The sequence below is a fragment of the Pseudomonas sp. SD17-1 genome (assembly GCF_029201585.1).
Lineage (GTDB): Bacteria > Pseudomonadota > Gammaproteobacteria > Pseudomonadales > Pseudomonadaceae > Aquipseudomonas > Aquipseudomonas palmensis.
In genome coordinates, this window is sequence record NZ_CP104044.1 from 337921 (window position 1) to 394126 (window position 56206).

The following is a 56206-nucleotide window of genomic DNA, read 5'->3' on the forward strand; positions in this document are numbered from 1 at the left end:
CGCCAGGAGTACTTCTTCGTCTCGGCCTCGCTGCAGGACCTGCTGCGCCGCCACCTGAACATGAACCCCACGCTGCTCAACCTGCACGAAAAGGCCGCCATCCAGCTCAACGACACCCACCCCTCGATTGCCGTGGCCGAGCTGATGCGCCTGCTGGTGGACCAGCACGAACTGCCGTGGGACACCGCCTGGCAGCTCACCGTCGACACCCTGGCCTACACCAACCACACCCTGCTGCCCGAGGCGCTGGAGACCTGGTCGGTGGGCCTGATGGAGCGCATGCTGCCGCGCCACATGCAGATCATCTACCTGATCAACGCCTTTCATATCGACGCGCTGCGGGCCAAGGGCATCCATGACTTCGACGTGCTGCGCGCGGTGTCGCTGATCGAGGAGGACAACGGCCGGCGGGTGCGCATGGGCAACCTGGCGTTCCTCGGGTCGCACAGCGTCAACGGCGTGTCGGGGCTGCACACCAAGCTGATGCGCAGCACCGTGTTCGCCGAACTGCACAAGCTCTACCCCGAGCGGATCAACAACAAGACCAACGGCATCACCTTCCGCCGCTGGCTGTACCAGGCCAACCCGCCGCTCACCCGCATGCTGGTGGAGGCGCTGGGGCCCGAGGTGCTGGACGACCCCGAGAAGCACCTGCGGCGCCTCGAGCCGTTCGCCGACAAGCCGGCGTTTCGCAAGGCCTTCGCCCAGCAGCGCCTGCACAGCAAGAAGGCCCTGGCCAACCTGATCCAGGAGCGCCTGGGCATCACGGTCGACCCCGAGGCGATGTTCGATGTGCAGGTCAAGCGCATCCACGAATACAAGCGCCAGTTGCTCAACCTGCTGCATACCGTGGCGCTGTACCAGGCGATCCGCGCCGAGCCGGGCACGCACTGGGCGCCGCGGGTGAAGATCTTCGCCGGCAAGGCAGCCGCCAGCTACCACCAGGCCAAGCTGATCATCAAGCTGGCCAACGACATCGCCAGGGTGGTCAACAACGACCCGACCGTGCGCGGGCTGCTCAAGGTGGTGTTCCTGCCCAACTACAACGTGAGCCTGGCCGAGAGCATCATCCCGGCGGCGGACCTGTCCGAGCAGATCTCCACCGCCGGCTACGAGGCTTCGGGCACCAGCAACATGAAGTTCGGCCTCAATGGCGCGCTGACCATCGGCACCCTGGACGGCGCCAACGTCGAGATGTGCGAGCAGGTGGGGGCCGAGCACATGTTCATCTTCGGTCTGACCTCCCAGCAGGTGGAGGCGCGCAAGCGCAGCGGCGATTTCGGTGCCAGCTCCGCCATCGGCGCCTCGTACCGGCTCAACGACGTGCTCCAGGCGATCCGCGGCGGGGTGTTCTCGCCGGACGACCCGGCGCGCTACGTGGGGCTGATCGATTCACTGGTGCCGTATGACCGCTTCCTGGTGTGCGCCGACTTCGATGCCTACTGGGAGGCCCAGCGCCGCGTCGAGGAGCTGTGGCACGACCCCCAGCAGTGGTGGCGCTCGGCCGTGCTCAATACCGCGCGCATGGGCTGGTTCTCGTCGGACCGCACCATTCGCGAATACGCCGGGGAGATCTGGAACGCGCTGGAGTAGGCACCTGGCATCGGGCCCGGGGGCGTGAACCTTCGGGCCGATGTGTCGTCTGATCGGGCGAGCATGTCCTATTGCTCGCTAGCGCTTCACTCTCCCTGTAAACTGCGTGGGTTTTTTCTACCCCATCCTCCGGAGCCTTACATGTCCCGCGTTACCCTGAGTCGCTATCTGATTGAGCAGACCCGCAGCAACAGCACCCCTGCCGATCTGCGCTTCCTTATCGAAGTGGTGGCGCGTGCGTGCAAGGAAATCAGCCACAACGTGTCCAAGGGCGCCCTTGGCGGCGTGCTGGGCAGCATGGGCACTGAAAACGTGCAGGGCGAAGTCCAGAAGAAACTGGACGTGATTTCCAACGACATCCTGCTCGAAGCCAACGAGTGGGGCGGCCACCTGGCCGGCATGGCGTCCGAAGAGATGGACAATGCCTACCAGATCCCGGGCAAGTACCCCAAGGGTGCCTACCTGCTGGTATTCGACCCGCTGGACGGTTCGTCGAACATCGACGTCAACGTCTCGGTCGGCACCATCTTCTCGGTACTGCGCTGCCCCAACGAGTACCTGAGCCAGAACGAAAGCCTCAACGAACAGGCCTTCCTGCAGCCGGGCACCAAGCAGGTGGCCGCCGGTTACGCGATCTACGGCCCGCAGACCATGCTGATCCTGACCCTGGGCAACGGCGTCAAGGGTTTCACCCTGGACCGCGAGCTGGGCAGTTTCGTGCTGACCCACGAGAACATCCAGGTGCCGGAAACCACCGCCGAGTTCGCCATCAACATGTCCAACCAGCGCCATTGGGAAGCCCCGGTGACCCGCTATGTGGGCGAACTGCTGGCTGGCGAGACCGGCCCGCTGAAAAAGAACTACAACATGCGCTGGATCGCCTCGATGGTTGCCGACGTGCACCGCATCCTGACCCGTGGCGGCCTGTTCATGTACCCGCGCGATGCGCGCGAGCCATCCAAGCCGGGCAAGCTGCGCCTGATGTACGAAGCCAACCCGATGTCGTTCATCATCGAACAGGCCGGCGGTGCTTCCACCGACGGTCGCCAGCGCATCCTCGACATCCAGCCCGAGAGCCTGCACCAGCGTGTGGCGGTGTTCCTGGGTTCGAAGCAGGAAGTCGAGCGCGTCACCGGTTATCACCAGGAGTAAATCATGCTCGCACCTTGGCAGCCGTTGCTGGAGTGGTGGTTCGGCTGGGGCACCAGCCCCCAGGCCGTGGCTGACGAGAAGAGTACGCTGTGGTTCGGCAAGCACCACGACGACGAGGCGCGCGAGCGCTTCGGCGAGCTGGCCGCGCAGGCGCTGGCCGGCGAGCTGGACGAATGGCTGGCAAGCCCCCAGGGCTGGCTGGGCCTGGTGCTGCTGCTGGACCAGCTGCCCCGCATGATCCACCGCGACACCCAGCACGCCTTCGATGGCGACCGGCGTGCGCAGGTGCTGGTGATGCAGGGCCTGGACAAGGCCTGGGACTACCAGCTGCTGCCGATCCAGCGCGTGTTCATCCTGCTGGTGCTGGAGCATGCCGAGGTGCTGGACTGGCAGAACATCAGCATCGAGCGCTATCAGTTGCTGCTGGATGCGCAGCCGGACAGTGACCGGCGCCTGTTCGAAGGTTTCCTGGACTATGCCGAGCAGCACCAGCGGGTGATTGCGCGGTTTGGCCGCTTCCCGCACCGCAACCTGGTGCTGGGGCGCCCGAGCACCGATGAAGAGATGGACTTTCTGCTGGAGCCGGGCTCGCGGTTCTGAGCTGAACCCAATCGCGGGTCAAGCCCGCTCCCACTAGGACTATCGCTGTCCTTGTGGGAGCGGGCTTGCCCCGCGATTGTTTCACCCTAGATCCTGAAGCTGCCCACCAGCTGCTTCAACCTGTCCACCTGGCTCTGCAGGTCATTGCAGGCCCGCAGCGTCGCCTGCAAATTCTCCACCCCTTCCTGATTCAGCGTATTGATCTCGGTGATGTCGACATTGATCGATTCCACCACGGCCGTCTGCTCTTCGGTGGCGGTGGCCACCGACTGGTTCATCCCGTCGATTTCGCCAATGCGCACGGTCACGCTGCCCAGGCGCTCGCCGGCCTGGTTGGCAATGCCCACGCTGTGCTCGCTCTGGCGCTGACTCTCGGTCATGGTGCCCACCGCCACCTGTGCGCCGGCCTGCAACTGCTCGATGATCTTCTGCACCTGTTGCGCCGAGTCCTGGGTACGGTGGGCCAGGTTGCGCACCTCGTCGGCCACCACCGCAAACCCGCGACCGGCCTCGCCGGCACGTGCCGCCTCGATGGCCGCGTTCAGTGCCAGCAGGTTGGTCTGCTGGGAGATGCCGCTGATCACCTCGAGAATCTGGCCGATGTTCACCGTGTTGGCGTTGAGCGTCTCGATATGGGTGCTGGCGTCGCTGATCTTGCTCGACAGCTGGTTCATCACCGCAATGGTCTGGTCGACCACCTGCTGGCCGTCCTCGGCCAGGTTGCGTGCTTCGCTGGAGTGCTGTGAGGCAAGGGCGGCGTTGTGGGCGATCTCATGGGCGGCGGCGCCCAGCTGGTTGATCGCCGCCGCCACGCTGCTGGTGCGGCCCGACTGCTGGTCGGCATTGTGGATCGACGCGTTCGAGGCGCTGACCACGCGCAGGGCCACTTCATTGACCCGACCGGTGGCCGAGGACACTTCGCTGATCGAGTTGTGGATACGTTCCACGAAGCGGTTGAACGAGGAGCCCAGCGCGCCGAACTCGTCATGGGCATGAATGCGCAGGCGCCGGGTCAGGTCGCCTTCGCCTTCGGCGATATCGTGCATGGCGCGGCCCATCACATGCAGCGGCTCCATCAGGACGCGGATCAGCACGCCGAGCAAGGCGATGATGATCAGCACGGCGATGGCCGTGGCCACGATGGCCGAGGTCCGAAACTCGCCGAGCATGGCAAAGGCGTAGTCCTGGTCGACCACCATCGCCACGTACCAGTCGGCCGAAGGCACGCCGTTGACGCGGGTGAAGCTGATGAACTGCCGGCGCCCGTCCTGCTCGACTTCCTTGAGGCCGCTACCCGGCTGCGGCGTGCCCTGCGGGTAGGCATCGGCCAGGCGCTTGAGGGTCAGCGAGCTGTCCGGGTGGATCAGGATCTTGCCCTCGGCATTGACGATGAACGCCAGGCCGTGGCCGTCGAAGTTCAGCGAGTTGATGATGCTGCTGATGGTGTCCAGGTCGGTGTCGGCACCGCTGACACCGATCAGGCGGCCAGCCTGCTGCACCGGGGTGGCAATGGTGATCACCAGCTTGCCCGAGGAGGCCGAGACGTAGGGTTCGGTAACGATGCTGCGCCCGGCCTCGCTGGCGCCCTTGTACCAGCCGCGTACCCGCGGGTCGTAGTCGGCGGCGCGGTTGCCCGTGGGCACCGATTGCATGCTGCCGTCCTGGCCGCCGAAGTAGGTCAGGGTGAAGTTGCTGGCATACACCGGCAACGCCATCAGCCGGTCCAGGCTCGGCTTGCCGGGGCCATCCACGGCCACCTGCTGGGCAAACGAATGCTGCAGCTGGATGCGGCTCTGCAGCCAGGTCTGGATGTTGCTGGTGGTAAGGCTGCCGAGCTCCTGCATCGTGGCCTCGGTGTTGCTGCGCAGCGACTGGCGCTGGCGGTAATCGTTGAACAGGATGAAACAGGTAAACGCCACCGCGACCACAAGGGCGGCGGCCAGCAGGATCTTGTGGCTGAACTTCAGGTTTTTGGTCATTGCGAGGTCTGTCTGCACAAGGCGGTCAACGGGGAGGGCGCGGCGAAACGTCGCAGCGCCCTCCTGTGTCGTCCGCGCCGGGCAAAAAATGAGGCGGATGTGCGACTAGTCGACAAATGGCAACGATAACCGTGCAGGTAAATGGGGTTGCCGGGAACCGGATAGGGGTTTTTGCTTCTAAGCTCGAGTCAGGCCCCGTGCTTGCACCCTCATGTTCAGGAGTGACCCCATGTCGTTGCGTTCCCTCGCCCTGTTGTCGTTGTGCGTGTTGCTGGCCGCATGCAGCAAGATCAACCAGGAAAACTATTCCAAGCTCCAGGCCGGCATGCCCAAGGCCGAGGTCGAGCGACTGCTGGGCAGCCCCACCGAGTGTTCCGGCGCTCTGGGCATGACCAGTTGTACCTGGGGCGACCAGAAAGCCTTCATCAGCGTGCAGTACGCCGCCGACAAGGTGCTGATGTACTCGGGGCAGGGTCTCAAATGAAACGCCTGCCCCTGCTGTTGAGCCTGTGCGCCGGCCTGCTGCTGACCGGTTGTGCGCATTCGCGCGACGACGGGCCGTTGCCGCCCAAGACCGTCGACAGCGTCGACCTCAAGCGTTACCAGGGCAAGTGGTTCGAGCTGGCGCGGTTGCCGATGTTCTTCCAGCGCAATTGCGCGCAGAGCGAAGCGCATTACAACCTCAAGCCGGACGGCACGGTGGGCGTGCTCAACCGCTGCATCACGCTCGAGGGCGAGTGGGAGGAGGCCAGTGGTACGGCGACGCCACAGGTGCAGGGCAAGACCGACAAGCTGTGGGTGGAGTTCGACAACTGGTTCTCGCGGTTGCTGCCGGGGGTGACGAAGGGCGATTACTGGGTGCTGTACGTGGACAAGGACTACCAGACGGCACTGGTGGGCAACCCGGACCGCAAGTACCTGTGGATACTGTCGCGCACGCCGACGATTCCGGCGTTGGAGCGCGAGAGCCTGCTGGCGCGGGCGCGTCAGCAGGGGTATGACACCACGCGGCTGATCTGGCGCGTCTCCGACCGCGATATCGCGCAAAAACGGTAACGGCCCTTTCGCCGGCAAGGCCGGCTCCTACAGGCGGTGTCGAACCTGTAGGAGCCGGCCTTGCCGGCGAAGGCCGCGCTGCGGTTTGAGATCAGCCCAGCACTTCGCGAAGCACCCCGGCAAACGCCCGCGAACTCTGTTCTTCACCCGCATGCCGACCCTGCTTGACCACCCACTTGCCATTGACCATCACATCGCGCACCTGCCGGTCGCCGCCGGCAAACAGCCAGCGATTGAGAACCCCGTCCCCGCTCGCCGTAGCGATATACGGATCGGCCCCATCCAGCACGATCCAGTCGGCCCGCCGGCCCACCGCCAGCTCGCCAACCGGCTGCCCCAGCGCCTGCGCACCGCCGGCCAGGGCCGCATCGAACAGCGTGCGCCCCACCATCGGCTGATCGGCGCCATGCAACCGGTTGCGCCGCTGGTCGCGCAGGCGTTGGCCATATTCGAGCCAGCGCAATTCCTCCACCACGCTCAGCGACACATGGCTGTCCGAGCCGATGCCCATGCGCCCGCCCTGGGCCAGGTAGTCGACGGCAGGGAAGATGCCGTCGCCCAGGTTGGCCTCGGTGGTCAGGCACAGGCCGGCCACCGCCTTGCTGCGCGCCATGGCGCTGACTTCGTCGGGCTCGGCGTGGGTGGCGTGCACCAGGCACCAGCGCTGGTCGACATCGACGTTTTCATACAGCCACTGCAATGGCCGGCGGCCACTCCAGGCCAGGCAGTCGTCGACTTCCTTCTGCTGTTCGGCAATGTGGATATGCACCGGGCAGGCCTTGTCACCGGCAGCCATGACCTGGGCGATCTGCTGCGGGGTGACCGCGCGCAGGGAGTGAAAGCACAGCCCCAGGCGCTGCGCCGGTTGCTGGGCGAGCAGCGGCGCCAGTTGCGTGTGCAGGTGCAGGTACTGCTCGGTGCCGTTGATGAAGCGACGTTGCCCGTCATTGGGCGCCTGCCCGCCGAAACCCGAGTGGCTGTACAGCACCGGCAGCAAGGTCAGGCCGATGCCGGTGTCGGCGGCGGCCTGGCTGATGCGCAGCGACAGTTCGGCCGGGTCGGCATAGGCCTTGCCCTGGGCGTCATGGTGCACGTAATGGAATTCGGCCACCGAGGTGTAGCCGGCCTTGAGCATCTCGATGTACAGCTGGCGCGCGATGATGCCCAGTTGCTCGGGGCTGATCCGGCCCACCAGCCGGTACATCAGCTCGCGCCAGGTCCAGAAGCTGTCGTTGGGGTTGCCGGCCACTTCCGCCAGGCCGGCCATGGCGCGCTGGAAGGCGTGCGAGTGCAGGTTCGGCATGCCCGGCAGCAACGGCCCGGCCAGGCGCTCGGCGCCATCTGCCGAGGCGCCTGGCTGTACGCTATTCAACAGGCCGTCGGGGCCTGTCTCGATTCGCACGTTTTCTGCCCAGCCTGTAGGCAACAAAGCACGTTCGGCAAAGAACACGGACATCGGTACGCCACCCTTTTCTGGTTATTTGTATATACATATACAGACGTTTGCCTGCCCGGTAAACTGCGGCACTCTACCGGTCATACTCATCACCAAGGATTTTTGCCGTGTCGACACCTCCTGTCTCCGCGTTGGTTGCCCACATGGGCGAGGGCCCGGCGCCGCTGTATGCGCGGGTCAAGCAGATGATCGCCCAGCAGATCCAGAACGGCAGCTGGCCGCCGCATCACCGCGTACCGTCCGAGAGCGAACTGGTCACCGAGCTGGGCTTCAGCCGCATGACCATCAACCGCGCCTTGCGCGAGCTGACCGCCGAAGGCCTGCTGGTGCGCATGCAGGGCGTCGGCACCTTCGTCGCCGAGCCCAAGAGCCGCTCGGCGCTGTTCGAGGTCAACAACATCGCCGACGAGATCGCCGCGCGCGGCCACCAGCACAGCTGCAAGGTGATCACCCTGACCGAAGGGGCGGCAGGCTCTGAGCGGGCGCTGGCGCTGGACATGCGCGAAGGGCAGCGGGTGTTCCATTCGCTGATCGTGCACTACGAAAACGGCATCCCGGTGCAGATCGAGGACCGCTTCGTCAACGCCCAGGTCGCCCCGGACTACCTCAAGCAGAACTTCACCCGCCAGACCCCCTACGCCTACCTGTCCCAGGTGGCGCCGCTGACCGAAGGCGAGCACGTGGTCGAGGCGATCCTGGCCGAACCCGAGGAATGCCGCCTGCTGCAGATAGAGCCGGGCGAGCCGTGCCTGCTGATCCGCCGGCGCACCTGGTCGGGTCGCCAGCCGGTCACGGCGGCGCGCCTGATTCACCCCGGTTCCCGTCACCGCCTGGAAGGACGCTTCAGCAAATGAGTTCGTTGACCCTGTTACGTGCCGCCGACTACCCGCGCATGCCGTGGAAGAACGGCGGCGGCAGTACCGAAGAGATCACCCGCGATGGCGGGGCCGGCCTGGAGGGCTTTGGCTGGCGCCTGTCGATTGCCGACATCGCCGAGTCGGGCGGGTTCTCCAGCTTTGCCGGGTATCAGCGCGTGATCAGCGTGCTGCAGGGCGATGGCATGCGCCTGATGGTGGATGGCCAGGCCAGCCGCGAGCTGCTGGCGTTCGATGCCTTCGCCTTCAGCGGCGAAAGTGCAGTGAGCTGCAACCTGCTGGGCGGACCGATTCGCGACTTCAACCTGATCTACGCGCCGCAGCGGTTTGCCGCGCGGTTGCAGTGGCTGCCGGGTGAAAGCCGGGTGTACAGCTCGGCCCAGACGCTGCTGGTGTTCGCGGCGCACGAGCGGGTGCGGGTCAAGGTCGCAGGGCATGCCGAGCAGTGGCTGGGTCTCTATGACTGCCTGCGGCTGGACGGCAACCACGGGTTGCTGGAGTTCGAGGTCAGTGGGCAGATCTGCCTGATCGAGCTGACCGAACGTTAAGGGCTTCGCCAGCAAGGCTGGCTCCTGCAGGTTCCATTCTTTTTTTGCGTGTGGGAGCCGGCCTTGCCGGCGAAGCGGACGACACTGTTTTTTGGTTGCCTGTACTTGTACATACAAGTAAATATATGTTTGTATTGCATCCATGGCAGTGCCATCCCGAATTCGCCTTTCGCTCGAGGAGCCCTTACGTGACGAACAAGCACAATAAATTCCGTGACGTCGAAATTCGCGCCCCGCGCGGCACCCAGCTCACCGCCAAGAGCTGGCTGACCGAAGCGCCGCTGCGCATGCTGATGAACAACCTCGACCCGCAAGTTGCCGAGAACCCCAAGGAGCTGGTGGTGTACGGCGGCATCGGCCGCGCCGCGCGCAACTGGGAGTGCTACGACAAGATCGTCGAGAGCCTCACCCACCTGAATGACGACGAGACCCTGCTGGTGCAATCCGGCAAGCCGGTCGGCGTGTTCAAGACCCACAGCAACGCCCCGCGCGTACTGATCGCCAACTCCAACCTGGTGCCGCACTGGGCCAACTGGGAACATTTCAACGAACTCGATGCCAAGGGCCTGGCCATGTACGGCCAGATGACCGCCGGCAGCTGGATCTACATCGGCAGCCAGGGCATCGTGCAGGGTACCTACGAAACCTTCGTCGAAGCCGGCCGCCAGCACTACAACGGCAGCCTCAAGGGCAAGTGGGTGCTCACCGCGGGCCTGGGCGGCATGGGCGGCGCGCAGCCACTGGCCGCGACCCTGGCCGGCGCCTGCTCGCTGAACATCGAATGCCAGCAGAGCCGCATCGACTTCCGCCTGAGCAGCCGCTACGTGGATGAACAGGCCACCGACCTGGACGACGCCCTGGCGCGCATCGCCAGATACACGGGCGAAGGCAAGGCCATCTCCATCGCCCTGCTGGGCAATGCCGCCGAAATCCTGCCCGAGCTGGTCAAGCGCGGCGTGCGCCCCGACATGGTCACCGACCAGACCAGCGCCCACGACCCGCTCAATGGCTACCTGCCGGCCGGCTGGACCTGGGAGCAGTACCGCGACCGCGCGCAGACCGAACCGGCGGCGGTGGTCAAGGCTGCCAGGCAGTCGATGGCCGTTCACGTGCAGGCCATGCTCGACTTCCAGAAGCAGGGCATCCCGACCTTCGACTACGGCAACAACATTCGTCAGATGGCCAAGGAAGAGGGCGTGACCAACGCCTTCGACTTCCCCGGCTTCGTACCTGCTTATATCCGCCCGCTGTTCTGCCGCGGCGTGGGCCCGTTCCGCTGGGCCGCGCTGTCGGGCGACGCCCAGGACATCTACAAGACCGACGCCAAGGTCAAGGAACTGATCCCCGACGACGCGCACCTGCACAACTGGCTGGACATGGCCCGCGAGCGCATCAGCTTCCAGGGCCTGCCGGCACGTATCTGCTGGGTCGGCCTGGGCCTGCGCGCTAAGCTGGGCCTGGCGTTCAACGAAATGGTGCGCAGCGGCGAGCTGTCGGCACCGATCGTGATCGGCCGCGACCACCTGGACTCCGGCTCCGTCTCCAGCCCCAACCGTGAAACCGAAGCCATGCAGGACGGCTCCGACGCCGTGTCCGACTGGCCGCTGCTCAATGCCCTGCTCAACACCGCCAGCGGCGCGACCTGGGTCTCGCTGCACCACGGCGGCGGGGTGGGCATGGGCTTCTCGCAGCACTCGGGCATGGTCATCGTGTGCGACGGCACCGACGAAGCCGCCGAGCGTATTGCCCGCGTTCTGCACAACGACCCGGCCACCGGCGTGATGCGCCATGCCGATGCCGGTTATCAGATCGCCATCGACTGCGCGAAAGAGCAGGGCCTGAACCTGCCGATGATCACGCGCTGAGCGGCGCCCTGGTCGATACTGAATTCATGACGGGCGTGAACGCCTTTCGAGACGGAGCAATAACGTGACCCAACTGACCCTGAAGCCTGGCACCCTGACCTTGGCTCAGCTGCGTGCGATCTACCAGCAACCGCTGACCCTGCAACTGGACGCCAGCGCCGACCAGCAGATCGAAGACAGCGTGGCCTGCGTCGAGCAGATCCTTGCCGAGGACCGCACCGCCTACGGCATCAACACCGGTTTCGGCCTGCTGGCCTCGACCCGCATCGCCAGCCACGACCTGGAGAACCTGCAGCGCTCGCTGGTGCTGTCCCACGCCGCCGGCGTCGGCGCGCCGCTGGGCGACGCCCTGGTGCGCCTGATCATGGTGCTCAAGGTCAACAGCCTGAGCCGTGGTTTTTCCGGCATCCGGCGCAAGGTGATCGACGCGCTGATCGCCCTGATCAACGCCGAGGTCTACCCGCACATTCCGCTCAAGGGCTCGGTGGGCGCCTCCGGCGACCTCGCACCGCTGGCGCACATGTCGCTGGTGCTGCTGGGCGAAGGCAAGGCCCGCCACAAGGGCCAATGGCTGCCGGCCACCGAAGCGCTGGCGGTAGCCGGCCTCGAGCCGCTGACCCTGGCTGCCAAGGAGGGCCTGGCCCTGCTCAACGGCACCCAGGCGTCCACCGCCTATGCGCTGCGCGGGCTGTTCGAAGGCGAAGACCTGTTCGCTGCCGCCGTTGCTTGCGGCAGCCTCACCGTCGAAGCGGTGCTGGGCTCGCGCTCGCCCTTCGATGACCGCATTCATCAGGCCCGCGGCCAGCGTGGCCAGATCGACTCGGCCGCCTGCTACCGCGACCTGCTGGGCGACGGCAGCGAAGTGTCGGCCTCGCACCAGAACTGCGGCAAGGTGCAGGACCCGTACTCCCTGCGTTGCCAGCCACAGGTGATGGGCGCCTGCCTGACCCTGTTGCGCCAGGCCGCCGAGGTACTGGTGGTGGAGGCCAACGCGGTGTCCGACAACCCGCTGGTATTCGCCAAGGAGGGTGACGTGATCTCCGGTGGCAACTTCCACGCCGAGCCGGTGGCCATGGCCGCCGACAACATGGCCCTGGCCATCGCCGAAATCGGTTCGCTGAGCGAGCGGCGCATCTCGCTGATGATGGACAAGCACATGTCGCAGTTGCCGCCGTTCCTGGTGGCCAATGGCGGGGTCAACTCCGGCTTCATGATCGCCCAGGTCACCGCCGCCGCGCTGGCCAGCGAGAACAAGGCGCTGGCGCATCCGCACAGCGTCGACAGCATTCCCACCTCGGCCAACCAGGAAGACCACGTGTCGATGGCCCCGGCCGCCGGCAAGCGCCTGTGGGAAATGGCCGAGAACACCCGCGGTGTGCTGGCCGTGGAATGGCTGGCCGCCTGCCAGGGCCTGGACCTGCGCACCGGCCTCAAGACCTCGCCCAAGCTGGAGCAGGCGCGCCAGGCCCTGCGTGGCCAGGTCGCGCACTACGACAAGGACCGTTTCTTCGCCCCCGACATCGAGGCGGCCATCGCCCTGCTGGCCGCGGGCACGCTGACCGGCCTGCTGCCGGCCAAGGTGCTGCCCAGCCTCTGACGCCACCGGCTGGCCGTGCAGGCCAGCCGTCTGCCGCGCGAACCCTGGCGGGTTCGCGCTGCTTTTCGCCTACAAAAAAAACAGGAACGCGAAATGCAATCTCAAGCACAAGGTCTCAAGCGCGGGCTTACGGCCCGGCACATTCGATTCATGGCACTGGGCTCGGCCATCGGCACCGGGCTGTTCTACGGTTCGGCCGCGGCCATCCAGATGGCCGGCCCGGCGGTGCTGCTGGCCTACCTGATCGGCGGCGCGGCAGTGTTCATGGTGATGCGTGCACTGGGTGAAATGGCCGTGCACAACCCGGTGTCCGGCTCGTTCGGCAAATACGCCAGCACCTACCTGGGGCCCATGGCCGGCTTCGTGCTGGGCTGGACCTACGCCTTTGAAATGATCATCGTGTGCCTGGCCGACGTCACGGCCTTCGGCATCTACATGGGCTTCTGGTTTCCCGAGGTGGCGCGCTGGGTGTGGGTGCTGGGCATCGTGTTCCTGATCGGCGGGCTCAACCTGTGCAACGTCAAGGTGTTCGGCGAGATGGAGTTCTGGCTGTCGCTGCTCAAGGTCGGCGCGATCGTGGCGATGATCCTGGCCGGTTTCGGCATCATGGCCTTCGGCCTGGCCAATGCCGAGGCGGGCAACACGGTGGGTATCGGCAACCTGTTCGATCACGGCGGCTTCATGCCCAACGGTGTCGGCGGCCTGATCGCCTCGTTCGCGGTGGTGATGTTCGCCTTCGGCGGCATCGAGATCATCGGTATCACCGCCGGTGAAGCCAAGGACCCGCAGCGCGTGATCCCCAAGGCGATCAACGCCGTGCCGCTGCGCATCCTGCTGTTCTATGTGCTCACCCTGTTCGTGCTGATGTGCCTGTACCCCTGGCCGCAGATCGGCAGCCAGGGCAGCCCGTTCGTGCAGATCTTCAGCAACCTGGGGATCGGTTCGGCGGCCACGGTGCTCAACATCGTGGTGATCTCGGCGGCGGTGTCGGCCATCAACAGCGATATCTTCGGTGCCGGGCGCATGATGTACGGCCTGGCCGAGCAGGGCCACGCGCCCAAGGGCTTCTCGAAGATCTCGCGCCACGGCGTGCCGTGGATGACCGTGCTGGTGATGGGCGCTGCGCTGCTCGGTGGCGTGGTGCTCAACTACCTGATTCCGGAAAACGTGTTCCTGCTGATCGCCTCCATTGCCACCTTTGCTACGGTATGGGTGTGGCTGATGATCCTGGTGACCCAGGTGGCCATGCGCCGCAGCATGAGCCGCGAAGAGGTCGCGCAACTGAAGTTCCCGGTACCGTTCTGGCCGTATGGGCCGGCCGCAGCCATCGCCTTCATGCTGTTCGTGTTCGGTGTGCTGGGCTACTTCCCCGACACCCAGGCGGCGTTGATCGTCGGCGTGGTGTGGGTGGTGTTCCTGGTGGCCGCCTACTGGCTGTGGTGCAAGCCGCGTGGCACGGTCACGCAGCCGGTGTCGACGCCTCAATAGTTACGGAGACTGTGCATGAAAACCCTCTGGCAGCACTGCCATGTGGCAAGCATGGCGCACGGCGCCTACTCGATCATCGAGGACGCGGCCATTGTCACCTGCGCCGGGCGCATCGAATGGATCGGCCCGCGCCAGGCGCTGGCAGACCCTGTGCCTGACAGCACGGTCGACCTGGGCGGCGCCTGGGTCACCCCCGGGCTGATCGACTGCCACACCCACGCGGTGTTCGGCGGCAACCGCAGCGGCGAGTTCGAACAGCGCCTGCAGGGCGTGAGCTACGCCGAGATCGCCGCCCAGGGGGGTGGCATCGCCAGCACCGTGCGCGCCACCCGCGCCGCCAGCGAAGACGAGCTGTATGCCAGCGCCCTGCGCCGGGTGCAGGCCCTGATGCGTGATGGTGTGACCACCCTGGAGATCAAGTCCGGCTACGGCCTGGACCTGGACAACGAGCGCAAGATGCTCAAGGTGGCGCGCCGGCTCGGCGAAACGCTGCCGCTGACCGTGCGCAGCACCTGCCTGGCGGCGCATGCCTTGCCGCCCGAGTACGCCGAGCGCGCCGACGACTACATCACTCACATCTGCGAGCAGATGCTTCCGGCGCTGGCTGGCGAAGGGCTGGTGGACGCGGTGGATGCGTTCTGCGAATACCTGGCGTTTTCGCCGGCGCAGGTCGAGCGGGTGTTTCTCAAGGCCCGCGAGCTGGGCCTGCCGGTCAAGCTGCATGCCGAGCAGCTGTCGTCGCTGCACGGTTCGAGCCTGGCGGCGCGCTACCAGGCACTGTCGGCCGATCACCTGGAGTTCATGGACGAGGCCGATGCCATCGCCATGGCCCAGGCCGGTACGGTGGCGGTGCTGCTGCCGGGGGCGTTCTACTTCTTGCGCGAAACCCAGCTGCCGCCGATGGACGCGCTGCGCAGGCACGGCGTGAAGATCGCGATTGCCAGCGACCTCAACCCCGGCACCTCGCCGGCCTTGTCGCTGCGCCTGATGCTGAACATGGCCTGCACCCTGTTTCGCATGACCCCCGAAGAAGCCCTGGCCGGTGTCACCGTGCATGCCGCCACGGCGTTGGGGCTGGGCGACAGCCATGGCTCGCTGGAGGTCGGCAAGGTGGCCGACTTCGTGGCCTGGGACATCGAACGGCCGGCAGACCTGGCCTACTGGCTGGGCGGCGACCTGCACAAGCGGGTGGTGCGCCACGGCGTTGAACTGACCGATAAAGGGGAGGCTGCATGGACAAGGTCGTGAGTTTTCACCAGGGTACGCTGCCGCTGCTGGTCAGCATTCCCCATGCCGGGCTCAGGCTGACCCCGGCGGTCGAGGCCGGGCTGGTGGACGAGGCCAGGGGCCTGCCGGACACCGACTGGCACATTCCGCGCCTGTACGCTTTTGCCCGTGAGCTGGGCGCCAGCGTGGTGGTGGGCGAGTATTCGCGCTTCGTCATCGACCTGAACCGGCCCGAGGATGACCAGCCGCTGTATGCCGGCGCCACCACCGGGCTGTTCCCGGCCACGCTGTTCGAAGGGCAGCCGCTGTTCAAGGCGGGGCTGGAGCCGAGTGCGGCCGAGCGGGCGGGCTACCTGGAGGCCATCTGGCGGCCGTATCACGACACCCTCACCGGCGAGCTGGCGCGCCTGCGCGAGCAGTTCGGCTACGCGTTGCTGTGGGATGCACACTCGATCCGCTCGGTGATCCCTCATCTGTTCGACGGCACGTTGCCGGACTTCAACATCGGCACCTTCAATGGCGCGAGCTGCGATGCGGCGCTGGCCGAGCGGGTCAGGGCGGTGGCGGCCGGCGCGCAGGGCTACAGCCATGTGCTCAACGGGCGCTTCAAGGGCGGGCACATCACCCGTCACTATGGCGCCCCGGCCAACAACGTGCATGCGGTGCAGATGGAACTGGCGCAGTGCAACTACATGGAGGAGGTGGCGCCGTTCACCTACCGCGACGATCTGGCGCAGCCGACCCAGCGGGTGCTGGAGCAGATGCTGGTGGCGATGCTGGGGTGGGGGCGCGAGCGTTACCCGGCATAGGACCGCGGCGCTGCCTTCGCCGGCAAGGCCGGCTCCTGCAGACGGTTGCGAACCGGTAGGAGCCGGCCTTGCCGGCGAAGGGGCCCGAAAGCCGAACACAGGTACATGCTCAAAGCGCATTTCGGGTTTATGATGCCCAACGGCAGCCTATTTCCCCACACGGAGTGCGTAATGCAGACCTTGTACCCGCAGATCAAACCCTACGCCCGGCACGATCTGGCCGTGGAAGCACCGCATGTACTGTACGTCGATGAAAGCGGTTCCCCGGAAGGTCTGCCCGTGCTGTTCATTCATGGCGGCCCGGGCGCCGGCTGCGATGCGCAAAGCCGCTGCTATTTCGACCCCAACCTGTACCGCATCGTCACCTTCGACCAGCGCGGCTGCGGTCGCTCCACCCCGCACGCGAGCCTGGAAAACAATACCACCCAGGCCCTGATCGAAGACATCGAGCGTATCCGCGAGCACCTGAACATCGAAAAATGGGTGCTGTTCGGCGGTTCCTGGGGGTCGACCCTGGCCCTGGCCTACGCCCAGACCCACCCCGAGCGCGTGCACGGGCTGATCCTGCGCGGCATCTTCCTGTGCCGCCCGCAGGAAATCGAATGGTTCTACCAGGCGGGTGCCAGCCGACTGTTCCCCGACTACTGGCAGGATTACATCGCGCCGATCCCGGCCGACGAGCGCGACGACCTGGTCAAGGCCTTCCACAAGCGCCTTACCGGCAACGACCAGATCGCCCAGATGCACGCGGCCAAGGCCTGGTCCACCTGGGAGGGCCGCACCGCGACGCTGCGTCCCAACCCGCTGGTGGTCGACCGCTTCTCCGAGCCGCAACGTGCCCTGTCGATTGCCCGCATCGAATGCCACTACTTCATGAACAACGCGTTCCTGGAGCCCGACCAGCTGATCCGCGACATGCCGCGTATCGCCCACCTGCCGGCGGTGATCGTGCACGGTCGCTATGACGTGATCTGCCCGCTGGACAACGCCTGGGCGCTGCACCAGGCCTGGCCCAACAGCGAGCTGAAAGTGATTCGCGACGCCGGCCACGCCGCCTCCGAGCCCGGCATCACCGATGCATTGGTGCGCGCCGCCGACCAGATTGCCCGGCGCCTGCTCGACCTGCCGCTGGAAGAAGCGTGAAGGGCCTGCTGCAACGCGCGCGTGGCGCGCGGGTAGAGGTCGACGGCGAGATCGTCGGGTCCATCGACCAGGGCCTGCTGGTGCTGGTCGCCGTCGAGCCCGGCGACACCCCGGCCCACGCCGACAAGCTGCTGCACAAGCTGCTCAACTACCGGGTGTTCAGCGACCCCCAGGGCAAGATGAACCTGTCGCTCAAGGACATCGACGGCGGCCTGCTGCTGGTATCGCAGTTCACCCTGGCTGCCGACACCCAGAGCGGCCTGCGCCCGAGCTTTTCCACCGCCGCGCCACCGGCACTCGGTGCCGAACTGTTCGACTATCTGCTGGCCCAGGCGAGGCTCAAGCACCCCACGGTGGCGAGCGGGCGTTTCGGTGCGGACATGCAGGTTCACCTGGTCAATGATGGCCCTGTGACATTTATGCTACAAATATGAAGGTGAAAAGGCCGCTGCTTGCATGAAAACAGCGGCTTTTCAGCATAAATAGTTGCTTGGCCCTGATGCGTTGTAACGCGGCCTGCTGGATAATCGCGCGAAATGTGGGCCTGCGTTCGCAGGCCCGTTTTACTCTGACTTGAGCATCGTCCGGAACCGTTTGGGGAATCATTGTGCCCTTTCGGAGTCCGAACAGTGCTCGCCAACCCGGCATACGTCGCTGGCCGTTGGTTCTTTGATCTGTTTTCGGCGAGGGTTGCTCGTGATTGTAAGTCCCTGTAATGCACCAAGAACTTCCGCCAATCGGCTGCGCAAGGCCTTCGTGGCAGCCTCTGCACTGGTCTGCCTGCTCAGCGCGGGCCAGCTCTGGGCGTTCAACCTCGACGACGTGGCAGCCAAGGCCAAAGACCTGGCCGGGCAGAAGTACGAAGCACCCAAGAGCAACCTGCCGGCCGTGTTCCGTGACATGAAGTACGGCGACTACCAGAAGATCCGCTTCCTGCAGGACAAGGCCGAGTGGGCCCAGGACAAGACCCCGTTCAAGCTGTCGTTCTACCACCAGGGCATGCACTTCGACACGCCGGTACGCATCAACGAAGTCACCGCCAACAAGGTGCAGGAGATCAAGTACGACCCGAGCCGCTTCGACTTCGGCGACGTGCAGTTCGACCCCAAGGCCACCGACAAGCTCGGCTACGCCGGCTTTCGCGTGCTGTACCCGATCAACAAGGCCGACAAGCAGGATGAAATCATGACCCTGCTTGGCGCCAGCTATTTCCGCGTGGTCGGCAAGGGCCATGTGTATGGCCTGTCGGCCCGTGGCCTGGCCATCGACACCGCGCTGCCGTCGGGCGAGGAGTTCCCGCGCTTCACCGAGTTCTGGGTCGAGAAGCCCAAGCCGACCGACAAGCACCTGGTGATCTACGCGCTGCTCGATTCGCCGCGCTCCACCGGCGCCTACAAGCTGACCCTGCGCCCGGGCACCGACACCATCGTCGACGTCAAGTCCAGGGTGTACCTGCGTGACCACGTCAGCCGCCTGGGCATCGCCCCGCTGACCAGCATGTTCCTGTTCGGCGGCAACCAGCCGTCCAAGGTGCCCAACTACCGCCCTGCGCTGCACGACTCCGAAGGCCTGTCGATCCATGCGGCCAACGGCGAATGGCTGTGGCGCCCGCTCAACAACCCCAAGCACCTGGCCGTGAGCAACTTCAGCGTCGAGAACCCGCGTGGGTTCGGCCTGCTGCAGCGCCAGCGCGAGTTCAGCCAGTTCGAAGACCTCGACGACAACTACCAGAAGCGCCCGAGCGCCTGGATCGAGCCGAGCGGCGACTGGGGCAAGGGCACCGTCGACCTGGTCGAGATCCCGACCGCCGACGAGACCAACGACAACATCGTGGCCTTCTGGAGCCCGGAAAAACTGCCTGAGCCCGGTGTGGCATCCGAGTTCAACTACCGCCTGCACTGGACCATCGACGAGTCCGAGTTCCACTCGCCGAACCTGGGCTGGGTCAAGCAGACCCTGCGCTCCACCGGTGACGTCAAGCAGTCCAACCTGATCCGCCAGCCCGATGGCAGCATCGCGTTCCTGGTCGACTTCGAGGGCCCGGTGCTGGCCGCCCTGCCGGAAGATGCCAACGTGCGCAGCCAGGTGACCACCGACGACAACGCCGAAGTGGTCGAGAACAACCTGCGCTACAACCCCGAGATCAAGGGCTGGCGCCTGACCCTGCGCCTGAAGGTCAAAGACCCGAGCAAGGCCACCGAAATGCGCGCCGCGCTGCTGCGCGACGTGCCGGTCGAACAGCCCAAGCCGGCCAAGCCTGCCAAGCAGGACAAGGCCGCTGCCAAGCACGCCAAGCAGGAAAAACCTGCCCAGCCGCCAGCCGCCGATGCGGCGACCACCACCGGGACACCGGCCACCACCGAACAGGTGTTGACCGAGACCTGGAGCTATCAGTTGCCTGCCGATGAGTAACTCTTCACAAAGGCCGGAATCGCTTGGCGAGTACCTGGCCCATCTGCCCCTGAGCGACGAGCAGCGCGCCGAACTGGCCAGCTGCAATTCGTTCAGCGAGCTGCACCGACGCCTGTCGGCGCAGCCGCCGGTGGGTGAAAACGGTTCGGTACAGGGCTCGGTGGGCAGCCGCCTGACCCTGGACAGCGCCGCGGAACTGGAAGAGGCCGAGATGCTCGCCCTCGACGCCAGTGGCCGGGTGTGCCTGAAGGCCACCCCGCCGATCCACCGCACCCGGGTGATCCCCGAGCCATGGCGCACCAACATCCTGGTGCGCGCCTGGCGCCGGGTCACCGGACGTACCAACGCGCCGGCGCCTGAACAGCGCGAGCTGCCCAAGGCGCGCTGGCGCTGGGTGGGTTCGATGCGCCGCTACATCCTGCTGGCGTTGATGCTCGGCCAGACCGTGGTCGCCGGCTGGTACATGAAGGGCATCCTGCCGTACCAGGGCTGGTCGTTCGTCGACCTCGACGAAATCATGCACCAGTCGTTCATGCAGACCGTCACCCAGGTGTGGCCATATGCGCTGCAGACCAGCATCCTGATCCTGTTCGGCATTCTGTTCTGCTGGGTGTCGGCCGGTTTCTGGACCGCGCTGATGGGCTTTCTGGAACTGCTCACCGGGCGTGACAAGTACCGGATTTCGGGCAGCAGCGCCGGCAACGAGCCGATCGAGGCCGGGGCGCGCACCGCACTGGTGATGCCGATCTGCAACGAAGACGTGGCTCGGGTGTTCGCCGGCCTGCGTGCGACCTTCGAGTCGGTGGCGGCCACGGGCAACCTGGACCGCTTCGACTTCTTCGTGCTCAGCGACACCAACGACACCGACATCGCCGTGGCCGAACAGCAGGCCTGGCTGGACGTATGCCGCGAGGCCAAGGGCTTCGGGCGCATCTTCTACCGTCGCCGTCGTCGCCGGGTCAAACGCAAGAGCGGCAACCTCGACGACTTCTGCCGTCGCTGGGGCGCGGACTACCGCTACATGGTGGTACTCGACGCCGACAGCGTGATGAGCGGCGAATGCCTCACCAGCCTGGTGCGGCTGATGGAAGCCAACCCCGACGCCGGGATCATCCAGACCGCGCCCAAGGCGTCGGGCATGGATACCCTGTATGCGCGCATGCAGCAGTTCGCCACCCGGGTGTACGGCCCGCTGTTCACCGCCGGCCTGCACTTCTGGCAGCTGGGCGAGTCGCACTACTGGGGCCACAACGCGATCATCCGCATGAAACCCTTCATCGAGCACTGCGCCCTGGCGCCGTTGCCGGGCAAGGGCGCCTTCGCCGGTGCGATCCTGTCCCACGACTTCGTCGAAGCCGCACTGATGCGCCGTGCCGGCTGGGGCGTGTGGATCGCCTATGACCTGCCGGGCAGCTATGAAGAGTTGCCGCCCAACCTGCTCGACGAGCTCAAGCGCGATCGGCGCTGGTGCCACGGCAACCTGATGAACTTCCGCCTGTTCCTGGTCAAGGGCATGCACCCGGTGCACCGTGCGGTGTTCCTCACCGGGGTGATGTCGTACCTGTCGGCGCCGCTGTGGTTCTTCTTCCTGGTGCTGTCGACCGCGCTGCTGGCGACCAACACCCTGATGGAGCCGCAGTACTTCCTCGAACCGCGTCAGCTCTACCCGCTGTGGCCGCAGTGGCACCCGGAAAAAGCCATCGCGCTGTTCTCCACCACCATCGTGCTGCTGTTCCTGCCCAAGCTGCTGAGCATCATCCTGATCTGGGCCAAGGGCGCCAAGGAGTTCGGCGGGCGCATCAAGGTCACCCTGTCGATGCTGCTGGAGATGCTGTTCTCCATGCTGCTGGCGCCGGTACGCATGATCTTCCACACCCGCTTCGTGCTGGCCGCGTTCCTGGGCTGGGCCGCGACCTGGAACTCGCCACAGCGTGACGACGACTCCACCCCGTGGAGCGAAGCGGTGCGCCGGCATGGCCCGCAGACCCTGCTGGGCGTGGCCTGGGCGCTGCTGGTGGCGTGGCTGAACCCGAGCTTCCTGTGGTGGCTGGTGCCGATCGTGGGCTCGCTGATGCTGTCGATCCCGGTGTCGGTGATTTCCAGCCGCACCAACCTGGGCCTGCGCGCCAAGGACGAGAAGCTGTTCCTGATCCCTGAGGAATACGCCACGCCGCAGGAACTGCTGGCCACCGACCAGTACACCCACGAAAACCGCTGGCATGCGCTGAAGGACGGTTTTGTGCGGGCCGTGGTCGACCCGCAACAGAACGCCCTGGCCTGTGCCCTGGCAACCGCGCGCCATGGCGTGGCGGAGGTGGTCGAGCGCAACCGCGCCGAGCGCATCGCCAAGGCCCTGGAAGTCGGCCCGGCCGCGCTGGATGGCACCACGCGCCTGGCGCTGCTCAGCGACCCGGTCGCCCTGGCACGGCTGCACAGCCGCGTGTGGGCCGAAGACAACCGCGCCTGGCTGGATGTGTGGCGTGAGTCGATTGCCAACGACCCGCACTCGCCACTGCTGCCGCTGCACCCGCAGCACGAGGGGCAGGCCGCACTCGCCGGGGCCTGATCTGCGGGCCCCTTCGCCAGCAACGCTGGCTCCTACAGGTCATCCGTGCCGTTGTAGGAGCCGGCTTTGCCGGCGATGTTTCACTCCTTTTTCTGATACCAACAACGCCCCCCATGCGTTAGCATCCCCCCCGATAATAAAACTCGAAGTTTTCCTGCTGGGGGATCTGGTGATGATGAAAAAGTATCTGTCGATGCTGATGATCGGCGTCGCGGCACTGATGACGGTGAACGCTGCACAGGCAGCCGGCGCCATCGATGACGCGGTCAAGCGCGGCACCTTGCGCGTAGGCATGGACCCTACCTACATGCCGTTCCAGATGACCAACAAGCGTGGCGAGATCATCGGCTTCGAAGTCGATATCCTCAAGGCCATGGCCAAGTCCATGGGCGTCAAGCTGGAAACCGTCTCCACCGCCTACGACGGCATCATCCCGGCCCTGATGACCGACAAGTTCGACATGATCGGCAGCGGCATGACCCTGACCCAGGAGCGCAACCTCAAGCTCAACTTCAGCGAACCCTTCATCGTGGTCGGTCAGACCCTGCTGATCCGCAAGGAGCTGGCCGGCGAGATCAAGACCTACAAGGACCTGAACAACGAGAAGTACCGCCTGACCTCCAAGCTCGGCACCACCGGTGAAATGGTCGCCAAGAAGCTGATCGGCAAGGCCAAGTACCACGGCTACGACAACGAGCAGGAAGCGGTGATGGACGTGGTCAACGGCAAGGCCGACGCCTTCGTCTACGACGCCCCGTACAACGTGGTGGCAGTGAACAAGGCCGGCGCCGGCAAGCTGCTGTTCCTCGACGAGCCGTTCACCTTCGAACCGCTGGCCTTCGGCCTGAAGAAGGGCGACTACGACAGCCTGAACTTCATCAACAACTTCCTGCACCAGATCAAGCACGACGGCACCTACGATCGAATCCACGACAAGTGGTTCAAGGACACCGCCTGGCTGAAGGACATGGAATAAGGCCGCGGCCCCACGCCCGGTTCGAAACCCGACGCGCAGGCTGGCCCTGCGCGTTCGCTTTTACGGAAGTACCCCCGTGATCAAACACAAGAAAGCCCAGTGGCCCTGGCACGGGCTGACGGCGCTGGTCCTGATCGGCCTGGCGCTGAGCCTGTATTACGCAACCTCGGTGATCTCCTACGAGTGGCGCTGGAACCGTGTGCCGCAGTACTTTGCCTATCAGGCCGAAGTTGCCCAGCGCGCCGCCGAAAACGGCGTGATCGAGGCGATCGAGCGCAAGGGCGACATGGCCCGCGTCACCTTGCGTGACGAGAGCGGCGCCGAACAGGTGCTGAACGTCGAGCAGGCCAGCCTGCAGATGGACCGTGGCGACGACGTGGCCGAGGGCGACCTGATCGGCGTGACTCACCAGTGGGCCGCCGGGCCGCTGGCCTGGGGCCTGTTCACCACCTTGTGGATCTCGGTGGCGGCGGGGGTGCTGGGGCTGGTGATCGGCCTGTTCGCCGGCCTGTGCCGGTTGTCCAGCAACCCGACCCTGCGCGACCTGTCGACGGTGTATGTGGAGCTGGTGCGCGGCACGCCGCTGCTGGTGCAGATCTTCATCTTCTACTTCTTCATCGGCACCGTGCTCAACCTGTCCCGCGAGTTTGCCGGGGTGGCGGCACTGGCGCTGTTCACCGGCGCCTATGTCGCCGAGATCGTGCGCGCCGGGGTGCAGTCGATTGCCCGCGGCCAGGGCGAGGCGGCCCGTTCGCTGGGCCTGAGCGCCGGCCAGTCGATGCGCCACGTGGTATTGCCGCAGGCGTTCAAGCGCGTGCTGCCGCCGCTGGCCGGGCAGTTCATCAGCCTGGTCAAGGACACCTCGCTGGTGTCGGTGATCGCCATCACCGAACTGACCAAGAGTGGCCGCGAGGCGATCACCACCTCGTTCTCCACGTTCGAGATCTGGTTCTGCGTCGCCGGGCTGTACCTGCTGATCAACCTGCCGCTGTCGCATTTCGCCAGCCGGCTCGAGCGGAGGCTTGCGCAAAGTGATTGAAGTCCGTGACCTGGTAAAAGTCTTCGACACCCGTGGGCAGGTGGTGCGTGCGGTGGATCACGTCAGTACCGACGTGGCCAAGGGCGAAGTGCTGGTGGTGCTGGGCCCGTCGGGCTCGGGCAAGTCGACCTTCCTGCGCTGCCTCAACGGCCTGGAAACCTTCGACGAGGGCACCGTGGCCATCGACGGCCTGCAACTGGCCGACCCGAAGACCGACGTGAATGCCTACCGGCGTGAAGTCGGCATGGTGTTCCAGCACTTCAACCTGTTCCCGCACATGACCGTGCTGGAGAACCTGTGCCTGGCGCAGAAGGTGGTGCGCAAGCGTGGCAAGGCCGAGCGTGAGGCCAAGGCGCGTGCGTTGCTGGAGAAGGTGGGCATTGCGCAGAAGGCCAACGAGTTTCCCTCGCGCCTGTCTGGTGGCCAGCAGCAGCGCGTGGCGATTGCCCGTGCGCTGGCGATGGAGCCGAAGGTGATGCTGTTCGACGAGCCGACCTCGGCGCTGGACCCGGAGATGGTCGGCGAGGTGCTGGACGTGATGAAGACCCTGGCCCTGGAAGGCATGACCATGGTCTGTGTGACCCACGAAATGGGCTTTGCCCGGGAAGTGGCGGACCGCGTGCTGTTCTTCGACCACGGCAAGTTGCTGGAAGATTCGCCACCGGAGGCGTTCTTCACTGCGCCGAAGGACCCACGAGCCCAGGCGTTCCTGCGCCAGGTGCTGTAACCGCAGCGTGGCCTTCGCCACCAAGGCTGGCTCCTGCAGGGTTTCGCCGCACCTGCAGGAGCCAGCCTTGCTGGCGAAGAGGCCGTTACAGGCTGAACCGCCCGACCAACGTCTGCAACTGCCCCCCCAGCCGCGCCAGCTCCACGCTCGACGCCGCAGTCTGCTGGCTCGCCGTGGTCGTCTGATCGGCAATATCTCTCACCGTCATCACATTGCGGTTGATCTCCTCGGCCACCGAGCTCTGCTCTTCACTGGCCGTGGCGATCTGCTGGTTCATGCCCTGGATGCTCGACACTGTCTCGGTGATCTGCCCCAGCGCCGCGCCCGCCCGCCGGCTCAGTTCGACGCTGTCGCGGCTCAGGTCGCGGCTGCTGTCGAGCAGGTGCACCACCTGCGCCGTACCACTGTGCAGGTTGCCTATCAGCTCCTCGATCTCCTCGGTGGACTGCTGGGTACGCTGGGCCAGGCCGCGCACTTCATCGGCCACCACCGCAAAACCACGCCCGGCCTCGCCCGCCCGCGCAGCCTCGATGGCGGCATTGAGCGCCAGCAGGTTGGTCTGCGACGAAACCGACTTGATCACATCCAGGATGCTGCCGATACGCTCGCTCTCCTGGGCCAGCTGCTGCATGGCCAGGATCGACTCCTCCACCTGGCTGGCCAACTGCTCGATCTGCCCGATGGCGTCGTTGACCACCTGGTTGCCTTCGCGCGCCTGGCTGTCTGCGGCAGTGGCTGCCGCCGAGGCGAACTCGGCGTTGCGCGCCACCTCCAGTACCGTGGCGGCCATCTCGTTCATCGCGGTGGCCACCTGGTCGGTCTCGTCCTTCTGGTTGCCGGTCATCACCTGGGTGCGCTCGGCGACACTCGACAGCTCGCCCACCGCAGCGGTCAGCTGGCCGGTGCCCTGGCCGATGCCACCGATCAGCTCGCGCAGGCTCAGGGCCATCTGCTGCATGCTGTTCTGCAACTGCCCCAGCTCATCCTGGCGTGATACCCGCAGGTCGCTGCGCAGGTCGCCCTTGGCGATGCATTGCGCCGCTTGCAGTGTGCGTCTGAGCGGTTCGGTGATTTGGCGCGTGATCAGCCACGCGGCCAGGCTGCCGAGTACCAGCGCCAGCAAGGCGATGACGCTGAGCATGCTGCGCGCCTCGAGGGCTTCTTCGTCGCGCAGCTGGATCTGGTGTCGGGTCAGTACGCGACTGGCATCGCGCAGCTGGTTGCCCATGGCCTCCAGCCCGCCCTGAAGCTGCTCTACCGCGATGGCGGCCTGGCGGTAGCGGTCCAGCAACTGCACATAGCTGGCGAGCGCGGCGGTAGTGGCCTGCAGGTCGCTGGGCGGCAGGTTGCGCCTCAGATCGGCCAGGCTGGCCTGGGCGGCGCCGAGCGCGCTGGCACCCACCTGTTCGAAGGCACTCAGCGGGCTGAAGGTATAGGCCGGGGCGCGGCTTTGCTGGCCGGCGGTCTCGATGTGTCGTGCAAGCGTTGCGAACAGGCGCTGCTCCGAGGCCTGCCGTTCGCTGCCCTGGCGCTCGCCCAGCAGGGTCTTCTGCTCCAGCGTGTCGATGCCGTCGAGCAGGCGCTGCTCCTGTTCACGCAGGGCGGTTTCGTGCGTATGGCGCGTGCCGACGGCCTGCTGCAAGGTGTCGAAGTCGCGCACGAACTGGCCGACCACCTGCTGATTGGCCGTGATCACCTGGCGGTCGGCCGCATCGTCGAACTGCCCCAGCATGCTCTGCAGCAGGCGCTCCAGTTCGGTCAGGGTCGCGCTGATCCTGCGCCTGCTCTCGTCGTCCGCCAGCACCCGGTAGGTGATGCGCTCGGCACGCAGGTCCTTGCTCAGGTCGTTGATCGCGGCAATCTGGGTGAGGCGCTGCGAGCTGTCGATGGATTCGTTCAGTGCATGCCAGCCGCCCAGGGTGGTCGCCAGCGTCAGCAGCAGGACGCTGGCAAATCCCAGGGCCAGCTTGAGCCTGACGCTCAGGTTGCCAAGCATCCGGTACAAAGGTGCGAACATGACGGTTCTCCAGTGAAATGAGGGATGTAGCGCCTGGATAGGGTCGGGCGCAGCTACCTGTGCTCATCGGCCACTGGAGGCCAAGCTGGACCTGCAAATGCTGTAGGAAAATTCCCATCTTGCAGGCGGAAAATTCCACCTAGAGTTGGAAGCGCCCGACCAGCGCCTGCAATTGAACCCCCAGGCGTGCCAGCTCGATGCTGGAGGCCGCGGTCTCTTCGCTGGCGGCGCTGGTCTGGTCGGACACGTCGCGCACGTTGATCACGCTGCGGTTGATTTCCTCGGCCACTGCACTTTGCTGTTCGGCCGCGGCCGCAATCTGCTGGTTCATCGCCTGGATCGACGACACCGTGGTGCTGATGGTGGCCAGCGAGGTGCCGGCGCGTCGGGTCAGCTCGACGCTGCTCAGGGTCAGCTCGCGGCTGTTGTCCAGAATCCCGGCGACCTCGGAGGTGCCGCGGTGCAGGCCGGCGATCAGGCCTTCGATCTCTTCGGTGGATTGCTGGGTGCGTCGGGCCAGGCCGCGTACCTCGTCGGCGACCACGGCGAAGCCGCGCCCGGCCTCGCCGGCGCGGGCGGCCTCGATGGCCGCGTTGAGGGCCAGCAGGTTGGTCTGCTGGGCTACCGACTTGATCACGTCGAGCACGCTGCCGATCTTGTCGCTTTCGGCCTTGAGCTGGGCCATGGCTTCGCCGGAGTGGTCGACCGCCGCCGCCAGGCGCTCGATCTCGTCGATGGCCTCGCTGACCACCCGATCGCCTTCGCCGGCCTGCTGGTCGGCCAGGGTGGCGGCCTCGCTGGCCTGCTCGGCATTGCGCGCCACATCCTGCACGGTAGCGGCCATTTCATGCATGGCAGTGGCCACCTGGTCGGTTTCGACCTTCTGCGTGCTGACCCCGCTGCTGGTCTGCTCGGTCACGGCCGAGAGCTGCTCGGCGGCGCTGGCGATCTGGGTCACGCCCTCGCCGATGCCACCGACCAGCTCGCGCAGGCTCACGGTCATGCGCTGCATCGCACGCTGCAGCTCGCCCAGCTCGTCGCGTCGCTCGGCCACCAGGGTCTGGCTCAGGTCGCCGCCGGCCACCCGTTCGACCAGGCGCAGGGTCTGCTGCAGGGGCGTGGTGATCTGGCGGGTGATCACCCACGCGGCCGCGATGCCCAGCAGCAGCGCAATGGCGATCGCCAGGCCCAGGTTGTAGCGTGCCTGCAGGGCCTGCTGGTCGACCAGCTCGGTCTGCGACTGGGTCAGCTCGTCGCTCACCTCCAGCAGGCTGTCGCCCAGCTGTGCCAGGTGCTGCAGGGCCGAGTCGCTGGCGCTGCGCGCCGCGCTGAAGTCGAGCACGGCGGCGCGGTAGTCGGCCAGTGCCCCCGCGGCGGCACGCAAGGTGTCGCGATAGGTGCTCGGTAGCCTGTCGGGCAGTGCGTCAAGCTGGCTGGCCGCCTGGTCGATGGCGGCCAGTGCCGGTGCCTCGAATTCGGCGCGGCCGCTGTAGGTGTAGCCGCGCAGGTGAAAGCGGGCCTGCTGGATCTGCTGGTCCACCGTCACCAGGCTGGCGTAGGCGCTGAAGTCGGCACGCTCGCGCAGGGCCTGCCCGACTGGCGCCAGCAGCACCACCGCGCGTTCGGCGCTGCTGCCCAGGGCGTCGCGTGCCTGCTGGCGCGCCTGCACCGTGGTCTGCAGCTCGGCGAAGGTGCGCCGGTACTGGTCGAGGGTGTTTTCCTGGCGTTGTACCCGGGCAAGGTTGGCCGGCACGTTGAGGCGTCGCTGCAGGTAGGCCAGGCGCTCGGCCACGTCGTCCAGCTCCTTGTCCATCTGCTGGCCGACGGCAGGCTCAAGGTTGCGCTCGTAGACCAGCCGCTGGTTGCGCACATCCTGGATCTCCTTGTTCACCGCCCCGATGTCGGTGAGCTTGTCGCTACGGTCGGCAAGGTCTTCCAGGGTGGTCCAGCCGATCAGGGCGATACCCAGCGTCAGCAACAGAACCAGGGCAAAGCCCAGGGCCAGTTTCAGTTGAATGCTCAGGTTGCCCAGCATCCGATTCATCGTCACAAGCATGGTGGCTCTCCAGGTACGAGGTTCAGACGCACCCGTGGGTGCGCCAATGCGAACGCATCGGCTGGAGCGCCAAGGTCTGGACCTGCAAACGCTGTAGGACTTTTCGCTATTTGTTCGACGGCCACAGGGGGCCGGACACCGGCAGCGATCAACGCCGCTGCCGGCAGGGCGGGGGGTTACAGGCTGAAGCGGGCGACCAGGGTCTGCAGGTGGGTGCCCAGGCGCGCCAGCTCGACGCTGGAGGCGGCGGTCTCTTCGCTGGCGGCGCTGGTCTGGTCGGACACATCGCGCACCGTCATCACGCTACGGTTGATCTCTTCGGCCACTGCGCTCTGCTGCTCGGCAGCGGCGGCGATCTGCTGGTTCATGGCCTGGATCGAGGACACGGTGCGGGTAATGGTTTCCAGTGAGGTGCCGGCGCGGCGGGTCAGCTCGACGCTGCTGCCGGTCAGGCTGCGGCTGTTGTCCATCACCGTGGCGACCTGCTGGGTGCCGTTCTGCAGGCCGGCAATCAGCTCCTCGATCTCTTCGGTCGATTGCTGTGTGCGCTGGGCCAGGCTGCGCACTTCATCGGCAACCACCGCGAAACCGCGCCCGGCCTCGCCGGCACGAGCGGCCTCGATGGCGGCGTTGAGGGCCAGCAGGTTGGTCTGCTGGGCCACCGACTTGATCACGTCGAGCACGCTGCCGATCTTGGCGCTTTCGGCCTTGAGCTGACCCATGGCTTCGCTGGAGTGTTCCACCTCGGCGGCCAGGCGCTCGATCTGGTCGATGGCCTCGCCCACCACGCGGTCGCCTTCGCGGGCCTGCTGGTCGGCCATCTGCGCCGCCTCCGAGGCCTCTTCGGCGTTGCGCGCCACTTCCTGCACGGTGGCGGCCATCTCGTTCATGGCAGTGGCCACCTGGTCGGTCTCGACCTTTTGATTGTTGACCCCGGCGCTGGTCTGCTCGGTGACGGCCGAGAGCTGCTCGGCGGCGCTGGCGATCTGGGTGACACCATCGCCGATACCGCCGATCAGCTGGCGCAGGTTCACGGTCATGCGCTGCATGCTGTGCTGCAACTGGCCGAGTTCGTCGCTGCGCTCCACGCGCAGGTCGTGGCGCAGGTCGCCGCTGGCGATGCGGTCCACGGCGCCGAGGGTGTGGCGCAGGGGCACGACGATCTGGCGGGTGATGGCCCACGAGGCGAGGATGCCGAAGAACAGCGCCAGCGCCGTGGCCAGGGCCAGCATCGACTGGGCGTGCTGCGATTCGTCGTCGCGCAGTTGTGTGAGGCTGCGGCTCATCTGCTGGCTCAGGTCGATCAGCAGCGTGCCCTGTTCGGCCATGTGCTGCAGGGCCGCGTCATTGGCGGCCTGGGACAGGCTGAACTGCTCCACCGCGTTGCGGTAGGTGGCCAGCGCCTGGGTGGCGGCGGCCAGGGCATCGGCATGCTCGGCCGGCACCTTGGCCGGCAGGCTGCGGATGACGCTCAGGGCCTGGTCGATGGCCTGCAGGGCGGTCTGCTGCAGTTCGGCCTGCCCGCTGAAGATGTAGCCACGCACGTGGAAGCGGGCCTGCAACATCAGCGCCTTGGCCTGCACGGCGCTGTTGAAGGTCTGGATATCGCCGCCTTGCAGCAGCCCGCGCTCTACCTGATCCAGCGATGCAGCGGTCTTTTCCGCGCTGCTGCTCATGGTCGCACGGCTGGCCTCGCGGGCCTGGGCCGCCTGCTTGAGGTCGGCGAAGGCGCGCTGGTACTGGGTAACCGCCTCGTTCTGGCGTTGCAGGCGGTCGCCGTTTTCGCTGGGCGGTATGTGCTGTTCCACGTTCTTGAGCTGGCGATCCAGCTCTACCAGGGCGTTCTCTACCGCGTCGGCGCTGGCAGCATCGCGTTTGTGCTCATAGGTCTGGCGGGCGATGCGCAGGTCCTGGGTGATCTGGTGAATCCGGGAAATCTCGCCCAGGGTGTCGCCGCGCTGGGTGACACCGTTGAGCCCCTGCCAACCGGTGAGTGCGATCAGCAGGGTCAGCAGCAACACGGTGCCGAAGCCGATGCCGAGTTTGAGCGTGACGCTAAAATTGCCCAGATGGTGGGCGAACCAACGGTACATGGGGTGACTCCATTGCGGTCAGGCGGGGGCGGATGCGTGGTCTGTGGCCAATGCATCGGCCTGGGGTCACAAAACTGAAGGTGTGTGTGAAAGGCGTCGCCGTCAAGGCCGGGTCCTACGCACAGCAGCGGACGCGGTGCTAGAACAACCGCGCCAGCAGGGCGGTGACCGCCGTCTCCACGCGCAGGATGCGCTCGCCCAGCTGTACCGGGTTCAGCCCGGCCTTGCCCAGCAGCTCGACCTCATACGGGATCCAGCCACCTTCCGGGCCGATCGCCAGGGTCACCGGCTCGGTCAATGCGCGCGGGCAGGGCGGGTGGTTGCCAGGGTGGCCGACCAGGCCCAGGGTACCCTCGGCAATCGCTGGCAGGCGATCTTCGACGAAGGGCTTGAAGCGCTTCTCGATCACCACCTCGGGCAGCACGGTGTCGCGCGCCTGCTCCAGGCCCAGCACCAGTTGCTCGCGTATTGCCGCAGGCTCCAGGAAGGGGGTTTGCCAGAAGCTCTTCTCGACCCGGTAGCTGTTGACCAGGATGAGCTTGCCCACGCCCATGGTGGCCACGGTCTGGAACACCCGGCGCAGCATCTTCGGGCGCGGCAGGGCCAGCACCAGGGTCAGCGGCAGCTTGGCCGGCGGCGGCTGGGTGAACTCGACCGACAGTTCGGCTTCATGGCCCTCCAGGCGCAGCACCACGGCCTGCCCCATCAGCCCCCCCAGGCGTCCCACGCGCAGGGTGTCGCCCACCGCCACGCGGTGGATCTCCTGCATGTGGGTAAAGCGCCGGTCGCCCAGCACCACACGGTCGGCCGCGACGAAGTCGGCCTCCTCGAGCAGCAGCAGGTTCACGGCTGGGTGGCTGGCGGCTGGTCGTCAGGCTCGTCGGCCTGCACCGGGGCACTGCGCTTGCGGATCAGCCCGCCGAACAGCACGCCGACTTCGAACAGCAACCACATCGGCACGGCCAGCAGGGTCTGCGAGAAGATGTCCGGCGGGGTCAGCACCATGCCGACCACGAAGCAGCCGATGATGACGTAGGGGCGGATCTTCTTCAGGTACTTCACGTCGACCACGCCGATCCACACCAGCAGGATCACCGCCACCGGGATCTCGAAGGCCACGCCGAAGGCGAAGAACAGGGTCATGACGAAGTCGAGGTAGCTGGCGATGTCGGTCATCATCGACACGCCTTCGGGCGTGGCGCTGGCGAAGAAACCGAAGATCAGCGGGAATACCAGGAAGTACGCGAAGGCCATGCCGGCATAGAACAGGAAGATGCTCGACACCAGCAACGGCACTGCGATGCGTTTTTCATGGCGGTACAGGCCGGGGGCGATGAACCCCCAGATCTGGTGCAGGATCACCGGGATCGCCAGGAACAGCGAGACGATCATGGTCAGCTTGAATGGCGTGAGGAACGGCGAGGCCACGTCGGTGGCGATCATCGTGGCGTTGGCCGGCAGGTGGGCGCGCAACGGTGCCGAGACCAGGGTGTAGATCTGCTGGGCGAAGGCGAACAGGCCGGCGAAGATCACGAAGATGACCGCGACGCAGCGCAACAGGCGCGTGCGCAGCTCGGTAAGGTGCGAGACCAGCGGCATCGGCTGGTCGTTTTCCGGGATTTCGCTCATGGGGCTCGCGGCGGCTGTGTCGGTTCGGTGGGCGGTGCTGCTTCGACGGCAGGTGCAGGTGCAGGTGTCGGTGCAGTCACAGGTTCTGGTGCAGGCGCCGGCGCAGCCTCGGTGGCGGTGGCGGCTGGCTCCGCGCCGGGGGTGTGCGCCGGATCGGGCTGTACCGATTGCGGGTTGAGGATGCGCCGGGCTTCCTGCTCCATGGAGAGGATGTGCTCGTTGTGCAGCTGACGCCGGATATCGTCGGCACCGATCTCGCGCTCCACCTCGTTCTTGATCGCGTTGAAGCTGCGTTTCAGTCGGCCGATCCACAGCCCGGCGGTACGTGCAGCGCCCGGCAGGCGCTCGGGGCCGAGCACCAGCAGGGCCACCAGGCCGACAAGCAACAACTCACTGAAGCTGATCCCGAACATGTGTTCACTCTTTCCTGGTCGGCTCTTCGACCTTGTGCGCCTGGCCATCGAAGGTCTGCGGCTGGTTCAGCGGTGCAGCGGCGGGCGGCGGGGTTGGCTGGGCAGGCTGTACGGTGGGCTGCTCCGGCTTGTCTTCCTCTTCGTTCATGGCCTTCTTGAAGCCCTTGATCGATTCGCCCAGGTCGCTGCCCAGGTTTTTCAGTTTCTTGGTACCGAACACCAGTACAACCACCACCAGCAGGACGATCCAGTGTTTCCAGTCAAAAATACCCATGGTGCAATCCTCGATTGAATTCGTTAGGCCGACGGCTGGCGGGCGGCCTTCTCGTCGTGCCCGGACAGGCCGAAGCGGCGGTCCAGTTCGTCCAGCACGGCCTGCGGGTGCTGGCCCAGGGCGGCGAGCATGACCATGCTATGGAACCACAGGTCGGCGGTCTCGTAGATGACATCGCTGCATTCGCCACTGACGGCGGCGTCCTTGGCGGCGATGATGGTCTCGACCGATTCCTCGCCGACCTTTTCCAGGATCTTGTTCAGGCCCTTGTGGTACAGGCTGGCCACGTACGAGGTGTCGGGGGCCGCGCCCTTGCGCGATTCGAGCACTTCGGCCAGGCGGATCAGGGTGTCGCTCATGTCAGTGTCCTGCGCTGTAGATGGCATGCGGGTCTTTGAGTACCGGGTCGACGGTCTTCCACGCGCCGTTCTCGTACACGCGGTAGAAGCAGCTTTCACGGCCGGTATGGCAGGCGATGTGGCCCAGTTGCTCGACCATCAGGATGATCACGTCGGCGTCGCAGTCCAGGCGCATTTCATGCAGCTTCTGTACGTGGCCGGACTCCTCGCCCTTGCGCCACAGTTTGCCACGCGAACGCGACCAGTAGATGGCGCGCTGCTCGGCGGCAGTCAGGCTCAGGGCCTCGCGGTTCATCCAGGCCATCATCAGCACGCGCCCGGTCTTGTGGTCCTGGGCGATCGCCGGTACCAGGCCATCGCTGTTCCAGTTGATCTCGTCCAGCCAGTCTTTCATGTTCGACTCCAAAATAGGCCACGGTCCCGCACCGATGCCACCTGCTAGTGTGCCAGCCACGCAGCAGGCTGGCTATCGGCGCACGATCAGGTAAAGGCCCCCGGCCAGCATCAGCCAGGCCGGCCAGGCTGCCGGGGCGCTGAGGCTCACGGCACCTGCGGCGAGGGTTGCACCGCCCGCCAGCAGGCCGGCACCGAGCAGGCGCAGGGCCCAGCGATCGCGCTGCTGCCAGGGTGGCGGCGGGTCGTTCAGGTGCGGTTGCGACATGCGTTCGAGCAGGTCGCGGGTCATGCCGGCCAGGTGCGGCAGTTGCTCGACCTGGCTGTGCAGGTTCTGCAGCACGTTTTTCGGGCTGACCCGCTCGCGCATCCAGCGCTCCAGAAATGGCTGGGCGGTGCTCCACAGGTCCAGGTCAGGGTACAGCTGACGGCCCAGGCCCTCGATGTTGAGCAGGGTCTTCTGCAGCAGCACCAGTTGCGGCTGCACTTCCATGTTGAAGCGCCGCGCGGTCTGGAACAGGCGCATCAGCACCTGGCCGAAGGAAATATCCTTTAACGGTTTTTCGAAGATCGGCTCGCACACTGTGCGGATCGCTGCTTCGAATTCGTTGAGCTTGGTCTGCGCCGGTACCCAGCCCGAGTCGATGTGCAACTGGGCCACGCGACGGTAGTCACGCTTGAAGAAGGCGAACAGGTTGCGTGCCAGGTAGTCCTGGTCCTCGGGGGTGAGGCTGCCCACGATGCCGCAGTCGATCGCGATGTACTGCGGGCTCCACGGCTTGACGGTGCTGACGAAGATGTTGCCCGGGTGCATGTCGGCGTGGAAGAAGCTGTCGCGAAACACCTGGGTGAAGAAGATCTCGACGCCGCGCTCGGCCAGCAGCTTCATGTCGGTGCGCTGGTCGGCCAGGGTGGCAAGGTCAGTGACCTGCACGCCATAGATGCGCTCCATCACCAGCACCTTGGGCCGGCACAGGTCCCAGTACACCTGGGGCACGTACATCATCTCCGAGCCTTCGAAGTTGCGTCGCAGCTGGCTGGCGTTGGCCGCCTCGCGCAGCAGGTCGAGCTCGTCGTAGATGGTCTTCTCGTAATCGTTGACCACCTCGACCGGGTGCAGCAGGCGGGCATCGGCCGACACCCGCTCGGCGCCGCGGGCGATCAGGAACAGCCAGGCCAGGTCCTGCGCGATGATCGGCTTGAGGCCTGGGCGCACCACCTTGACCACCACCTCCTCGCCGCTCTTGAGGCGCGCCGCGTGCACCTGGGCCACCGAGGCCGAGGCCAGCGGTTCGACGTCGAAGCGGCTGAAGATCTCGCCCACCTTGGCGCCGAGCTGCGATTCGATCAGCGCCACGGCCTTTTGCGGGTCGAAGGGCGGCACGCGGTCCTGCAACAGCATCAGCTCGTCGGCGATGTCGGCGGGCAGCAGGTCGCGGCGGGTGGAGAGCAACTGGCCGAACTTGATGAAGATCGGGCCCAGGTCCTGCAGCGCCAGGCGCAGGCGCGCGCCACGGCTCAGGGGCGACGGCTTGCGCGGTAGCCAGCGCCAGGGCATGGCGAAGCGCAGGGTCATCAGCCACCAGGGCAGGGGCAGGTCGAACAGCAGGTCATCGAGACGGTAGCGGATCACGACGCGCTGGATGCGCAACAGACGGCGGACGGCAAGCAGCTTCATGCGTTATCGCTGGATTCAAGGGATCGGGCAAGGCGCGCAATGCGTGCCTCGAGGCGTTCTACATCGATTTTCAGGGCATCGAGCTCGGCGAAGCGCGCTTCGGCCTCGCGCTGGCCGACCAGGGTGCGGGCCTCTTCGGCCAGGTATTCGCCAAGGTTCTGGTTGAGGCTGGCCAGGCCCTGGCGGGTCCAGCGCGCGCGGCTGCGCAGGTGGCCGCCGATCAGTTGGGTGGCGACCGGGCCGAGCCAGCGCGAGAGTTCGTACTCCCAATCCAGCTCCAGGTCCTGCAGCACGCCGACCAGGTCGAGCAGCACCGCGCTGTCGCCTTCGAGTTCCACCTGCGGGCTGTGCAGCACCGCCGGCTTGTCCTGGCTCAGGGCCAGTTGCAGCAGGCTGCTGGCCGGCGCACGCAGGGTGCAGTCGGCCTCGGTTTCCCAGTGGCTGGCGAGCATCAGGCCTTCATCGCCGGGCAGGATGTACAGCTGCAGCGCCGGCTGGCGGCAGTCGATGGCAATGATCTTGCCCTCGAGCGCAGCCAGGCGCGGCAGCGCAGTGCTGTCCATGCGCAACACACGGTTGAGACCGTGTTCGACGCTGGCGAGCAGCCCGGCCAGCAACATCAGGGCTTGATACCGCGGTGCAGGGCCACGATACCGCTGGTCATGTTGTGGTAGGTGACACGGTCGAAACCGGCGTCGACCATCATGGCCTTGAGGGTTTCCTGGTCGGGGTGCATGCGGATCGATTCGGCGAGGTAGCGGTAGCTGTCCGCGTCGTTGGTGATCAGCTTGCCGGCCAGCGGCATGAAGGCGAACGAGTAGGCATCGTAGACCTTGGACATCAGCTTGTTGGTCGGCTTGGAGAACTCCAGCACCAGCAGGCGGCCGCCCGGCTTGAGCACGCGCAGCATCGAGCGGATCGCGTCGTCCTTGTGGGTCACGTTGCGCAGGCCGAAGGCGATGGTCACGCAGTCGAAATGGTTGTCGGGGAAGGGCAGCTTCTCGGCGTCGGCCTGGACGAACTCGATGTTGCCGGCCACGCCCTTGTCGAGCAGGCGGTCACGACCGACCTTGAGCATCGAGGCGTTGATGTCGGCCAGTACCACCTGGCCGGTGGGGCCGACCAGCTGCGAGAACTTGCGCGCCAGGTCGCCGGTGCCGCCGGCGATGTCGAGCACGCGGTTGCCAGGGCGCACGCCCGACAGCTCGATGGTGAAGCGCTTCCACAGGCGGTGCATGCCGCCGGAGAGCACATCGTTCATCAGGTCGTACTTGGCGGCCACCGAGTGAAAGACTTCGGCGACTTTCTCGGCCTTCTGACTTTCGGGGACATCCTTGTAGCCGAAGTGGGTGGTGGGTTCGGCGTGTTCGCCTTTGCGCTGGTCGTTCATATCGCTTCACCGGAAAAAATTACTGGCCATTCTAGGGCGTGCGGCTGCATTTGTCTTGGCGGGGTGTGTCGCAGGCGGAGGCAGGGGCATAATGGGAGTATGCCCTTCTAGCCAGGATTGATTGAATGACCCAGATCAGCGTCGAACGCAAACACAGCCTGGGGCGCGCAGCGGCCCGGGAAAAGGCCGAAGCCCTGGTGGACAAGCTGACCCGCGAGTACGACCTCAAGGCGCAGTGGAACGGTGACCGGGTCGAGGTCAGGCGCAGCGGTGCCAATGGCAGCATCGATATCGGCGACGACAGCATCCGGGTGGAGTTGAAGCTCGGGATGATGCTGTCGATGATGGGCGGCACGATCAAGGCCGAGATCGAGAGGGCCCTGGACAAGGCCCTGGCCTGAAACCGCTGTAGAGGGTCAAGTGGCCCCGCAGGTTCACTGCAGGCCCTGTGGGCGCGGGCTTGACCCGCGACAGGGGCCTTCGCTGCACAGCAAATCCTGCCCTTAGGGTGAGGATTCTAATTTTTCCCCCTACCTTTGTGCCCAAGCCCAACTTTCACGGGCGTAACTCCATTTCCGTTCAAGCGTGAGGTGCAGAGCATGGCCAAAGTGACCCTGAAGAAAATCGACGACGCCCCGGGCAAGGCCCTGGGCGAGGTGCGCGGCTACGCGCGCAAGATCTGGCTGGCAGGCCTGGGGGCCTACACCCGGGTCGGGCAGGAGGGTGCCGAGTACCTGAAGGAGCTGGTCAAGGCCGGCGAAACCGTGGAGAAAAAAGGCAAGAAACGCCTCGACCACGAACTCGATGCCGCCAACAGCGAGATCCAGTCCGCCAGGCAGGAACTGGGCAGCGTGAAGGGCAAGGTCGAAGTTCAGCTGGATAAAATCGAAAAGGCTTTCGACACACGGGTCGCCAGCGCCTTGAATCGCATCGGCATTCCGTCTAAACATGACGTGGAGGCACTTTCTGCCAAGCTCGAAGAGCTGACGCTGTTGCTCGATCGTGTCGCACGCAAACAATAAGGAGAGCGGGATGGCTGGCAAAAAGACAACTGAGAAAGAGAGCAGCTCCTGGGTCGGGGGGATCGAAAAGTATTCCCGCAAGATCTGGCTGGCTGGTTTGGGTATCTACTCCAAGATCGATCAGGACGGCAGCAAGCTTTTCGAAACCCTGGTCAAGGACGGTGAGAAAGCTGAAAAGCAGGCCAAGGGCAGCGTCAACTCGGCCAAGGCCAGTGCCAAGTCTGCGACCTCGCGCGTAGGCGACGTGAAAGACCGCGCACTGGGCAAGTGGAGCGAACTCGAAGAGGCTTTCGACAAGCGCCTGAACAGTGCCATCTCGCGCCTGGGCGTGCCCAGCCGCAATGAGGTCAAGGCACTGCACCAGCAGGTCGACACCCTGACCAAGCAGATCGAGAAACTGACCGGTGCCTCGGTCAAGTCGGTCTCGGCCAAGGCGCCGGCCAAGCCACTGGCCAAGGCAGCACCGAAAGCGGCGGCCAAGCCTGTGGCCAAAACTGCGGCGGCCAAACCAGCAGCGGCCAAGCCAGCAGCCAAGCCGGCCGCGGCGAAAACCGCAGCCGCCAAGCCTGCAGCGAAAGCGGCGGCCAAACCTGCCGCAAAACCTGCCGCCAAGCCGGCAGCAGCGAAAAAGCCAGCGGTGAAGAAAGCCCCGGCCAAGCCTGCTGCAGCCAAGCCCGCAGCGGCCAAACCGGCAGCGCCAAGTGCCAGTGCGGCACCGGCGCCAAGCCCGGCGGCCACTGCGGCGCCAGCCGCGTCGGCAGCACCAGCACCTTCGAGCCCGGCCAGCCAGGCCTGACTCGAGGTAGCTGTACAGAAAACGCCCGGCCTGTGTGCCGGGCGTTTTTATGTGCAGTGCCTGTGCTGGCCTCATCGCCGGCAAGGCCGGCTCCTACAGGTAGCGCGCCGTCTGTAGGAGCCGGCCTTGCCGACGAAACTCTTCAGCCTTCCAGGTACCTCAAGGCCAACTGCTCCGCCGCCAGGCGTGACTCCACCTCAAGGTGCGGCGCCACCAGCATCATCACCTGGTACACCACGATCCCGACCTCGCCCTCGCGCGCCAGAATCCGCTGGTAGTCCAGCGAGAACAGCAAGGTCATGCTGATCTGCTCCACCAGTTGCCCCAGTGCGCGGGTATCGCTGGTCACCTGCCCATGCGCCTTGAGGCTCGCCAGCAATGCCGCCAGCGTGCGCTTGAGCGCATTGAGCAGGGTGCGCATGCCCCGCGCCAGCTTGGGCAGGCGCCCGGTAAGGTTGGACAGGTCCTGGAACAGAAAGCGGTACTGCGCCATGCGCTCCACGATCAGGTGCAGGAACAGCCAGTAGTCCTCGGCATCCAGGCGTACCTCCAGGGGCGGGTCGAGCAGGGGCGTCAGCTCCTCCTCGAAACGCTCGAACAGGCCCAGCACCAGCGGCTCCTTGCCGTGGAAGTGGTAGTACAGGTTGCCCGGGCTGATGCCCATCTCGTTGGCGATTTCCAGCGTCGAGACATTCGGCTCGCCCTGACGATTGAACAGGTGCAGGGCGCACTCCAGGATACGGTCGCGGGTCTTCATCCGTTCTTCTTGCTCAGCGCACCAGCACGTAGGTGCCGGGTGCGGGGTCCATGGGAGGGTAATTGGCGCTGCCCAACGACAGGCGGGTTTCGCGCTGCGCACCGGAGCGCGCCTGTATCCAGTCGAGCCACTGCGGCCACCAGCTGCCCTCGACCTTCTGCGCATCGTGGTACCAGGCCCGCGGGTCGCTGCTCAGCCTGGGGTTCTCGACAAAATGCGCCTTGGGGTGGCCCGGTGGGTTGAGGATGCTCTGCACATGCCCGCTGTTGGCCAGCACGAAGCGCCGCTCGCCGCCCAGCAGCAGGGCCGAGCGGTACACCGCGTCCCACGGGGTGATGTGGTCGTTGCTGCCGGCCACGTGGAAGCTGTCCACCGTGACCTTGTGCAGGTCGATCGGCGTGCCGCATACCTCGAGGCCGTCGGCGTGCGTCAGCGGGTTGAATTTGAAGAAGTCCAGCAGATCGCCGTGCAGCGCGGCCGGCAGGCGGCTGTTGTCGTTGTTCCAGTACAGGATGTCGAATGCCGGGGGCGCCTTGCCCAGCAGGTAGTTGTTGACGAAGTAGTTCCAGATCAGGTCGTTGGGGCGCATCCAGGCGAACACCCGTGCCATCTCGCGGCCCTCCAGCACGCCCTGCTGGTAGGAGCGGCGCTTGGCCGCCTCCAGGGTCTGCTCGTCGGCGAACAGGCTGGCGGGGCTGTCGAACTGGCTGTCGAGCAGGCTGACCAGGTAGGTGGCGCTGTGCACCCGGCGCATCTGGCGCTTGGCCTGCAGGTGACCCTGCAGGGCCGCGATGGTCAACCCGCCGGCACAGGCGCCAAGCAGGTTGACGTCGCGGCTGCCGGTGATCGAGCGGCACACGTTCATGGCTTCCTCGACCGCCGCCACGTAGCTCGACAGGCCCCATTCGCGATGCCGGGCGTCGGGGTTGCGCCAGCTGATCATGAAGGTCTGCAGGCCGTTCTTGAGGGCGTACTGCACAAAGCTGTTGGTCGGGCTGAGGTCGAAGATGTAGAACTTGTTGATCTGCGGCGGCACCACCAGCAGGGGCCGGGCGTACTGTTTTTCGCTCATCGGGCGGTACTGGATCAGCTCCAGCAGCTCGTTGCGAAACACCACCGCGCCGGCGGTGCTGGCCAGGTTCCTGCCCACCTCGAAGGCGTCCGGGTTGACCTGGCGTGGCAGGCCGTCGTTGTGGCGCAGGTCGTCGAGCAGGTGGTTCAAGCCGCGCACCAGGCTCAGCCCGCCGGAGTTCAGCAGCTCCTTGACCGCCGCCGGGTTGAGCAGGGTGTTGCTGGGCGACATTGCATCGTTGAGCAGCGAGAACACGAAGTGCGCGCGGGCGCGGTCATCGTCGTCCAGCTGGCTCTCGTCGATCCACTGGCAGGTCTGCTGCTGCCAGGCCAGGTAGGCCTGCAGGCCGCGTCGGTACAGCGGGTTGAGCTGCCAGGCCGGGTCGTTGAAGCGGGTGTCGCGTGGCGAGGGCTGGTAGGGGGTATCGCCCAGCATCACGCGCCCCAGCTGGCCACCCAGCGCCAGCAGGTGGCGCGCCGTGTGCAGCGGGTGACGCAGGCCGTGGCGCCCCAGCTGGTGCACCGTCGACAGCAGGTCGCGACCGCGCAGGCCACTGATGGCGCTGCGCACGTTGAGATAGGCAGCGGGGGTCGGTACCCCGGGCTTCGCGGGCTTGTCTTTCATCCAGGCAACACTCCGTCGTCAGGCCATCAACCAATGTTTCAATGCAAGAGCGACACCAACCCGAACTGGCGCTGACATGCCCGGCGCTCCTGCCGGGGGTGCAAGCGATAGAGGTGCTCAAGCGCTCGGGGCGGGCCGTGGATGCATGACGGCGCGTTGGCGCTCCTGCTGCAGGAATTTCATGATGATCGGGGCAACGGCTTCGGCCCGGGTGATCAGGAACAAGTGACCGTCGTCGATTATGTGTAGCTGGGCATTGGGAATTCGCCAGGCCAGCAGGCGCATATTGATCAGCGGGATCAGCGGGTCGTCGTCGCCTGCCAGCACCAGGGTCGGCTGCTGGATCTTGTGCAGCCAGTGGATGCTGGTCCAGCCCATGCCGGCGAACAGCTGCCAGTAATAGCCCAGCTTGCCCGAGGAACGCACCTTGGCCGCATGCGACGCGGCCAGGTTCGGGTCGCGGCGAAAGGCCCCGCCATAGATTTCCGGGGCGATGCGGATCACGTGGGACGGCTGTATGTAGCGCCTGGGGCTGGCCATCAGCCACAGCACCCGTGGCTTGCCCGGCACCATCACCGCACCGGCGGCGGTGGCCGCCAGCACCAGCTTCTTGCAGCGCTCGGGGTAATCGTGGGCGAACTGCTGGGCCAGCGCTCCGCCCCACGACACGCCGATGGCATTGACCTGCCCGTAGTCGAGGTAGTCGAGCATGCGCGCCGTCAGCTTGGCCAGCCCGGGGAAGCGGTAGGGCCGGCGCGGTGTCGACGAACCGCCCACGCCGGGTACGTCGAAGGCGATCACTTCAAGGTCCGGGTCCAGCGCATCGATGAACGGGAACACCAGCTCCAGGTTGGCGCCGATACCGTTGAAGATCAGCAGCGGCGTGAGGTGCGGCTTGCCGGGGCGAACGGCCGTGCGGATGGACTGGCCATCGAGCTCGACGGTTCTGAAGAGGTACGGTTGCGGCATGCGCGAGCCCTGTCGTGAGTAGCAGCGCCGCCTTGCCTGTGGCGGCGCCGGGTGTTTTCAGCGTTCGTGGACGTAGGTGCCGGGCGACGCTTCGGCGCTCGGGTAGGCCTTGTTGCCCAGCTTGGCGGGTGCCGGCTTGAGTGCGCCGGAGCGCTCGGCCAGCCACGCCTGCCAGTACAGCCACCAGGAATCGGTGTGCTTGGTGGAGTTCTCCTGCCAGTCGTCGGCCTGGGCCGGCATCTCGCTGCTGGTCATGTAGCGCGACTTGGGGTTGCCCGGCGGGTTGAGGATGCTCTGGATATGCCCGCTGTTGGACAGCAGGAACTCGACCTTGCCGCCGAACAGCTGCGCCGACTTGTAGCAGGACTTCCATGGGGTGATGTGATCGTTGGTGCCGGCCACGCTGAAGATGTCGGTGGTGACCTGGCTCAGGTCGATCGGCGTGCCGCACACTTCCAGTGCACCGGGGCGCACCAGCGGGTTGTTCTTGAACATTTCGATCAGGTCGCCGTGGAAGGCGGCGGGCAGGCGCGTGGTGTCGTTGTTCCAGAACAGGATGTCGAACACCGGCGGCTCGTTGCCGAGCAGGTAGTTGTTGACCCAGTAGTTCCAGATCAGGTCGTTGGGGCGCATCCAGGCGAACACCTTGGCCATGTCGCGGCCTTCGAGCACACCGGCCTGGTAGGAATGGCGCTTGGCCGATTCCAGGGTCTGCTCGTCGACGAACAGCGCCACCTGGGTGTCGAGGGTGGTGTCGAGCACGCTCACCAGCAGGGTCAGGGCATTGACCTTCTTCTCGCCCAGTGCCGCGTAGTGGCCCACCAGCGCGGTGCAGGTGATGCCGCCGGAGCAGGCACCGAGCATGTTCAGGTCCTTGCTGCCGGTGATTGCCAGCACCACATCGACGGCCTCCTTGAGCGCATCGATATAGGTCGACAGGCCCCACTCGCGCTGGGACTTGTTGGGGTTGCGCCAGCTCACGATGAAGGTCTGCACCGTGGAGCGCAGGCAGAAGCGCGCCAGGCTCTTTTCCGGGCTGAGGTCGAAGACGTAGAACTTGTTGATCTGCGGCGGTACCACCAGCAGCGGCTTTTCGTGCACCTGCTCGGTGATCGGGCGGTACTGGATCAGCTCCAGCACGTCGTTGCGAAACACCACGGCGCCCTCGGTGGTGGCCAGGTTCTTGCCCACCTCGAAGGCGTCCATGTTGACCTGGCTGGGCATGCCGCCGTTGTGCACCATGTCCTTGGCCAGGTGCGACAGGCCGTCGAGCAGGCTCTTGCCACCGGTTTCGAAGAACCGCTTGACCGCTGCCGGGTTGGCCGCGCTGTTGGTGGGGGCCATGGCCTCGGTCATCAGGTTGATGACGAAGTGCGCGCGGCTGATGTCCTGCTCCGACAGGTTGCTGTTGCCGATCCAGTCGTGCAGTTCCTTGCGCCAGGCCAGGTAGGTCTGCAGGTAGCGGCGGTACAGCGGGTTCTGGCTCCAGGCCGGGTCGCTGAAGCGGCGGTCGTCGCCCTCCGGCTGCAGGCCGGACTTGCCGAAGATCACGTCCTTGAGCTGCAGGCCGAAATGTGCGACGTGCTTGGCACTGTGCAGCGGTTGCTTGATGGCCTGACGCAGCACCATCCGGGCCGAAGACAGCAAATCCTTTCGGCGCAGGCCAATGATGGGGCTCAGGCCCAGGGTGTTTTCAGAGGCTTGGCGCTGCAGGTCATCGTTGTTCTTGTTACTCATCTACGACGCTCCGTTGTCCTGAGACGAGTACCGGCTGGGCTGTGGGCGTTGCACAGACGAATGCCCGGTACTACTGCTCGGGTGACCAGTGATAACGAACTGCGGTCCTGCGACCGGATGCGCGACGGTGATGAGCCCTGCGGGTTTATGCGTGTGAAGACAACCTGCTTTCGCTCGCGACCTCGGCATACCGGCCAGACCCTGCATCAACCCGCCCATGCAGGGTACTTGCCATATCCATTGGTTACCCGACTTTCATGGAATGCGCAAGCCGGCCAATCGCTGGCCGGCGCACGGGCATTCAAGCAAATAGAATTAGAAAATGCGCTCTAAAACGCCGGAGTGCCGGGCTAGAGCATCAGCTTGACGATCGACTCGGAAGGGTCGCGGGATTTGCCGGCCTTGGCCAGTTCGTCGAGGTACTCGGCCCACAGCTGGTCCTGGCGCAGGCACAGCTGTTCGAGGTATTCCCAGGTGAACAGGCCGCTGTCGTGGCCGTCGTCGAAGGTGAGCTTGAGCGCGTACTGCCCGGCGGGCTCGAGCTGGCTCAGGCCGACGCCGAGCTTGCCAAATTGTAAGATCGGATTGCCGTGGCCCTGGACCTCGGCGGAAGGGGAGTGCACGCGCAGAAATTCGGCGGGCAGGTGATACACCTCGTCGGGCCCGTAGGTCAGGCTCAGGGTCTTGGAGGCTTTGTGCAGATTGATGGCGGTAGGCAGACGGGGCATGGCTATAAGGCTCTTGGGCTTCAAGCTGCAAGCTACAAGCTGCAGGAGAAGGCGTCCAGCACCTCCGGCCTGCAGCTCGCCGCTTGGCGCTGAGCTACAGAATGTAGCGCGACAGATCTTCGTTCTGTGCCAATTCGCCCAGGTGGCTGTTGACGTACTCGGCGTCGATGCGGATCGGCGCTTCGCTGTGGGCGCTGGCCAGGTCGCCGGCGCTGAACGACACCTCTTCGAGCAGGCGCTCGAGCAGTGTGTGCAGGCGACGGGCACCGATGTTCTCGGTCTTCTCGTTGACCTGCCAGGCGATCTCGGCCAGGCGCTTGATGCCGTCGGCAGCGAACTCGATGTTCAGCCCCTCGGTCTTGAGCAGCTCGCGGTACTGCTCGGTGAGCGAGGCATGCGGTTCGCTGAGGATGCGCTCGAAGTCTTCCGGGCTCAGGGCCTTGAGTTCGACACGGATCGGCAGACGACCCTGCAGCTCGGGCACCAGGTCGCTCGGCTTGCTCAGGTGGAACGCACCGGAGGCGATGAACAGGATGTGGTCGGTCTTGACCATGCCCAGCTTGGTATTGACCGTGCAACCTTCGATCAGCGGCAGCAGATCGCGCTGCACGCCTTCACGGGACACATCGGCGCCACCGACGTTGCCGCGCTTGGCTACCTTGTCGATCTCGTCGATGAACACGATACCGTGCTGCTCGACCGCCTCGAGGGCCTTGGCCTTGAGTTCTTCCTCGTTGACCAGGCGCCCGGCTTCCTCGTCGCGCACCAGCTTGAGCGCTTCCTTGACCTTGAGCTTGCGGCTCTTTTTCTTGCCCTTGCCCATGTTGGCGAACAGGTTCTGCAGCTGGTTGGTCATTTCTTCCATGCCCGGCGGCGCGGAAATGTCGACGCCGACCGCTTCGGCCACCTCGATCTCGATTTCCTTGTCGTCCAGCTGGCCTTCACGCAGGCGCTTGCGGAACAGCTGGCGGGTGTTGGAATCGCTGCTGTTGACCGGGTCTTCGTTGAAGCCGGTGCGGGCCGGAGGCAGCAGCGCATCGAGGATGCGCTCTTCGGCGGCGTCTTCGGCACGGTGGCGCACGCGCACGATCTCCTGCTCGCGCAGCAGCTTGATCGCGGCGTCGGCCAGGTCGCGGATGATCGACTCGACGTCACGGCCCACATAGCCCACTTCGGTGAACTTGGTGGCTTCGACCTTGATGAACGGCGCGTTGGCCAGCTTGGCCAGGCGACGGGCGATTTCGGTCTTGCCCACGCCGGTGGGGCCGATCATCAGGATGTTCTTGGGGGTGACTTCCACGCGCAGCTCTTCGGGCAGCTGCATGCGGCGCCAGCGGTTGCGCAGGGCGATGGCGACGGCGCGCTTGGCATCGTCCTGGCCGATGATGTGGCGGTTGAGTTCGTGGACGATTTCGCGGGGGGTCATGGACATAATGGTCGATGGTCCTGTGGGCAAGTGTTCAGCGTGGAAAAGCCCGACCGTCGGGTCGGGCGCCAGAACAGCTGAATTACTCGGCCAGGTCCTGCTCCTCGATGGTCAGGTTGTGGTTGGTGAACACGCAGATGTCGCCGGCGATGTTCAGTGCGGTCTCGGCGATTTCGCGAGCCGACAGGTCGGTTTTCTGCAGCAGGGCGCGTGCGGCGGCCTGGGCGTAGGCGCCGCCGGAACCCATGGCGATCAGGCCGTCTTCGGGTTCGACGACGTCACCGTTGCCGGTGATGATCAAGGAGGCGTCCTTGTTGGCCACGGCCAGCATGGCTTCCAGACGGCTCAGCGAGCGGTCGGTACGCCATTCCTTGGCCAGCTCGACGGCGGCGCGAATGAGGTGGCCCTGGTGTTTTTCGAGCTGGCCTTCGAAGCGCTCGAACAGGGTGAAGGCGTCGGCGGTGGCACCGGCGAAGCCGGCGATGACCTGGCCGTGGTACAGGCGACGAACCTTCTTGGCGTTGCCTTTCATCACGGTATTGCCGAGGGAAACCTGGCCGTCGCCGCCCATGACGACTTTGCCGTGGCGACGAACTGAAACGATGGTGGTCAAGGGAGAGTCTCCACGCAGCGAGGCGAAAATGCCTGATGCAGACTCATATGGGGGTGGGGGGAAAGATTTCAACCTTTGCGGCCCCTTCGCCGGCAAGCCGGCTCCTACCGGTAGGAGCCGGCCTTGCCGGCGAAGGGTTTGACTCAGGCTTCGTGGCTGATGTGCCCGTCAACCAGGGTGTAACGCACCGCACCCGGCAGGCAGTGCCCGATGAACGGGCAGTTTTCGCCCTTGGAGCGCCATTGTTCGCCAGCCACGGTCGAGGCCTGCGGGTCGAACAGCACCAGGTCTGCCGCCGCACCCACCTGCAACTGCCCGGCCGGCAGGCGCAGGGCCGCCGCAGGGCCTGCAGACAAACGCTGCAACAAGGTTGCCAGGTCGAGCAGGCCGTCCTCGACCAGTGTCATCGCCAGCGGCAGCAGCAACTCGACGCTGCTGATGCCTGGTTCGGTGGCACCGAACGGCGCCAGCTTGGCGTCGCGCTCATGCGGCTGGTGATGGCTGGAAATCGCCTGGATCACGCCCCGCTTGACCGCATCACGCAGGCCGTCGCGGTCGGCGCGGGTGCGCAGCGGCGGTTGCACGTGGTACAGGCTGGAGAAGTCGCGCAGCGCCTCGTCGGTGAGGATCAACTGGTACAGCGCCACATCCGCCGTCACCGGCAGGCCGCGGGCCTGGGCCTGTTCGATCAGCTTGGCACCCCGGGCGCTGGTCAGCTGGCTGAAGTGCGCACGCACGCCGGTCTGTTCCACCAGCAGCAGGTCGCGGGCCAGGGCCACGGTCTCGGCGGTTTCCGGAATGCCCGGCAGGCCGAGGAAGCTGGCCATCGCGCCCTCGTGGGCGAGGCCGCCCTGGGCCAGGTCGCGGTCCTGGGAATGGAAGATCACCGTCAGGTCGAAGGTGGCCGCGTAGTCCAGCGCGCGGGCCAGGGTGCGGGTGTTGGTGAAGCTGTTCAGGCCGTTGCCGAAGGCCACGCAGCCGGCATCGCGCAGGGCGATCAGCTCGGCCAGTTGCTCGCCTTCCAGGCCCTTGCTCAAGGCGCCGATCGGGTACACCTTGCTGTGCCCGGCTTCACGGGCGCGGTCCAGGATCAGCTCGGTGACTGCCGAGGTGTCGAGCACCGGCCGGGTCTGCGGCGGGCAGCACAGGCTGGTCACGCCACCGGCGGCGGCGGCGCGGGTTTCGCTGGCGATGCTGCCCTTGCGGCTGTAGCCGGGCTCGCGCAGGGCAACGCTCAGGTCGACCAGGCCGGGCGCGGCCACCAGGCCGGTGGCGTCCAGGGTACGGGCGGGCTTGAAGCCGGCCGGGGCAGCGCCGATGGCGACGATCTTGCCGGCGTCGATGTGCAGGTCGCCGACCTGGTCCAGGCCGCTGGTTGGGTCGATGACACGGGCGCCGAGGATACTCAGGCTCACTGGGCGTTCTCCTGCTCGAATTGACGTTGCGCGGTCTGCCCGCTCATGGCCATGGACAACACCGCCATGCGCACGGCGATGCCGTAGGTGACCTGGTTGAGGATCACCGAGTGGGCGCCGTCGGCCACGGCCGACTCGATTTCCACGCCACGGTTGATCGGGCCGGGGTGCATCACGATGGCATCGGGCTTGGCCCCGGCCAGGCGTGCGGTGGTCAGGCCGAACAGGCGGTAGAACTCGCCCTCGCTGGGCAGCAGGCCGCCGGTCATGCGCTCACGCTGCAGGCGCAGCATGATCACCACGTCGACGTCCTTCAGGCCTTGCTCCAGGTCGGTGTAGACCTTCACGCCGTACTGCTCGATGCCGATCGGCAGCAGGGTCTTGGGGCCGATCACGCGGATGTCCGGGCAACCCAGGGTTTTCAGCGCGAGCATGTTCGAGCGCGCCACCCGCGAGTGCAGGATGTCGCCGACGATGGCCACCGAGAGGTTCTCGAAGCCGCCCTTGTGGCGACGAATGGTCAGCATGTCGAGCATGCCCTGGGTCGGGTGCGCATGGCGCCCGTCGCCACCGTTGATGATCGCCACCTCCGGGCACACGTGCTCGGCGATGAAGTGCGCGGCGCCCGAGTCGGCGTGGCGCACTACGAACATGTCGGCGGCCATGGCTTCAAGGTTGCGCAGGGTGTCGAACAGGGTCTCGCCCTTGCTGGTGGAGGAGGTCGACACGTTCAGCGTGATCACGTCGGCCGACAGCCGCTGGGCGGCCAGTTCGAAGGTGGTGCGGGTACGCGTGGAGTTCTCGAAGAACACGTTGCACACGGTCTTGCCGCGCAGCAGCGGGACTTTCTTGACCGCACGCGCGCCGACTTCGAGAAACGAGTCGGCCGTGTCGAGAATTTCGGTCAGCAGTTCGCGGGGCAAACCGTCGAGCGAGAGGAAGTGGCGCAGCTGGCCCTGGTCATTGAGCTGCAGCGGGCGCTTGGCGTCGATTGGCGTCATCGCGGGGGACTCTTAAAGGGCGGAAGCGGAAGCGAGGTCCTGGCGCTCGAGTTCGAGCGGCGCGGGGCCGGACAATTTTACCCGTTCATGGGCTTGCAGCGACAGGGTGGCGCCCACCACGTTTGGCCGGATCGGCAGTTCGCCGGCATCCAGGTCCAGCAGACACACCAGGGTCACGCTGGCCGGGCGGCCATAGTCGAACAGTTCGTTGAGGGCGGCGCGGATGGTGCGCCCGCTCATCAGCACGTCGTCCACCAGTACCAGGTGCTGGCCTTCGATCTCGAACGGCAGCTCGGACGGGCGCACCTGCGGGTGCAGGCCGTTCTGGCTGAAGTCGTCGCGGTAGAACGACACGTCGAGGGTGCCCAGCGGCGAATCGCTGCCCAGCTCGGCCAGCAGCGCCTGGGCCACCCATACGCCGCCGGTGCGGATGCCGATGAAGCGCGGTTCGGCGATGGCGCGGCGTTGCAGGTGGGCGCGAAGGTCAACGGCCATCTGCCGGATCAGTTCGGCGGGGTTGGGTAGGCTCATGCTTGCTCCTCAAGAGGCCGGGGCAGAGAGCTGGCCCGGCGTGTAACCGATGGTCGGGTTCAGGCCTGTTCGGCGTGGGCGTCGAGCCAGCCTTGCAGCAGCAGGGCGGCGGCAATCGCGTCCACCGGGTTGTCGCGGTAGCTGCCACGCTGGCCGCCACGAGCCATGCGTTCGCCCTTGGCCTCGAAGGTGGTCAGGCGCTCGTCGTGGGTGTAGGCCGGCACGTTGAAGCGGCCGTTCAGGCGTCGGGCGAATTTCTCGGCGCGCGCGCTCATTTCGCTGGGCGTGCCGTCCATGTTCAGCGGCAGGCCGACGACTACCGCGTCGGGTTGCCATTCCTTGAACAGTTTTTCCACCTGGGCCCAGTCGGGTGCGCCGTTCTGCGCCTTCAGGGTGCACAGCTCGCGGGCCTGGCCGGTGATCACCTGGCCGACGGCGACGCCGATCTGCTTGGTGCCGTAGTCGAAGCCCAGCAGCAGTTTGAGCGCCGTCATCAGGCGTGCCCCGCCTGGCTGGTGAGCAGGCTGAGGTTGATGCCCAGGCTGGCTGCGGCGGCTTCGAGGCGTTGCTCGCAGGCCATGCCGAAGATGATCTCGGGGTCGAACGGGCAGTTGAGCCAGGCGTTGTCGGCCAGTTCCGCTTCCAGCTGCCCGGCTTCCCAGCCGGCGTAGCCCAGGGTGATCAGGCTCTGCGCCGGGCCCACGCCGTCGGCGATGGCGAACAGCACGTCCTGCGAGGTCGACAGGGCCAGCCCGTCGAGCTGGACGGTGGCCTGGAAGGTCTTGTCGTTGGTGTGCAGCACAAAACCGCGGTCGGTCTGTACCGGGCCGCCGATATGGATAGGCACGTGGATGCAGCGTGCCGGCGGCTCGGTGTCCGGGCGCAGCTGCTCGAGGATATCGGCCAGGTTCAGCTCCTGCGGGCGATTGACCACCAGCCCCATGGCACCGTTGGCATTGTGCTCGACGATGTAGGTCAGGGTGTGGGCAAAGTTCGGGTCGGCCATGTGCGGCATGGCAATCAGGAACTGATGCTTGAGGTAACTCGGGCTGAGGTTTTTCATGGGGGTTAGTGTGGCGGCGAGCGGCCACGCTGACAAGGTGCGTGTCGAGCCTGCGGGCCGATTATGCCTGTTTCTTGGCGGTGCTAATCGGCACGGGCTGCTGTGTGAGGCGCTAGTTAGGTGACCCTGCGGTTGCTGATGTCGCGGCACTGCGCTGCTTTTTGAAGCGGGTACATTTTTTTCGCGGCGACCTACAACTGGTAACTGTGTCAGGTGACAGGTGGTTTGGATCAACTCATAGTCTCACCGCAAACCGAGCATTTGGCTTATCTAAAGGAGAAGTGCAATGATCACTCGGATGTCTATCAACGAAGCAATCGGAAATTTCTTTACTAGTGAGGTAACGCTTACAGGACGCGGTGACCCCGAACGCGCTTATCTGGTCTGTGTCAGTGGGACCGGAGAATACTGCGGCGAGGGTAAGACGTACGAGAATGGGTGTTTCACAATTACCTTCAAGCCACCTGGCCCAAACCCTCACCATGGCTACCAATTTACGGTTAGGCATCTTGAAGACGATGGCACAGTAGGCAACAACCTGAACTGGTCTACTGCCGTCAACAACCCACTCGAAGGTTAATGATCTGACATGGCGAGTTGAAACTCTTCTCACTGTCTAGCAGTTGAGGCATGCCTCGCAGTTGTTGTAAGTGCTGGTCCTGCTTCAATTTCGCGACAACATTTTTTGTTGGCCAGCTTCGATAGTTTTGGTTACGAACACTCGTACTTACAGGTGTTACTTGAGCCGCTTGACGACGTCAGGCGAGTACACCTTCGGCGATCAGTTGCTCGACAACCGATCCCCACGGGCGAAGCGCCACGTTCGAACAATTTCCAGCCGATCGATATCCGACAGGTCCCCGGTAAACGGCGCAAACGGCGCCGCCAGCCTCACGATGCGCTGCGCCGCCTGGTCCAGCAGCGGCTGCCCGGAAGATTCGAGCACCAGCACCTCGTACAGCGAACCGTCATGGTTGATCGACACCAACAGGCGCAAACTGCCGTAGATCTGCTGGCGGCGGGCCTCGTCCGGGTAGTTGAGGTTGCCGATGCGCTCGACCTTCTTGCGCCATTCATCCTTGTACCAGGCGCCCTTGTCGCGCATGGTCGAAGCCGCGCTCAGGCGGTGGATGCGCGGGCGCTTGGCATACAGCTGCTGTTCGTTGGCCAGCTCCGCCTCGAGGCTGGCGATCTGGCTGGACAGGTCGGCGCTGTCGAACGTCGGTGTGGCCGCCTTGGGTTGCACCTTGGGCTGCTGCTCCTTGGGGCGGGTCTCGACCTTCTGCGGCTTGGGCCTGGTGGTGGCCACCACCGCCTTGGGCGGGGCCGGCTGGGGCGCCACTTCGGGCTTCGCGGCCGGGGGCGGCGTCACCTTGTTGATCTTGCTGTCCTGGAACGGGGCGATCTCGGTGGTCTTGGGCACTGCCTTCTTGTCCAGCGTGCCGCTGCCCTGCTGGTTGTCCTGCGCCAGGTAATCGGCCTTCTTCGGCGGTGCCTCGCTCTTGAAGGTGGCCAGGGTGATTTCCATGGTGCGGCGGATTTCTTCAGGCTTGGCGAAGGTAAACCCCAGGCCCAGGATCAGCGCCAGGTGCAGCAGCGCCGCCAGGAACAGGGTAAAGCCCAGCCGGTCCGCCGCGCGGACACGGGGCGGGGCAAAATCGGCAGGAAGGTCGGCAGGAAGCGTCATCGATTATCCAGCAGCCGGGGCAGGGCCGGCGCAGCGGGGTGCCAGTCGAGAATGGACCGGCATGATACCCCACAACGCGGGCCCGCCACTTGTCGGCGGTCAGCGTGCCTTGAGCTTGCGATCAATGGCGTCCATCAACTGCGCGCCGATCTGCGTGCCGTAGGCGTTGTCGATTTCGCGGATGCAGGTGGGGCTGGTCACGTTGATTTCGGTCAGGTGCTCGCCGATCACGTCCAGGCCGACGAACAACAGGCCCTTCTCGCGCAGGGTCGGGCCCACCTGGGCGGCGATCCAACGGTCGCGCTCGGTCAGCTCGCGGGCCTCGCCACGACCGCCGGCGGCCAGGTTGCCGCGGGTTTCGCCGCTGGCCGGGATGCGCGCCAGGCAGTACGGCACCGGCTCGCCGTCGATCATCAGGATGCGCTTGTCGCCGTCCTTGATCGCCGGCAGGTAGGCCTGGGCCATGATCTGCTGGGTGCCCAGGGCGGTCAGGGTCTCGAGGATCACCGACAGGTTGGGGTCGCCCACGCGGTGGCGGAAGATCGAGGTGCCGCCCATGCCGTCCAGCGGCTTGAGGATCACGTCGCCGTGCTTGGCGGCGAATTCGCGGATGATGTCCGGGCGCCGGCTCACCAGGGTTGGCGGCGTGCACTGCGGGAACAGCGTGGCGAACAGCTTCTCGTTGCAGTCGCGCAGGCTCTGCGGACGGTTGACCACCAGCACCCCGGCGGCCTCGGCCTGCTCCAGCAGGTAGGTGCTGTAGACGAACTCCATGTCGAAGGGCGGGTCCTTGCGCATCAGGATCACGTCCAGCTCGCTCAGCGCGGCGTCGGTCTCGGCCTCCAGCTCGAACCAGTGCTCGGGGTCGGCGAACACCTTGAGCGGGCGCATGCGGGCACGGGCCACGCCTTCGCTCTGGTACAGGTCGTGCTGCTCCATGTAGAACAGCGACCAGCCACGGGCCTGGGCGGCCAGCAACATGGCCAGCGAGCTGTCCTTCTTGTAGGAGATCTGCGCGATGGGGTCCATGACAATCCCGAGGCGAACGCTCATGGGGTATTTCCTCTCGGCGGCGTGCTGCCGCAGTGGCTCGAATTGAAGTGCGTCAGGGTGGCGCCCGGCGGGCTGGCGGTCAAGGGGAAACGTCAGCCGGCAGGCATCGGCGCTGGGCGCGGCGAGGCTCGATGGAATGCACCCCCAGAGTGTGCTAAAAAGGCCTGGCACGTGGCCTGCAAGGCCCTTCCAGGCGATGGTAGAGCAATTATGGTACAGCCCGACACGGCGTTGAAGGTGATGGTGATCGATGACTCCAAGACGATTCGCAGCACTGCCGAAAAGCTGCTGGGCGAAGCCGGTTGCGAAGTCGTCACCGCGGTCGACGGTTTCGACGCCCTGGGCAAGATCGTCGACCACACCCCGGGGATCATCTTCGTCGATGTGCTGATGCCGCGCCTCGATGGCTACCAGACCTGCCTGCTGATCAAGCAGAACAGCGCGTTCAAGGACATCCCGGTGATCATGTTGTCGTCGCGCGACGGCCTGTTCGACAAGGCGCTCAGCCGCCAGGTGGGCTCTGATCAATTTCTGACCAAACCTTTCAGCAAGGAAGAACTGCTGGATGCGATCCGCGCCCATGTGCCGGGTTTCGCCGCAGAAGAACAACCCGCACCCTGACGCCGCCGCCCTCCTGGCCGCGGCGTCATGCCTTTATTGGGGAACAGCATGGCCCGAGTTCTGATCGTCGACGATTCGCCGACCGAAATGTACAAACTGACCGGAATGCTCGAAAAGCACGGGCACCAGGTGCTCAAGGCCGAGAACGGCGCCGATGGCGTGGCCCTGGCCCGCCAGGAAAAGCCCGATGCGGTGCTGATGGACATCGTGATGCCCGGCATGAACGGCTTCCAGGCGACCCGTCAGTTGAGCAAGGACGACGTCACCAAGGGCATCCCGGTGATCATCGTCACCACCAAGGACCAGGAAACCGACAAGGTCTGGGGCCAGCGCCAGGGCGCCAGCGACTACCTGACCAAGCCGGTGGATGAAGACACCCTGATCCAGGTCCTGAACAAAGTTCTCAAGGCTTGACCACGCGGCGCATGGGCGAATCGCTGACCGCCTTCGAGCTGTTGCTCGAAATCGACCGGCGCTGTCGCCTGCTGGCGGCCGACCTGCCATTGCAGGAAACCCGCCTGCAGACCTGGAGCGGCATCGGCTTTCGCATGGCCGAGCACTGGTTCGTGGCGCCCATGGGCGAGGTCGCCGAAGTGCTGCAGGAACCCCGGCTCAGCCGCATTCCCGGGGTCAAGCCGTGGGTGGCGGGGGTGGCCAACCTGCGCGGGCGGCTGTTGCCGGTGATGGACCTGTGCGGTTTTCTCGGCCTGGGCTTGTCGGTGGTGCGCAAGCAGCGGCGGGTGCTGGTGCTGGACCACGAGGAGCTGTTCGCCGGGCTGCTGGTGGACGAAGTGGTGGGCCTGCAGCACTTTGCCCTGCACGGCCTGGAGCTGTCGCCGCCGGCGCCGCTGCTGCCGGCTGCGGCCCCCTTCGTGCAGGGGCACTTTCAGCGCGAGCACTGCTGGGGCATTTTCAGCCCCTTCGCCCTGGCCCAGGCGCCAGGCTTTCTCGATGTGGCGTTGTAAAGGGATGCCAGACCTGTGACCAAGTTCAAGACCCGCCCCTCGGTACAAGGCTCGCGCAGCAGCGCGCAGATCGCCGCACTGTTCATCGTGCTGATCCTGTCGATCATTCTGCTGTTCGCCAACTTCGCCTACCTCAATACCCAGGCCAACTACGACAAGCAGTACATCGGCCATGCCGGCGAGCTGCGCGTGCTGTCCCAGCGCATCGCCAAGAACGCCACCGAGGCCGCCGCCGGCAAGGCCGTGGCGTTCAAGCTGCTCAACGATGCGCGCAACGATTTCGAACAGCGCTGGGGTTACCTGAAAAAAGGCGACCCGGCCACCGGCCTGCCGTCGGCCCCGGTGGCGGTACGCGGCGAGATGGATGCGGTGCAACGCGACTGGGAGAGCCTGCGCAAGAGCACCGACGCGATCCTGGCCAGCGAGCAGACCGTGCTGTCGCTGCACCAGGTGGCCGCGACCCTGGCCGAGACCGTGCCGCAGTTGCAGGTCGAGTACGAAAAGGTGGTGGAGATCCTGCTGCAAAGTGGCGCCCCCGCCAGCCAGGTGGCGGTGGCCCAGCGCCAATCGCTGCTGGCCGAGCGCATCCTGGGCTCGGTCAACACCGTGCTGGCCGGCGACGACACCGCGGTGCAGGCCGCCGATGCCTTCGGCCGCGATGCCAGCCGCTTCGGCCAGGTGCTCGACGGCATGCTCGGCGGCGCGCCGTCGATCCA

General features: G+C 65.6%; 54 protein-coding genes (2 of these 54 running past the window's edge). 26 read left to right on the forward strand and 28 right to left on the reverse strand.

Annotation, left to right across the window (positions count from 1 at the left end; genetic code table 11):
- The 3 genes from N0B28_RS01585 to N0B28_RS01595 all read left to right on the forward strand — a co-directional run.
- Positions 1-1593 carry the 3' portion of a glycogen/starch/alpha-glucan phosphorylase gene (locus N0B28_RS01585; RefSeq protein WP_058541651.1) on the forward strand. Its footprint begins 858 nt before the window's first position, so only the last 1593 of its 2451 coding nucleotides appear in the window; its start codon lies beyond the left edge, outside the window; the stop codon is at positions 1591-1593.
- Between the two features lie 141 nt (positions 1594-1734).
- On the forward strand, positions 1735-2745 hold the full coding sequence (locus N0B28_RS01590) for a class 1 fructose-bisphosphatase (RefSeq protein WP_043862187.1): 1011 nt from the start codon (positions 1735-1737) through the stop codon (positions 2743-2745).
- A 3-nt stretch (positions 2746-2748) separates the two neighbouring features.
- The gene (locus N0B28_RS01595) at positions 2749-3345 is read left to right on the forward strand and encodes a DUF924 family protein (protein WP_043862186.1); all 597 of its coding nucleotides are present in this window, start codon (positions 2749-2751) and stop codon (positions 3343-3345) included.
- 86 nt (positions 3346-3431) lie between these two features.
- On the opposite strand, the gene N0B28_RS01600 is transcribed toward N0B28_RS01595, so the two are convergent.
- Complete coding sequence (locus N0B28_RS01600; protein ID WP_043862185.1) at positions 3432-5324, reverse strand: methyl-accepting chemotaxis protein; 1893 nt, start codon at positions 5322-5324, stop codon at positions 3432-3434.
- 229 nt (positions 5325-5553) lie between these two features.
- On the opposite strand from N0B28_RS01600, the gene bamE reads away from it, so the two are divergent.
- Both bamE and N0B28_RS01610 read left to right on the forward strand, forming a co-directional pair.
- Positions 5554-5808, forward strand: coding sequence for an outer membrane protein assembly factor BamE (bamE, locus tag N0B28_RS01605; RefSeq protein ID WP_043862184.1), 255 nt, complete (start codon positions 5554-5556; stop codon positions 5806-5808).
- Positions 5805-6380, forward strand: a complete 576-nt coding sequence (locus N0B28_RS01610) for a lipocalin family protein (RefSeq protein ID WP_058541650.1) — start codon at positions 5805-5807, stop codon at positions 6378-6380. The genes bamE and N0B28_RS01610 overlap by 4 nt, the downstream gene beginning before the upstream one ends.
- 91 nt (positions 6381-6471) lie before the next feature.
- Here the strand turns inward: N0B28_RS01610 and N0B28_RS01615 are convergent, their stop codons facing one another.
- Complete coding sequence (locus tag N0B28_RS01615; RefSeq protein WP_275730013.1) at positions 6472-7836, reverse strand: formimidoylglutamate deiminase; 1365 nt, start codon at positions 7834-7836, stop codon at positions 6472-6474.
- 143 nt (positions 7837-7979) lie between these two features.
- Between N0B28_RS01615 and hutC the strand changes: the two genes are divergently transcribed.
- The 14 genes from hutC to N0B28_RS01685 all read left to right on the forward strand — a co-directional run bounded on the left by hutC (position 7980) and on the right by N0B28_RS01685 (position 25108).
- Positions 7980-8690 carry a histidine utilization repressor gene (gene hutC, locus N0B28_RS01620; protein WP_275732025.1) on the forward strand — a complete coding sequence of 237 codons (711 nt, stop codon included), beginning with the start codon at positions 7980-7982 and terminating at the stop codon, positions 8688-8690.
- Complete coding sequence (locus N0B28_RS01625) at positions 8687-9259, forward strand: HutD family protein (protein ID WP_275730016.1); 573 nt, start codon at positions 8687-8689, stop codon at positions 9257-9259. The genes hutC and N0B28_RS01625 overlap by 4 nt, the downstream gene beginning before the upstream one ends.
- A 188-nt stretch (positions 9260-9447) precedes the next feature.
- Entirely contained in the window at positions 9448-11124 is a 1677-nt protein-coding gene (hutU, locus tag N0B28_RS01630; RefSeq protein ID WP_043862179.1) for a urocanate hydratase, read from the forward strand.
- A gap of 64 nt (positions 11125-11188) precedes the next feature.
- Positions 11189-12721 carry a histidine ammonia-lyase gene (hutH, locus tag N0B28_RS01635; RefSeq protein ID WP_275730019.1) on the forward strand — a complete coding sequence of 511 codons (1533 nt, stop codon included), beginning with the start codon at positions 11189-11191 and terminating at the stop codon, positions 12719-12721.
- A 93-nt stretch (positions 12722-12814) separates the two neighbouring features.
- Positions 12815-14209, forward strand: coding sequence for an amino acid permease (locus N0B28_RS01640; protein ID WP_123753321.1), 1395 nt, complete (start codon positions 12815-12817; stop codon positions 14207-14209).
- Positions 14210-14224: 15 nt separating this feature from the next.
- Entirely contained in the window at positions 14225-15457 is a 1233-nt protein-coding gene (hutI, locus tag N0B28_RS01645) for an imidazolonepropionase (RefSeq protein WP_054915777.1), read from the forward strand.
- Positions 15442-16245: an N-formylglutamate deformylase gene (gene hutG / locus N0B28_RS01650; RefSeq protein ID WP_054915776.1), complete on the forward strand. Its 804-nt coding sequence runs from the start codon at positions 15442-15444 to the stop codon at positions 16243-16245. Before hutI ends, hutG begins: the two co-directional genes overlap by 16 nt.
- Before the next feature lie 171 nt (positions 16246-16416).
- Positions 16417-17388, forward strand: coding sequence for a prolyl aminopeptidase (pip, locus tag N0B28_RS01655; protein WP_275730023.1), 972 nt, complete (start codon positions 16417-16419; stop codon positions 17386-17388).
- Complete coding sequence (gene dtd, locus N0B28_RS01660) at positions 17385-17822, forward strand: D-aminoacyl-tRNA deacylase (RefSeq protein WP_088514678.1); 438 nt, start codon at positions 17385-17387, stop codon at positions 17820-17822. Before pip ends, dtd begins: the two co-directional genes overlap by 4 nt.
- Before the next feature lie 262 nt (positions 17823-18084).
- Positions 18085-19800: a glucan biosynthesis protein G gene (locus N0B28_RS01665; RefSeq protein WP_078479895.1), complete on the forward strand. Its 1716-nt coding sequence runs from the start codon at positions 18085-18087 to the stop codon at positions 19798-19800.
- The gene (mdoH, locus tag N0B28_RS01670) at positions 19793-22366 is read left to right on the forward strand and encodes a glucans biosynthesis glucosyltransferase MdoH (protein ID WP_275730027.1); all 2574 of its coding nucleotides are present in this window, start codon (positions 19793-19795) and stop codon (positions 22364-22366) included. The genes N0B28_RS01665 and mdoH overlap by 8 nt, the downstream gene beginning before the upstream one ends.
- Before the next feature lie 175 nt (positions 22367-22541).
- Positions 22542-23342 (forward strand): transporter substrate-binding domain-containing protein, encoded by an 801-nt coding sequence (locus N0B28_RS01675; RefSeq protein WP_043862230.1) that lies wholly within the window; start codon positions 22542-22544, stop codon positions 23340-23342.
- Between the two features lie 76 nt (positions 23343-23418).
- Positions 23419-24381, forward strand: coding sequence for an amino acid ABC transporter permease (locus N0B28_RS01680; protein ID WP_043862170.1), 963 nt, complete (start codon positions 23419-23421; stop codon positions 24379-24381).
- Entirely contained in the window at positions 24374-25108 is a 735-nt protein-coding gene (locus N0B28_RS01685; protein ID WP_043862229.1) for an amino acid ABC transporter ATP-binding protein, read from the forward strand. Before N0B28_RS01680 ends, N0B28_RS01685 begins: the two co-directional genes overlap by 8 nt.
- Positions 25109-25193: 85 nt before the next feature.
- Here N0B28_RS01685 and N0B28_RS01690 read toward each other — a convergent pair whose 3' ends face one another.
- The 12 genes from N0B28_RS01690 to ubiE all read right to left on the reverse strand — a co-directional run bounded on the left by N0B28_RS01690 (position 25194) and on the right by ubiE (position 37410).
- Positions 25194-27125 carry a methyl-accepting chemotaxis protein gene (locus N0B28_RS01690; protein ID WP_275730029.1) on the reverse strand — a complete coding sequence of 644 codons (1932 nt, stop codon included), beginning with the start codon at positions 27123-27125 and terminating at the stop codon, positions 25194-25196.
- 139 nt (positions 27126-27264) lie between these two features.
- A complete protein-coding gene (locus tag N0B28_RS01695) occupies positions 27265-29181 on the reverse strand; it encodes a methyl-accepting chemotaxis protein (protein WP_275730031.1) in 1917 nt (638 codons plus the stop codon).
- A gap of 176 nt (positions 29182-29357) precedes the next feature.
- A complete protein-coding gene (locus tag N0B28_RS01700; protein ID WP_058541640.1) occupies positions 29358-31274 on the reverse strand; it encodes a methyl-accepting chemotaxis protein in 1917 nt (638 codons plus the stop codon).
- Between the two features lie 139 nt (positions 31275-31413).
- Positions 31414-32121, reverse strand: coding sequence for a 16S rRNA (uracil(1498)-N(3))-methyltransferase (locus N0B28_RS01705; protein ID WP_043862166.1), 708 nt, complete (start codon positions 32119-32121; stop codon positions 31414-31416).
- Entirely contained in the window at positions 32118-32903 is a 786-nt protein-coding gene (tatC, locus tag N0B28_RS01710; protein ID WP_043862165.1) for a twin-arginine translocase subunit TatC, read from the reverse strand. Before tatC ends, N0B28_RS01705 begins: the two co-directional genes overlap by 4 nt.
- Entirely contained in the window at positions 32900-33316 is a 417-nt protein-coding gene (gene tatB, locus N0B28_RS01715) for a Sec-independent protein translocase protein TatB (RefSeq protein WP_043862164.1), read from the reverse strand. Before tatB ends, tatC begins: the two co-directional genes overlap by 4 nt.
- Positions 33317-33320: 4 nt before the next feature.
- Positions 33321-33590: a twin-arginine translocase TatA/TatE family subunit gene (locus tag N0B28_RS01720; protein WP_043862163.1), complete on the reverse strand. Its 270-nt coding sequence runs from the start codon at positions 33588-33590 to the stop codon at positions 33321-33323.
- 23 nt (positions 33591-33613) lie between these two features.
- Positions 33614-33949 carry a phosphoribosyl-ATP diphosphatase gene (locus tag N0B28_RS01725; RefSeq protein ID WP_043862162.1) on the reverse strand — a complete coding sequence of 112 codons (336 nt, stop codon included), beginning with the start codon at positions 33947-33949 and terminating at the stop codon, positions 33614-33616.
- 1 nt (position 33950) lies between these two features.
- Positions 33951-34343 carry a phosphoribosyl-AMP cyclohydrolase gene (gene hisI / locus N0B28_RS01730; RefSeq protein WP_043862161.1) on the reverse strand — a complete coding sequence of 131 codons (393 nt, stop codon included), beginning with the start codon at positions 34341-34343 and terminating at the stop codon, positions 33951-33953.
- A gap of 72 nt (positions 34344-34415) precedes the next feature.
- Positions 34416-36020 carry a ubiquinone biosynthesis regulatory protein kinase UbiB gene (gene ubiB, locus N0B28_RS01735; RefSeq protein WP_043862160.1) on the reverse strand — a complete coding sequence of 535 codons (1605 nt, stop codon included), beginning with the start codon at positions 36018-36020 and terminating at the stop codon, positions 34416-34418.
- Positions 36017-36640, reverse strand: coding sequence for an SCP2 sterol-binding domain-containing protein (locus N0B28_RS01740; protein ID WP_043862159.1), 624 nt, complete (start codon positions 36638-36640; stop codon positions 36017-36019). Before N0B28_RS01740 ends, ubiB begins: the two co-directional genes overlap by 4 nt.
- Complete coding sequence (gene ubiE / locus N0B28_RS01745) at positions 36640-37410, reverse strand: bifunctional demethylmenaquinone methyltransferase/2-methoxy-6-polyprenyl-1,4-benzoquinol methylase UbiE (protein WP_043862158.1); 771 nt, start codon at positions 37408-37410, stop codon at positions 36640-36642. The genes N0B28_RS01740 and ubiE overlap by 1 nt, the downstream gene beginning before the upstream one ends.
- Before the next feature lie 125 nt (positions 37411-37535).
- Here ubiE and N0B28_RS01750 point away from each other — a divergent pair, with 125 nt between their 5' ends.
- The 3 genes from N0B28_RS01750 to N0B28_RS01760 all read left to right on the forward strand — a co-directional run bounded on the left by N0B28_RS01750 (position 37536) and on the right by N0B28_RS01760 (position 39228).
- A complete protein-coding gene (locus N0B28_RS01750; protein WP_043862157.1) occupies positions 37536-37811 on the forward strand; it encodes a polyhydroxyalkanoic acid system family protein in 276 nt (91 codons plus the stop codon).
- Positions 37812-38009: 198 nt separating this feature from the next.
- Positions 38010-38432 (forward strand): phasin family protein, encoded by a 423-nt coding sequence (locus tag N0B28_RS01755; protein WP_043862156.1) that lies wholly within the window; start codon positions 38010-38012, stop codon positions 38430-38432.
- Between the two features lie 10 nt (positions 38433-38442).
- Positions 38443-39228, forward strand: a complete 786-nt coding sequence (locus N0B28_RS01760) for a phasin family protein (RefSeq protein WP_210013900.1) — start codon at positions 38443-38445, stop codon at positions 39226-39228.
- A 142-nt stretch (positions 39229-39370) separates the two neighbouring features.
- Here the strand turns inward: N0B28_RS01760 and N0B28_RS01765 are convergent, their stop codons facing one another.
- The 14 genes from N0B28_RS01765 to gshB form a co-directional block, all read right to left on the reverse strand.
- On the reverse strand, positions 39371-39985 hold the full coding sequence (locus N0B28_RS01765) for a TetR/AcrR family transcriptional regulator (RefSeq protein WP_043862154.1): 615 nt from the start codon (positions 39983-39985) through the stop codon (positions 39371-39373).
- A 13-nt stretch (positions 39986-39998) separates the two neighbouring features.
- The gene (gene phaC, locus N0B28_RS01770) at positions 39999-41681 is read right to left on the reverse strand and encodes a class II poly(R)-hydroxyalkanoic acid synthase (protein WP_078479839.1); all 1683 of its coding nucleotides are present in this window, start codon (positions 41679-41681) and stop codon (positions 39999-40001) included.
- A 117-nt stretch (positions 41682-41798) separates the two neighbouring features.
- Positions 41799-42650, reverse strand: coding sequence for a poly(3-hydroxyalkanoate) depolymerase (gene phaZ, locus N0B28_RS01775; RefSeq protein WP_043862152.1), 852 nt, complete (start codon positions 42648-42650; stop codon positions 41799-41801).
- 57 nt (positions 42651-42707) lie between these two features.
- The gene (phaC, locus tag N0B28_RS01780; RefSeq protein WP_043862151.1) at positions 42708-44387 is read right to left on the reverse strand and encodes a class II poly(R)-hydroxyalkanoic acid synthase; all 1680 of its coding nucleotides are present in this window, start codon (positions 44385-44387) and stop codon (positions 42708-42710) included.
- Between the two features lie 350 nt (positions 44388-44737).
- Entirely contained in the window at positions 44738-45115 is a 378-nt protein-coding gene (locus tag N0B28_RS01785; RefSeq protein ID WP_043862150.1) for a DUF971 domain-containing protein, read from the reverse strand.
- Positions 45116-45209: 94 nt separating this feature from the next.
- On the reverse strand, positions 45210-46547 hold the full coding sequence (hslU, locus tag N0B28_RS01790; RefSeq protein ID WP_054915767.1) for an ATP-dependent protease ATPase subunit HslU: 1338 nt from the start codon (positions 46545-46547) through the stop codon (positions 45210-45212).
- A 76-nt stretch (positions 46548-46623) separates the two neighbouring features.
- A complete protein-coding gene (hslV, locus tag N0B28_RS01795; RefSeq protein ID WP_028945572.1) occupies positions 46624-47154 on the reverse strand; it encodes an ATP-dependent protease subunit HslV in 531 nt (176 codons plus the stop codon).
- A 143-nt stretch (positions 47155-47297) separates the two neighbouring features.
- On the reverse strand, positions 47298-48569 hold the full coding sequence (locus N0B28_RS01800) for a dihydroorotase (RefSeq protein ID WP_043862148.1): 1272 nt from the start codon (positions 48567-48569) through the stop codon (positions 47298-47300).
- Positions 48566-49570 carry an aspartate carbamoyltransferase catalytic subunit gene (locus tag N0B28_RS01805; protein ID WP_043862147.1) on the reverse strand — a complete coding sequence of 335 codons (1005 nt, stop codon included), beginning with the start codon at positions 49568-49570 and terminating at the stop codon, positions 48566-48568. The genes N0B28_RS01800 and N0B28_RS01805 overlap by 4 nt, the downstream gene beginning before the upstream one ends.
- Before the next feature lie 12 nt (positions 49571-49582).
- The gene (gene pyrR, locus N0B28_RS01810; protein WP_054915766.1) at positions 49583-50101 is read right to left on the reverse strand and encodes a bifunctional pyr operon transcriptional regulator/uracil phosphoribosyltransferase PyrR; all 519 of its coding nucleotides are present in this window, start codon (positions 50099-50101) and stop codon (positions 49583-49585) included.
- Between the two features lie 59 nt (positions 50102-50160).
- Positions 50161-50595: a Holliday junction resolvase RuvX gene (ruvX, locus tag N0B28_RS01815; RefSeq protein ID WP_058541633.1), complete on the reverse strand. Its 435-nt coding sequence runs from the start codon at positions 50593-50595 to the stop codon at positions 50161-50163.
- Positions 50595-51164 carry a YqgE/AlgH family protein gene (locus tag N0B28_RS01820; protein WP_043862144.1) on the reverse strand — a complete coding sequence of 190 codons (570 nt, stop codon included), beginning with the start codon at positions 51162-51164 and terminating at the stop codon, positions 50595-50597. Before N0B28_RS01820 ends, ruvX begins: the two co-directional genes overlap by 1 nt.
- 781 nt (positions 51165-51945) lie before the next feature.
- The gene (locus tag N0B28_RS01825) at positions 51946-52851 is read right to left on the reverse strand and encodes an energy transducer TonB (RefSeq protein WP_043862143.1); all 906 of its coding nucleotides are present in this window, start codon (positions 52849-52851) and stop codon (positions 51946-51948) included.
- A 99-nt stretch (positions 52852-52950) separates the two neighbouring features.
- Entirely contained in the window at positions 52951-53904 is a 954-nt protein-coding gene (gshB, locus tag N0B28_RS01830; protein WP_043862142.1) for a glutathione synthase, read from the reverse strand.
- 210 nt (positions 53905-54114) lie between these two features.
- On the opposite strand from gshB, the gene pilG reads away from it, so the two are divergent.
- The 4 genes in view from pilG to N0B28_RS01850 are tightly spaced (at most 48 nt apart) and all read left to right on the forward strand, a layout consistent with a single transcriptional unit that may run on beyond the window.
- The gene (gene pilG, locus N0B28_RS01835) at positions 54115-54525 is read left to right on the forward strand and encodes a twitching motility response regulator PilG (protein WP_043862141.1); all 411 of its coding nucleotides are present in this window, start codon (positions 54115-54117) and stop codon (positions 54523-54525) included.
- 48 nt (positions 54526-54573) lie between these two features.
- Positions 54574-54939, forward strand: coding sequence for a twitching motility response regulator PilH (gene pilH / locus N0B28_RS01840; RefSeq protein WP_043862140.1), 366 nt, complete (start codon positions 54574-54576; stop codon positions 54937-54939).
- Positions 54936-55490, forward strand: a complete 555-nt coding sequence (locus N0B28_RS01845; protein WP_078479846.1) for a chemotaxis protein CheW — start codon at positions 54936-54938, stop codon at positions 55488-55490. Before pilH ends, N0B28_RS01845 begins: the two co-directional genes overlap by 4 nt.
- A 15-nt stretch (positions 55491-55505) precedes the next feature.
- Positions 55506-56206: the 5' portion of a methyl-accepting chemotaxis protein gene (locus tag N0B28_RS01850; RefSeq protein WP_043862138.1), read on the forward strand. It continues 1348 nt past the right edge of the window; the window shows 701 of its 2049 coding nt (coding positions 1-701); the start codon lies at positions 55506-55508; its stop codon lies off the right edge, out of view.

Excerpts from the sequence above, each read along its gene's own strand:
- N0B28_RS01590 (WP_043862187.1), top strand. The coding sequence starts at position 1,735 with ATGTCCCGCGTTACCCTGAGTCGCTATCTGATTGAGCAGACCCGCAGC.
- N0B28_RS01595 (WP_043862186.1), top strand. The coding sequence starts at position 2,749 with ATGCTCGCACCTTGGCAGCCGTTGCTGGAGTGGTGGTTCGGCTGGGGC.
- N0B28_RS01600 (WP_043862185.1), bottom strand. The coding sequence starts at position 5,324 with ATGACCAAAAACCTGAAGTTCAGCCACAAGATCCTGCTGGCCGCCGCC.
- bamE (WP_043862184.1), top strand. The coding sequence starts at position 5,554 with ATGTCGTTGCGTTCCCTCGCCCTGTTGTCGTTGTGCGTGTTGCTGGCC.
- N0B28_RS01610 (WP_058541650.1), top strand. The coding sequence starts at position 5,805 with ATGAAACGCCTGCCCCTGCTGTTGAGCCTGTGCGCCGGCCTGCTGCTG.
- N0B28_RS01615 (WP_275730013.1), bottom strand. The coding sequence starts at position 7,836 with ATGTCCGTGTTCTTTGCCGAACGTGCTTTGTTGCCTACAGGCTGGGCA.
- hutC (WP_275732025.1), top strand. The coding sequence starts at position 7,980 with ATGGGCGAGGGCCCGGCGCCGCTGTATGCGCGGGTCAAGCAGATGATC.
- N0B28_RS01625 (WP_275730016.1), top strand. The coding sequence starts at position 8,687 with ATGAGTTCGTTGACCCTGTTACGTGCCGCCGACTACCCGCGCATGCCG.
- N0B28_RS01640 (WP_123753321.1), top strand. The coding sequence starts at position 12,815 with ATGCAATCTCAAGCACAAGGTCTCAAGCGCGGGCTTACGGCCCGGCAC.
- hutI (WP_054915777.1), top strand. The coding sequence starts at position 14,225 with ATGAAAACCCTCTGGCAGCACTGCCATGTGGCAAGCATGGCGCACGGC.
- hutG (WP_054915776.1), top strand. The coding sequence starts at position 15,442 with ATGGACAAGGTCGTGAGTTTTCACCAGGGTACGCTGCCGCTGCTGGTC.
- pip (WP_275730023.1), top strand. The coding sequence starts at position 16,417 with ATGCAGACCTTGTACCCGCAGATCAAACCCTACGCCCGGCACGATCTG.
- mdoH (WP_275730027.1), top strand. The coding sequence starts at position 19,793 with ATGAGTAACTCTTCACAAAGGCCGGAATCGCTTGGCGAGTACCTGGCC.
- N0B28_RS01675 (WP_043862230.1), top strand. The coding sequence starts at position 22,542 with ATGAAAAAGTATCTGTCGATGCTGATGATCGGCGTCGCGGCACTGATG.
- N0B28_RS01690 (WP_275730029.1), bottom strand. The coding sequence starts at position 27,125 with ATGTTCGCACCTTTGTACCGGATGCTTGGCAACCTGAGCGTCAGGCTC.
- N0B28_RS01695 (WP_275730031.1), bottom strand. The coding sequence starts at position 29,181 with ATGCTTGTGACGATGAATCGGATGCTGGGCAACCTGAGCATTCAACTG.
- N0B28_RS01700 (WP_058541640.1), bottom strand. The coding sequence starts at position 31,274 with ATGTACCGTTGGTTCGCCCACCATCTGGGCAATTTTAGCGTCACGCTC.
- tatC (WP_043862165.1), bottom strand. The coding sequence starts at position 32,903 with ATGAGCGAAATCCCGGAAAACGACCAGCCGATGCCGCTGGTCTCGCAC.
- tatB (WP_043862164.1), bottom strand. The coding sequence starts at position 33,316 with ATGTTCGGGATCAGCTTCAGTGAGTTGTTGCTTGTCGGCCTGGTGGCC.
- N0B28_RS01720 (WP_043862163.1), bottom strand. The coding sequence starts at position 33,590 with ATGGGTATTTTTGACTGGAAACACTGGATCGTCCTGCTGGTGGTGGTT.
- N0B28_RS01725 (WP_043862162.1), bottom strand. The coding sequence starts at position 33,949 with ATGAGCGACACCCTGATCCGCCTGGCCGAAGTGCTCGAATCGCGCAAG.
- hisI (WP_043862161.1), bottom strand. The coding sequence starts at position 34,343 with ATGAAAGACTGGCTGGACGAGATCAACTGGAACAGCGATGGCCTGGTA.
- ubiB (WP_043862160.1), bottom strand. The coding sequence starts at position 36,020 with ATGAAGCTGCTTGCCGTCCGCCGTCTGTTGCGCATCCAGCGCGTCGTG.
- N0B28_RS01740 (WP_043862159.1), bottom strand. The coding sequence starts at position 36,640 with ATGTTGCTGGCCGGGCTGCTCGCCAGCGTCGAACACGGTCTCAACCGT.
- ubiE (WP_043862158.1), bottom strand. The coding sequence starts at position 37,410 with ATGAACGACCAGCGCAAAGGCGAACACGCCGAACCCACCACCCACTTC.
- N0B28_RS01750 (WP_043862157.1), top strand. The coding sequence starts at position 37,536 with ATGACCCAGATCAGCGTCGAACGCAAACACAGCCTGGGGCGCGCAGCG.
- N0B28_RS01755 (WP_043862156.1), top strand. The coding sequence starts at position 38,010 with ATGGCCAAAGTGACCCTGAAGAAAATCGACGACGCCCCGGGCAAGGCC.
- N0B28_RS01760 (WP_210013900.1), top strand. The coding sequence starts at position 38,443 with ATGGCTGGCAAAAAGACAACTGAGAAAGAGAGCAGCTCCTGGGTCGGG.
- N0B28_RS01765 (WP_043862154.1), bottom strand. The coding sequence starts at position 39,985 with ATGAAGACCCGCGACCGTATCCTGGAGTGCGCCCTGCACCTGTTCAAT.
- phaC (WP_078479839.1), bottom strand. The coding sequence starts at position 41,681 with ATGAAAGACAAGCCCGCGAAGCCCGGGGTACCGACCCCCGCTGCCTAT.
- phaZ (WP_043862152.1), bottom strand. The coding sequence starts at position 42,650 with ATGCCGCAACCGTACCTCTTCAGAACCGTCGAGCTCGATGGCCAGTCC.
- phaC (WP_043862151.1), bottom strand. The coding sequence starts at position 44,387 with ATGAGTAACAAGAACAACGATGACCTGCAGCGCCAAGCCTCTGAAAAC.
- N0B28_RS01785 (WP_043862150.1), bottom strand. The coding sequence starts at position 45,115 with ATGCCCCGTCTGCCTACCGCCATCAATCTGCACAAAGCCTCCAAGACC.
- hslU (WP_054915767.1), bottom strand. The coding sequence starts at position 46,547 with ATGTCCATGACCCCCCGCGAAATCGTCCACGAACTCAACCGCCACATC.
- N0B28_RS01805 (WP_043862147.1), bottom strand. The coding sequence starts at position 49,570 with ATGACGCCAATCGACGCCAAGCGCCCGCTGCAGCTCAATGACCAGGGC.
- pyrR (WP_054915766.1), bottom strand. The coding sequence starts at position 50,101 with ATGAGCCTACCCAACCCCGCCGAACTGATCCGGCAGATGGCCGTTGAC.
- ruvX (WP_058541633.1), bottom strand. The coding sequence starts at position 50,595 with ATGACGGCGCTCAAACTGCTGCTGGGCTTCGACTACGGCACCAAGCAG.
- N0B28_RS01820 (WP_043862144.1), bottom strand. The coding sequence starts at position 51,164 with ATGAAAAACCTCAGCCCGAGTTACCTCAAGCATCAGTTCCTGATTGCC.
- N0B28_RS01825 (WP_043862143.1), bottom strand. The coding sequence starts at position 52,851 with ATGACGCTTCCTGCCGACCTTCCTGCCGATTTTGCCCCGCCCCGTGTC.
- gshB (WP_043862142.1), bottom strand. The coding sequence starts at position 53,904 with ATGAGCGTTCGCCTCGGGATTGTCATGGACCCCATCGCGCAGATCTCC.
- pilG (WP_043862141.1), top strand. The coding sequence starts at position 54,115 with ATGGTACAGCCCGACACGGCGTTGAAGGTGATGGTGATCGATGACTCC.
- pilH (WP_043862140.1), top strand. The coding sequence starts at position 54,574 with ATGGCCCGAGTTCTGATCGTCGACGATTCGCCGACCGAAATGTACAAA.